Source organism: Streptosporangium nondiastaticum, assembly GCF_003011965.1.
Taxonomy (GTDB): domain Bacteria; phylum Actinomycetota; class Actinomycetes; order Streptomycetales; family Streptomycetaceae; genus Streptomyces; species Streptomyces nondiastaticus.
The window spans coordinates 1-55,104 of record NZ_PXWG01000006.1 but is presented as its reverse complement, the minus strand read 5'-3'; the positions used below and the strand labels follow the sequence as shown (position 1 = coordinate 55,104).

General features: G+C 70.2%; 63 protein-coding genes (1 of these 63 only partly in view). 13 read left to right on the top strand and 50 right to left on the bottom strand.

Annotated elements, in window-relative coordinates; genetic code table 11:
* The 7 genes from B7P34_RS04865 to B7P34_RS04840 form a co-directional block, all read right to left on the bottom strand.
* Positions 1 to 375, bottom strand: the 5' end (the start) of a protein-coding gene (locus B7P34_RS04865) for an MDR family MFS transporter (RefSeq protein ID WP_106674531.1). It extends 813 nt beyond the left edge of the window; 375 of the gene's 1,188 nt are visible here — the first part of the coding sequence; it begins with the start codon at positions 373 to 375; its stop codon lies off the left edge, out of view.
* A gap of 160 nt (positions 376 to 535) precedes the next feature.
* Positions 536 to 1,342: an aminoglycoside phosphotransferase gene (locus B7P34_RS04860; protein WP_106674530.1), complete on the bottom strand. Its 807-nt coding sequence runs from the start codon at positions 1,340 to 1,342 to the stop codon at positions 536 to 538.
* 79 nt (positions 1,343 to 1,421) lie between these two features.
* The gene (locus B7P34_RS37240) at positions 1,422 to 1,586 is read right to left on the bottom strand and encodes a hypothetical protein (RefSeq protein ID WP_189382465.1); all 165 of its coding nucleotides are present in this window, start codon (positions 1,584 to 1,586) and stop codon (positions 1,422 to 1,424) included.
* A 10-nt stretch (positions 1,587 to 1,596) separates the two neighbouring features.
* The gene (locus B7P34_RS04855) at positions 1,597 to 2,628 is read right to left on the bottom strand and encodes a radical SAM protein (RefSeq protein WP_223267504.1); all 1,032 of its coding nucleotides are present in this window, start codon (positions 2,626 to 2,628) and stop codon (positions 1,597 to 1,599) included.
* A gap of 98 nt (positions 2,629 to 2,726) precedes the next feature.
* The gene (locus B7P34_RS04850) at positions 2,727 to 3,188 is read right to left on the bottom strand and encodes a hypothetical protein (protein ID WP_146166730.1); all 462 of its coding nucleotides are present in this window, start codon (positions 3,186 to 3,188) and stop codon (positions 2,727 to 2,729) included.
* Between the two features lie 379 nt (positions 3,189 to 3,567).
* Positions 3,568 to 3,765 carry a DUF397 domain-containing protein gene (locus B7P34_RS04845; RefSeq protein ID WP_223267503.1) on the bottom strand — a complete coding sequence of 66 codons (198 nt, stop codon included), beginning with the start codon at positions 3,763 to 3,765 and terminating at the stop codon, positions 3,568 to 3,570.
* Positions 3,766 to 3,769: 4 nt separating this feature from the next.
* Positions 3,770 to 4,621, bottom strand: a complete 852-nt coding sequence (locus B7P34_RS04840; protein ID WP_106674527.1) for a helix-turn-helix domain-containing protein — start codon at positions 4,619 to 4,621, stop codon at positions 3,770 to 3,772.
* A 246-nt stretch (positions 4,622 to 4,867) separates the two neighbouring features.
* On the opposite strand from B7P34_RS04840, the gene B7P34_RS04835 reads away from it, so the two are divergent.
* A complete protein-coding gene (locus tag B7P34_RS04835; protein ID WP_106674526.1) occupies positions 4,868 to 5,323 on the top strand; it encodes a hypothetical protein in 456 nt (151 codons plus the stop codon).
* Positions 5,320 to 5,580: a hypothetical protein gene (locus B7P34_RS04830; RefSeq protein WP_106674525.1), complete on the top strand. Its 261-nt coding sequence runs from the start codon at positions 5,320 to 5,322 to the stop codon at positions 5,578 to 5,580. Before B7P34_RS04835 ends, B7P34_RS04830 begins: the two co-directional genes overlap by 4 nt.
* 477 nt (positions 5,581 to 6,057) lie before the next feature.
* Here B7P34_RS04830 and B7P34_RS04825 read toward each other — a convergent pair whose 3' ends face one another.
* The 36 genes from B7P34_RS04825 to B7P34_RS37225 form a co-directional block, all read right to left on the bottom strand.
* Positions 6,058 to 6,318, bottom strand: coding sequence for a hypothetical protein (locus B7P34_RS04825; protein WP_106674524.1), 261 nt, complete (start codon positions 6,316 to 6,318; stop codon positions 6,058 to 6,060).
* Positions 6,315 to 6,578, bottom strand: coding sequence for a hypothetical protein (locus tag B7P34_RS04820; protein ID WP_106674523.1), 264 nt, complete (start codon positions 6,576 to 6,578; stop codon positions 6,315 to 6,317). The genes B7P34_RS04825 and B7P34_RS04820 overlap by 4 nt, the downstream gene beginning before the upstream one ends.
* 26 nt (positions 6,579 to 6,604) lie before the next feature.
* On the bottom strand, positions 6,605 to 7,474 hold the full coding sequence (locus tag B7P34_RS04815) for a peptidoglycan-binding protein (protein WP_106674522.1): 870 nt from the start codon (positions 7,472 to 7,474) through the stop codon (positions 6,605 to 6,607).
* Positions 7,475 to 7,549: 75 nt separating this feature from the next.
* Complete coding sequence (locus B7P34_RS04810; RefSeq protein WP_106674521.1) at positions 7,550 to 7,798, bottom strand: hypothetical protein; 249 nt, start codon at positions 7,796 to 7,798, stop codon at positions 7,550 to 7,552.
* 28 nt (positions 7,799 to 7,826) lie between these two features.
* Positions 7,827 to 9,236 carry a hypothetical protein gene (locus B7P34_RS04805; RefSeq protein ID WP_223267502.1) on the bottom strand — a complete coding sequence of 470 codons (1,410 nt, stop codon included), beginning with the start codon at positions 9,234 to 9,236 and terminating at the stop codon, positions 7,827 to 7,829.
* A gap of 98 nt (positions 9,237 to 9,334) precedes the next feature.
* Positions 9,335 to 10,036 carry a hypothetical protein gene (locus B7P34_RS04800; RefSeq protein ID WP_146166729.1) on the bottom strand — a complete coding sequence of 234 codons (702 nt, stop codon included), beginning with the start codon at positions 10,034 to 10,036 and terminating at the stop codon, positions 9,335 to 9,337.
* Positions 10,036 to 11,127: a hypothetical protein gene (locus B7P34_RS04795; protein WP_106674518.1), complete on the bottom strand. Its 1,092-nt coding sequence runs from the start codon at positions 11,125 to 11,127 to the stop codon at positions 10,036 to 10,038. The genes B7P34_RS04800 and B7P34_RS04795 overlap by 1 nt, the downstream gene beginning before the upstream one ends.
* A 22-nt stretch (positions 11,128 to 11,149) precedes the next feature.
* A complete protein-coding gene (locus B7P34_RS04790; RefSeq protein ID WP_106674517.1) occupies positions 11,150 to 12,139 on the bottom strand; it encodes a hypothetical protein in 990 nt (329 codons plus the stop codon).
* Between the two features lie 13 nt (positions 12,140 to 12,152).
* Positions 12,153 to 13,055, bottom strand: a complete 903-nt coding sequence (locus B7P34_RS04785) for a phage distal tail protein (RefSeq protein WP_106674516.1) — start codon at positions 13,053 to 13,055, stop codon at positions 12,153 to 12,155.
* 2 nt (positions 13,056 to 13,057) lie between these two features.
* Complete coding sequence (locus tag B7P34_RS04780) at positions 13,058 to 15,472, bottom strand: phage tail tape measure protein (protein WP_106674515.1); 2,415 nt, start codon at positions 15,470 to 15,472, stop codon at positions 13,058 to 13,060.
* 227 nt (positions 15,473 to 15,699) lie between these two features.
* Positions 15,700 to 16,185 carry a DUF7426 family protein gene (locus B7P34_RS04770; protein ID WP_106674514.1) on the bottom strand — a complete coding sequence of 162 codons (486 nt, stop codon included), beginning with the start codon at positions 16,183 to 16,185 and terminating at the stop codon, positions 15,700 to 15,702.
* Positions 16,185 to 16,700 (bottom strand): phage tail tube protein, encoded by a 516-nt coding sequence (locus B7P34_RS04765; RefSeq protein WP_106674513.1) that lies wholly within the window; start codon positions 16,698 to 16,700, stop codon positions 16,185 to 16,187. Before B7P34_RS04765 ends, B7P34_RS04770 begins: the two co-directional genes overlap by 1 nt.
* Positions 16,701 to 16,708: 8 nt before the next feature.
* Complete coding sequence (locus tag B7P34_RS04760) at positions 16,709 to 17,140, bottom strand: minor capsid protein (protein ID WP_106674512.1); 432 nt, start codon at positions 17,138 to 17,140, stop codon at positions 16,709 to 16,711.
* Positions 17,140 to 17,493 carry a minor capsid protein gene (locus B7P34_RS04755; RefSeq protein WP_189382464.1) on the bottom strand — a complete coding sequence of 118 codons (354 nt, stop codon included), beginning with the start codon at positions 17,491 to 17,493 and terminating at the stop codon, positions 17,140 to 17,142. Before B7P34_RS04755 ends, B7P34_RS04760 begins: the two co-directional genes overlap by 1 nt.
* Positions 17,490 to 17,813 (bottom strand): hypothetical protein, encoded by a 324-nt coding sequence (locus tag B7P34_RS04750; protein WP_106674511.1) that lies wholly within the window; start codon positions 17,811 to 17,813, stop codon positions 17,490 to 17,492. Before B7P34_RS04750 ends, B7P34_RS04755 begins: the two co-directional genes overlap by 4 nt.
* Positions 17,807 to 18,202 (bottom strand): hypothetical protein, encoded by a 396-nt coding sequence (locus B7P34_RS04745; protein ID WP_106674510.1) that lies wholly within the window; start codon positions 18,200 to 18,202, stop codon positions 17,807 to 17,809. Before B7P34_RS04745 ends, B7P34_RS04750 begins: the two co-directional genes overlap by 7 nt.
* A gap of 4 nt (positions 18,203 to 18,206) precedes the next feature.
* On the bottom strand, positions 18,207 to 19,178 hold the full coding sequence (locus tag B7P34_RS04740) for a major capsid protein (RefSeq protein WP_106674509.1): 972 nt from the start codon (positions 19,176 to 19,178) through the stop codon (positions 18,207 to 18,209).
* Between the two features lie 18 nt (positions 19,179 to 19,196).
* Positions 19,197 to 19,706: a hypothetical protein gene (locus B7P34_RS04735; RefSeq protein WP_106674508.1), complete on the bottom strand. Its 510-nt coding sequence runs from the start codon at positions 19,704 to 19,706 to the stop codon at positions 19,197 to 19,199.
* Between the two features lie 343 nt (positions 19,707 to 20,049).
* On the bottom strand, positions 20,050 to 20,220 hold the full coding sequence (locus B7P34_RS37235; RefSeq protein ID WP_189382461.1) for an Rmf/CrpP fold protein: 171 nt from the start codon (positions 20,218 to 20,220) through the stop codon (positions 20,050 to 20,052).
* A 19-nt stretch (positions 20,221 to 20,239) separates the two neighbouring features.
* Entirely contained in the window at positions 20,240 to 22,498 is a 2,259-nt protein-coding gene (locus B7P34_RS04730; protein WP_106674507.1) for a phage minor capsid protein, read from the bottom strand.
* An 18-nt stretch (positions 22,499 to 22,516) separates the two neighbouring features.
* Positions 22,517 to 23,986: a phage portal protein gene (locus tag B7P34_RS04725; protein ID WP_106674506.1), complete on the bottom strand. Its 1,470-nt coding sequence runs from the start codon at positions 23,984 to 23,986 to the stop codon at positions 22,517 to 22,519.
* The gene (locus B7P34_RS39650; RefSeq protein ID WP_106674505.1) at positions 23,973 to 24,410 is read right to left on the bottom strand and encodes an HNH endonuclease signature motif containing protein; all 438 of its coding nucleotides are present in this window, start codon (positions 24,408 to 24,410) and stop codon (positions 23,973 to 23,975) included. Before B7P34_RS39650 ends, B7P34_RS04725 begins: the two co-directional genes overlap by 14 nt.
* Before the next feature lie 68 nt (positions 24,411 to 24,478).
* Entirely contained in the window at positions 24,479 to 25,720 is a 1,242-nt protein-coding gene (locus tag B7P34_RS04715; RefSeq protein ID WP_106674504.1) for a PBSX family phage terminase large subunit, read from the bottom strand.
* A complete protein-coding gene (locus B7P34_RS04710; protein ID WP_106674503.1) occupies positions 25,720 to 26,166 on the bottom strand; it encodes a helix-turn-helix domain-containing protein in 447 nt (148 codons plus the stop codon). Before B7P34_RS04710 ends, B7P34_RS04715 begins: the two co-directional genes overlap by 1 nt.
* A gap of 254 nt (positions 26,167 to 26,420) precedes the next feature.
* On the bottom strand, positions 26,421 to 26,819 hold the full coding sequence (locus tag B7P34_RS04705) for a hypothetical protein (protein WP_106674502.1): 399 nt from the start codon (positions 26,817 to 26,819) through the stop codon (positions 26,421 to 26,423).
* 57 nt (positions 26,820 to 26,876) lie between these two features.
* Positions 26,877 to 27,503, bottom strand: a complete 627-nt coding sequence (locus tag B7P34_RS04700) for a hypothetical protein (protein ID WP_106674501.1) — start codon at positions 27,501 to 27,503, stop codon at positions 26,877 to 26,879.
* 121 nt (positions 27,504 to 27,624) lie between these two features.
* Positions 27,625 to 29,052, bottom strand: a complete 1,428-nt coding sequence (locus B7P34_RS04695) for a hypothetical protein (RefSeq protein WP_106674500.1) — start codon at positions 29,050 to 29,052, stop codon at positions 27,625 to 27,627.
* A gap of 206 nt (positions 29,053 to 29,258) precedes the next feature.
* Positions 29,259 to 29,594, bottom strand: a complete 336-nt coding sequence (locus B7P34_RS04690; protein ID WP_106674499.1) for a hypothetical protein — start codon at positions 29,592 to 29,594, stop codon at positions 29,259 to 29,261.
* Positions 29,595 to 29,755: 161 nt separating this feature from the next.
* Complete coding sequence (locus B7P34_RS04685; RefSeq protein ID WP_106674498.1) at positions 29,756 to 30,535, bottom strand: hypothetical protein; 780 nt, start codon at positions 30,533 to 30,535, stop codon at positions 29,756 to 29,758.
* A 21-nt stretch (positions 30,536 to 30,556) separates the two neighbouring features.
* Positions 30,557 to 31,021 carry a hypothetical protein gene (locus B7P34_RS04680; RefSeq protein WP_106674497.1) on the bottom strand — a complete coding sequence of 155 codons (465 nt, stop codon included), beginning with the start codon at positions 31,019 to 31,021 and terminating at the stop codon, positions 30,557 to 30,559.
* A 241-nt stretch (positions 31,022 to 31,262) separates the two neighbouring features.
* Entirely contained in the window at positions 31,263 to 31,958 is a 696-nt protein-coding gene (locus B7P34_RS04670; RefSeq protein ID WP_106674495.1) for a hypothetical protein, read from the bottom strand.
* Positions 31,955 to 32,908: a mucin-2 gene (locus B7P34_RS36640; RefSeq protein ID WP_146166728.1), complete on the bottom strand. Its 954-nt coding sequence runs from the start codon at positions 32,906 to 32,908 to the stop codon at positions 31,955 to 31,957. Before B7P34_RS36640 ends, B7P34_RS04670 begins: the two co-directional genes overlap by 4 nt.
* Before the next feature lie 188 nt (positions 32,909 to 33,096).
* Positions 33,097 to 33,984, bottom strand: a complete 888-nt coding sequence (locus B7P34_RS04655; RefSeq protein WP_106674492.1) for a recombinase RecT — start codon at positions 33,982 to 33,984, stop codon at positions 33,097 to 33,099.
* Complete coding sequence (locus B7P34_RS04650; protein ID WP_189382459.1) at positions 33,981 to 35,012, bottom strand: YqaJ viral recombinase family protein; 1,032 nt, start codon at positions 35,010 to 35,012, stop codon at positions 33,981 to 33,983. Before B7P34_RS04650 ends, B7P34_RS04655 begins: the two co-directional genes overlap by 4 nt.
* 8 nt (positions 35,013 to 35,020) lie before the next feature.
* Entirely contained in the window at positions 35,021 to 35,296 is a 276-nt protein-coding gene (locus B7P34_RS37230; RefSeq protein WP_189382457.1) for a hypothetical protein, read from the bottom strand.
* Positions 35,297 to 35,307: 11 nt separating this feature from the next.
* Entirely contained in the window at positions 35,308 to 35,451 is a 144-nt protein-coding gene (locus B7P34_RS37225) for a hypothetical protein (RefSeq protein ID WP_189382455.1), read from the bottom strand.
* 204 nt (positions 35,452 to 35,655) lie between these two features.
* On the opposite strand from B7P34_RS37225, the gene B7P34_RS04645 reads away from it, so the two are divergent.
* A complete protein-coding gene (locus tag B7P34_RS04645; RefSeq protein ID WP_106674490.1) occupies positions 35,656 to 36,078 on the top strand; it encodes a helix-turn-helix domain-containing protein in 423 nt (140 codons plus the stop codon).
* Between the two features lie 388 nt (positions 36,079 to 36,466).
* Here the strand turns inward: B7P34_RS04645 and B7P34_RS04640 are convergent, their stop codons facing one another.
* Positions 36,467 to 38,203, bottom strand: a complete 1,737-nt coding sequence (locus tag B7P34_RS04640) for a recombinase family protein (RefSeq protein ID WP_106674489.1) — start codon at positions 38,201 to 38,203, stop codon at positions 36,467 to 36,469.
* A gap of 335 nt (positions 38,204 to 38,538) precedes the next feature.
* On the opposite strand from B7P34_RS04640, the gene B7P34_RS04635 reads away from it, so the two are divergent.
* Positions 38,539 to 39,300: a phosphoglyceromutase gene (locus B7P34_RS04635; protein WP_106674600.1), complete on the top strand. Its 762-nt coding sequence runs from the start codon at positions 38,539 to 38,541 to the stop codon at positions 39,298 to 39,300.
* A 187-nt stretch (positions 39,301 to 39,487) separates the two neighbouring features.
* Here the strand turns inward: B7P34_RS04635 and B7P34_RS37220 are convergent, their stop codons facing one another.
* Complete coding sequence (locus B7P34_RS37220) at positions 39,488 to 40,084, bottom strand: hypothetical protein (RefSeq protein ID WP_189382453.1); 597 nt, start codon at positions 40,082 to 40,084, stop codon at positions 39,488 to 39,490.
* A gap of 181 nt (positions 40,085 to 40,265) precedes the next feature.
* Between B7P34_RS37220 and B7P34_RS04625 the strand changes: the two genes are divergently transcribed.
* The gene (locus tag B7P34_RS04625; RefSeq protein ID WP_189382451.1) at positions 40,266 to 41,132 is read left to right on the top strand and encodes a class F sortase; all 867 of its coding nucleotides are present in this window, start codon (positions 40,266 to 40,268) and stop codon (positions 41,130 to 41,132) included.
* Between the two features lie 334 nt (positions 41,133 to 41,466).
* On the opposite strand, the gene phoU is transcribed toward B7P34_RS04625, so the two are convergent.
* Positions 41,467 to 42,156, bottom strand: a complete 690-nt coding sequence (phoU, locus tag B7P34_RS04620; RefSeq protein WP_106674487.1) for a phosphate signaling complex protein PhoU — start codon at positions 42,154 to 42,156, stop codon at positions 41,467 to 41,469.
* Positions 42,157 to 42,357: 201 nt separating this feature from the next.
* Here phoU and B7P34_RS04615 point away from each other — a divergent pair, with 201 nt between their 5' ends.
* The gene (locus B7P34_RS04615; RefSeq protein ID WP_106674486.1) at positions 42,358 to 43,578 is read left to right on the top strand and encodes a sensor histidine kinase; all 1,221 of its coding nucleotides are present in this window, start codon (positions 42,358 to 42,360) and stop codon (positions 43,576 to 43,578) included.
* Entirely contained in the window at positions 43,575 to 44,255 is a 681-nt protein-coding gene (locus B7P34_RS04610) for a response regulator transcription factor (RefSeq protein WP_031183999.1), read from the top strand. The genes B7P34_RS04615 and B7P34_RS04610 overlap by 4 nt, the downstream gene beginning before the upstream one ends.
* Positions 44,256 to 44,323: 68 nt before the next feature.
* Here the strand turns inward: B7P34_RS04610 and B7P34_RS04605 are convergent, their stop codons facing one another.
* On the bottom strand, positions 44,324 to 44,995 hold the full coding sequence (locus tag B7P34_RS04605; RefSeq protein WP_106674485.1) for a DUF461 domain-containing protein: 672 nt from the start codon (positions 44,993 to 44,995) through the stop codon (positions 44,324 to 44,326).
* 571 nt (positions 44,996 to 45,566) lie between these two features.
* Here B7P34_RS04605 and B7P34_RS04595 point away from each other — a divergent pair.
* The 3 genes from B7P34_RS04595 to ispF all read left to right on the top strand — a co-directional run bounded on the left by B7P34_RS04595 (position 45,567) and on the right by ispF (position 47,621).
* Positions 45,567 to 46,049, top strand: coding sequence for a CarD family transcriptional regulator (locus B7P34_RS04595; RefSeq protein ID WP_003953493.1), 483 nt, complete (start codon positions 45,567 to 45,569; stop codon positions 46,047 to 46,049).
* A gap of 308 nt (positions 46,050 to 46,357) precedes the next feature.
* Entirely contained in the window at positions 46,358 to 47,131 is a 774-nt protein-coding gene (gene ispD / locus B7P34_RS04590) for a 2-C-methyl-D-erythritol 4-phosphate cytidylyltransferase (RefSeq protein ID WP_106674484.1), read from the top strand.
* Positions 47,121 to 47,621, top strand: a complete 501-nt coding sequence (gene ispF / locus B7P34_RS04585) for a 2-C-methyl-D-erythritol 2,4-cyclodiphosphate synthase (protein WP_106674483.1) — start codon at positions 47,121 to 47,123, stop codon at positions 47,619 to 47,621. The genes ispD and ispF overlap by 11 nt, the downstream gene beginning before the upstream one ends.
* Positions 47,622 to 47,711: 90 nt before the next feature.
* Here the strand turns inward: ispF and B7P34_RS04580 are convergent, their stop codons facing one another.
* From B7P34_RS04580 to B7P34_RS04570, 3 genes are all read right to left on the bottom strand, one after another.
* A complete protein-coding gene (locus tag B7P34_RS04580) occupies positions 47,712 to 48,119 on the bottom strand; it encodes a PPOX class F420-dependent oxidoreductase (protein ID WP_106674482.1) in 408 nt (135 codons plus the stop codon).
* A 169-nt stretch (positions 48,120 to 48,288) separates the two neighbouring features.
* On the bottom strand, positions 48,289 to 49,599 hold the full coding sequence (locus tag B7P34_RS04575; protein ID WP_106674481.1) for an acyltransferase family protein: 1,311 nt from the start codon (positions 49,597 to 49,599) through the stop codon (positions 48,289 to 48,291).
* Between the two features lie 91 nt (positions 49,600 to 49,690).
* Positions 49,691 to 50,872 carry an acyltransferase family protein gene (locus tag B7P34_RS04570; protein ID WP_223267501.1) on the bottom strand — a complete coding sequence of 394 codons (1,182 nt, stop codon included), beginning with the start codon at positions 50,870 to 50,872 and terminating at the stop codon, positions 49,691 to 49,693.
* A 196-nt stretch (positions 50,873 to 51,068) separates the two neighbouring features.
* On the opposite strand from B7P34_RS04570, the gene cysS reads away from it, so the two are divergent.
* The 3 genes from cysS to B7P34_RS39270 form a co-directional block, all read left to right on the top strand.
* Positions 51,069 to 52,466: a cysteine--tRNA ligase gene (gene cysS, locus B7P34_RS04565; protein WP_106674480.1), complete on the top strand. Its 1,398-nt coding sequence runs from the start codon at positions 51,069 to 51,071 to the stop codon at positions 52,464 to 52,466.
* A gap of 129 nt (positions 52,467 to 52,595) precedes the next feature.
* A complete protein-coding gene (rlmB, locus tag B7P34_RS04560; protein ID WP_106674479.1) occupies positions 52,596 to 53,546 on the top strand; it encodes a 23S rRNA (guanosine(2251)-2'-O)-methyltransferase RlmB in 951 nt (316 codons plus the stop codon).
* A gap of 223 nt (positions 53,547 to 53,769) precedes the next feature.
* Positions 53,770 to 55,104 (top strand): DoxX family protein (locus tag B7P34_RS39270; RefSeq protein ID WP_286157446.1); only part of this gene is annotated, 1,335 nt, incomplete at its 3' end.

Here is a 55,104-nt window from a genome sequence, read left to right as displayed (position 1 = left end):
GGCGACGAAGCCCGCGGCGACCGACGAGATCGCGAAGCCGAGGTTGATCGCCCAGTAGTTCAGGGCGAAGGCCCGCACCCGGTCCTCGGGGGCGACGATGTCGGCCATCATGGCCTGCACCGCGGGGCGGGAGGCGTTGCTGGCCATGCCGACGACGAACGCGACGACGGAGATGGCGACCGGGTCGGTCATGAAGCCCAGCACCGCGACGGACACGGCGGTCGAGGACTGGGCGATGAGCAGGGTGGGGCGGCGGCCGAGCCGGTCGGTCATCACGCCGGAGCCGATGGACGAGACGACGCTGCCGAGGCCGAGCAGGGCGCCGACGAAGCCGGCGAACGAGGCGGAGTGGCCCTGGTCGGCGGTGAGGAACATGGCCAGGAAGGTAGGTCTTTGTTAAACCGTACGCAACCCGTAGCCGGGTGGAGCCTCGGGTACGGGTGTGGGCGCGTTCATCGCGTCACGGTGTTGAGCTGAACGCGCCGGGCGTGGGTTCCGCCTGCCAGACCGGGGCGGGGCTGGCAGGCAGATGGGATCAGCGGGCGGAGCGGTAGGCAGACCAGTCTCGGGCAGCGTGCAGCAGGCGCGCGGTCCACTCGTCGGGCTCGTCGCCGGCGATCTCTTCCCACATGTTCGCGTTGGCGGCGGCGAACGCGGTGATTCCTGCCTGAGAGGCGGTGTGCCAGGCAGGGACACGCGCCGCCCACTCCTCCGCGGACTCCGGGGTGTGTCCGCCGGCGGCCATGAGCCAGATCACCCAGTACGCCGCGTCGAGCCAGGGCGCGCCGCGGGTGGCCCATGCCCAGTCGACGAGCAGGGCCCGCTCGTCCACGATGACGTTCTCGTTGTTCAGGTCGGTGTGGAGCAGGGCGGGGCCGGCGAAGAACTCGGCGTGCGAGGGGTGAGCGACGTAGGCGTGCAGTCGCTGCTCGGCGTGGCGGAGTTCGATGTCTGGGCAGGGCACAGCGCTGAGGTCGCGGAGGGTGGCGGCGACCTTGGGTAGGTCGGGTGATCCGGGAGTGTAGTCGGCGTGGTGGCCGTAGAGGTGCTCAAAGGCGAGCAGGTCCCATCCTTCGACTTCGAGGCGCCAGAGTAGGGCGGGGGCGACCGCGTACACGTAGGGGTTCACCTCCGCTTCGCGGCGCTGTGTCCATGCGCGGGGGTGATCGCTGCGGAGTCCCTTGAGGTGTACGACGCTGTCCTTGCCGGTGACGCGGGCCGAGATTTGGCTGTTGAAGCCGGCCGAGGCGGTCTCGATCTCGATTACGGGGCCGGTGCGGTCCTCAATGGCGGCGCGCACGGTGGCGGGTAGGTCTTCGAACGCGGTGCGGGTGGTAGGCAAGGGTGCCTCCTTGTGGCGTGACGAACGGGCCCCATAGCGTGTGAACGCTATGGGGCCCGCTCAGGGTGCGACTAGCCGGTTACCGGTACGGGTTGTCGTCGTTGCAGCCGGGCGTCGAGCCGGCCGCGAGGGCCTCGACGTCGTCGACGATCAGGACGCCGTCGGGCTCGGTGGGCGCGGGCGGGGCGAGCGTGAGGTTCAGGGTTGCCGGCCGGGGACCGATCTCCACTGGTACAGCGGTCATGGTGGTCTCCTCAGTTTCCGTGCTGACAGTAGACGTGCAGTGGTGCCTTCGCTTCCTGGTACGCCTTCGCGAGGGGGCGGCAGACTCGGCACGTGGCCGAGAGTGCGCACCCGCTACAGCCACCGGTGCGAAGCATTTGGGCGTCTGCGATGGCGGGCAGACGCAGCAGGCCGTCGAGCCCGTCGGCCATGAGGTCGATGGGGTTCTCGCGGCCGATTTTGCACATGGTTGCGTGGCCATGGGGGTTGACGTGGAAGAAGGTGTGGCCGGCGGGGCAGCCCTGAAAGACGCTGGTCTTGTCGAGGTGCTCGGGGGACTGTGCGGCGAGGGGGTCGGGTCCGCCGGTGTAGGTGGGGCTGATGTTGGCGAACTCCTTGTGTGCGACGCCGTACTGCTCGGCAAGGGTGCGCATTGCGTCGAGTTCGTGGGCGTTGTGCTTGGTGATGATGATGGTGAGCTCGACGGGCAGGCCGGCGTCGCGGGCGGCGGCCAGGCCGCGCATGGTGTTCTTGAAGGAGCCTTTGGCGCGGGTGAGGCTTTCGAAGCTGTCCGCGGTGGCGCCGTAGAGGGAGACGGTCACCTTGTGCGGCGGCATGGTCGTGAGTAGGTCGATGTGCTGGTGCAGTCGGCTCCCGTTGGACAGGATCTCGATCATCATGCCCATGCCGTACGCGTGCTCGTAGGCGGCGGCGAAATGGGGGTCGATCAGGGGTTCGCCGCCGGTGATCTGGAGCCAGAGCACGCCAGCGTCGCGGAGCAGGGCGAGCATGCGCAGCTTGTCGTCGAGCGAGAGGCCGTCGAAGGGGCGGGCGGCGAGGAAGCAGTGCGCGCACGCGAAGTTGCAGCCGAGGTTGATTTCCCATGTGGCGCGGCTGTACCCGAGCTCGGTCACGGGGCGGACGATCACGGCGTGGTCGGAGCGCTCGCCGGCGAGGTCGATTCCCCATGCGGTGTGGGCGGCGTTGACGAGCCATGGGGGGACGTCGAGGCAGGCGTCGGCCGCGGCGGCGAGCTCCTGGTAATGGGCTTCGGGTATCTGCATGCCGGAGCGGGCTCCGGGGCGGACTATGACGCGTTTGGCTTCCTGGGGGCTTGCGATGACTGCGTGCATGGGGCCTCCGGCGAGGGTGCAGTCGTGCGTCAGGTGGGCAGGTGGAGGGGGCGGGTGCTCCGGATTCCGTTGCGTAGGTAGGGGGTGCCGGTCTTGTCTCTGAGTGCGGCGAGGGCGGCGTCGAGGCACCGTCTGTCGTACGGTGACAGGCTCGGGTGAAGGTAGATCGGGTTCAAGAACGTCAGTTCGGTCACGTCGTCCGGTAGCGGGCTGGCGAGGAGGGCGGCGGCCTCGGAATCGGTGAGCTGTCCGCAGTAGAAAATGAAGGTGAAGCGATCACCTGTGGCGCCAAGCGGAATGGCTTCCATGTGGTCGACGGTCAGGAGGGGGCCGGGCGTGTTGTGGAGTCCGAGGCGGCGCAAGCTGTAGGCGGCGGGCCGCACGGCGGGTTCTTCCAATTTGGATTCGCCGCCGGGAAGTTCAAGCGATCCCGACGGGCGGGTAACCATGAGGGTGTGGCCATGGCGGTTGGTGACGAGTGCTTGTCCCACCACACGCCGGGACCCTTCGTCGGTTCTTGCTGCGTCTGCTGCAAGTGCCGCTGCTGTCGCTGCCTTTGCCTTCTCTGCCGCCCGTGTCATGTGCCCTGCGCGCTCCCTTGGACCTGGGGCCCTCTCCCCCTGCCGACAGGGAAGGGGGCAGGGGGAGAGGGTTTCGGGGGGACTCCCGTCCAACTCGCTATCGTTGTGCGGGAGTTGCACCGAGCGCCGGGCGCGGGCTTCGCCTACCGCTCCGCGGCGCGGCGGTGCAGGGGGAGACCGTAGCGCCGCCCAAGCCTTGGTGCAATGGTGCACCGGAAAACACTTGCACCGGCATATGCCAAAAGCCCCCCACCTGCGGAGATGGAGGGCTCTGAGGCGTGGAAGATCGCTAGATCAGGTGATCGAACTCCCCGGCCTTGACGCCGAGAACGAAGGCTCGCCATTTGGCGGGCGTGGTGGACACGATCACTTCGGGGTCGTCGCTTTCCCGGAGCACGACTTTCCCATTGAGCGCACCCGCTTCCACGCATTCATCTCTATCGCCAGAGAAGGACGACTTCTTCCACTTGACTTCCGACATCTCCATGCCTTCACAGTTGATTTGCGATGTTGCGGATAAAATCCCTCGACTCCTTGGGGGCGAGGGCGGTCTTCTTGGCGTACCTCAGAATGCTCCGGTAATTCTCAAGGTGCGCTTCGGCGTCGAGAAATAGCGAGCCGTGGGCAGTGTCGATCTGGACTGTATCCAGCTTCGGGACAACGCCTTCGGCGAATGTGGCAGACGTGTTAGCTCCCGGGAACGATCCGGCCGCGAATGGGATCACGCGAACGGTGACCCCCTCGTGACTGCTGACCTCAATCAACCTGTCGAGCTGTCGACGCTGCCCGTCCACGCCGGCGTGAAGCATCCGCAGGGCGCACTCATGGACCACGAAGGTACAAGGGGTCGCTGGGGTTCTCTGCATGACGCACTTCCGTTGCATCCGGAACGACACGCGGCGCTCGACATCTACTTTGGCAAGCGGTGGAACCGTGTTCAGGAATAGGCTCCGTGCGTATTCTTCGGTCTGGAGAAGTCCCGGGATGTACGCGAGCTGAAGAACCGTCAAGCTGGAAGCATGGTATTCCAGCTCTGCAAGGTCGAGCGTGCTGGGGGAGAGTGCTCCCCGGTACTCCTCCCACCATCCCTTACCCCGCTCGTCCGCCATGGCAACAAGGGCGTCTACGTACTTGCTGTCGGGGCATGAGTAGATGCGCGCAAAGGTCCGGATTCTTTCCGCGCTCAATCCGAGCCGGCCCGCCTCGGTGTTGCTGATGCGTGTGCGGTCGGCTCCCAGCTCGCGGCCGGCGTCCAGTGGGGAGAGGCCGGCCTGCTCGCGCATCCTCCGCAGCTCGGCGCCGAGCCTCTGCTGTCGTCCCGTCGGTGCCGTCCTTGGTGGCATGCCGTTCCTCCCCTGGTCTGGTGCGGACAGTCTCGCGTGTGACCTTCGCAGGGTCTAGCCGGTGCACATTTTCACCGAGAAGGTTGCATCGGTTCCCGGCATCGCCCTATGGTCCTGACAGCACCGCGCAGCACGCCGGGAAGACCCGAAGTGCAGCCGCCTGCATGCCATTTGACGGGCACTCCGGGGGGCGGCCGAGCCACGGACGGCGTGAGGTGCGCGGCTACGACGGATGGGAGACGCCCCATGAGTACAGTCACGCTCAGCAGTCCCCGCACCACCAGTAGCACCACCCACGGCAAGACCTACTGCGTTGCCGTCCCGGCCACTCGATCGGCGGTCCGCGTCGCACGCGAGTCCGTGCGGGCGATCCTCGCTCGCTCCCACCCCGAGCTGATCGAGGACGCGCTCATCTGCGTGTCCGACGCGATGGCGTACGTCCTCGACCGCACGCCCGAGCACCCGGTGCTCACCGTGAGCGTATGCGTGCACGACGCTTTCGTGATCTTTGAGGTCGAGGACAGCGACACCGACGCGCGCCCCTTCAGCTACCTGGGGCAGACCGACCTCGACGCCGAGCCGCTGCTCGCGATCATGCGCAATTCCGCGAGCTGGTACCGCGTCGCTCGAACGTGGAACGGTCACCGGCGCGCAACGTGCGTGTCGTTCGAGCTGCCCACCGATGGGCCGGTGCAGGCGTGATCAAGCCCCAGCGCTTCAGCCTGAGTCATGTGGGCTTACGCACCACCCGCGTGCTTTGGCTCTACTTCGACACGCGCCTGATGGTCGAGCTCAAACCGCAGCTCGCCCGTGAGCTGGCCTACGAGCTCGCCGAGTACGTCGGCCTTGACGTCGCCCCTGCCGAGCCGCGCCTCGCGCGCGCAGCGCGGCGCTTACGGTCGCTCGTCCGCCGACGTCCCTCCCCCCTGAGTAAGGGAGCCGGCCATGCGCGGCGCTGACCCCGGGCCCGTCGTCGTCGGGTCCATCGTCCTCGCGGGGGCGGCCCTGTTCCTTCTGCTGCTCCTGCTCTGGTGGCTGCTGCCCGATCCACACCGCGGCTTCACCCCGCCCCCGATCGGCAGTCCCGGGAAGCGGTACCGGTGCCACTGCTACGAGGCGCCCGTCACGGTGACGGTACTCGCCTCGATCGAGGACGAGAGGAAATTCGCTGCGCGAGGTCGTCGGCAACGTCGGCACGCCCGTCGAGCGCGCCGCACATGGCGCCGCAGCCGTCCTGCATCGCCCGGCCACGATGAGGCGGGCGGTATAGGACCGGGGAGACTCCCGCGCCGGCCGCCGCAAAGGTATCCCGCCCGGTGAATCCCCGAACGCAGGGCCCGGTCGACAGCCGCCGACCGGGCCCTGCCTCATGCCCACCAACGACAAAGAGCGCCCCCGGTGCCGGCACAAGGCCGGTACCGGGGGCGCGTTGTGTGTCAGTGGGTGATCGTCTGCCAGAGGGACAGGAGCAGCGCTGCGAGCGCGACCACGGCGGCCACGCTCGGAAGGGGCCACCGGCCCCGCTTGAGTTCGTCGATCTCGGCCCGATGTTCGGCGAGTGCCTTGTCGGTCTGGTCGCCCCGCTGCACGAGTAGCGCTAGCGACCCGTCCATGCGGGCGAACCCCACCTCGGCGACCGCCCGCAGCCGCTCCAGCTCTAGGGCGACCGGGGTCGGGTCGGGCGGGGGAGTGGTCACCGGGCGCCGTCCCGAGGGCGGTTGAGCGCGCGCAGCTCGGCGTCGCGGTCGGGGGCGGTGCGCAGCCATCCGGGCATGAGGGCCTGAACGCCGGGGAGCGCCATCACGCGGGTGAGGCCACCGGCGACGGCCAGGGCGCCGGCGACCCACGGCAGGGCGCGGGGGATGCCGGCGGCGTCCACGATGGCCGGCAGCAGCACGGCCAGGGCGACCGCCGTCTGCACCACGGTGCGGATGGTCCTGCGGGAAGCATCAGTCATGGCGAGTTCCTTTCGAGGTGAGGTAGTTAGACCTTGGGGACGCGGAGCGCGTCCCAGGTGACGCGGCCGGGCCACCCGTCGGCGTCGCTGCCGGAGAATCCCTGCGCGCGCTGCCACTTGGAGTACGAGCGGAGGTCGGCGACGGTCCACTGCGGGCCGGGGCCCGCGGCGTACGCGCTGCACCCCTCCTCGACGAGCCGGCGACCCATCGCGGTCACGATCGGCGAGCGCGGGTACGACTTGAAGAAGTCACGGCCGGGGAACGGTTCGAACTCCGGGGCCGGCACGGGCTTGCCGGGGGCGTGGCCGAGGCGGCGGTCGATCCGCTCGCGCATCGTTTGCATGGAGAAGCCCCGCGGGTCGATCTTCTGATCGGTCCACTCCTTGTGGCCGATCACGGACGCGGCCGCCCAGCCGTAGGCGCGGCAGATCGCGGCGGACGCGCGCTCGATCGCGTCGAGCTGTGCCTCGGGCCACGGGTCGTTGCCGTTGCCGAGGTTCACGCACTCGAACCCGTAGAACCGCGCGTTGCCGTCGGCGTTGCTGTCGGAGGGGTCCGGGGTCGGCCGCTCGTCGACGACGGCGGCGAGCACGTCCGCGTCTCCGCTTCCGGCGTGGTTGGCGCGGCCGGCCGAGATCAGGTACACGTCACCGTTCTTCGCGATCACGCCGTGACACAGCGGGCCGGGAAGCTCGGCGTACCCATCGACGCACAGCTCGACCGAGGACTCGGTGCCCGAGCTCGCGGTGTGATGGATGATCACGCCGTTGATCGGACCCCAGCCGGCGCCACGGTTACCGCGGTCGTGGGTACGCCAGTCGCCGTAGGGGATGACGTTGACGCCCTCGGCGCGCAGGGCGTCGAGCAGGGCGTCGGGGGACAGAGGTGCAGCCATGAAAGGGACTCCAGACATGAGAACGCCCCGGCCATGGGCACGGGGCGTCGGGGTGGTGTGGGAGTGAAGTGGGTTTCAGGCGGGGGTCTTGGCCTCGCTCACCAGGTGGGCGGCGATGTTGTATCCGCGGTTGGTGGGGAGGGCTGCGGCGAACGCCGTGGCGGCGGCCCTGAGTGCGGCCTCGTTCTCCTGGGGCGTCAGGTAGACGCTGCCGCCCGGCATGAAGGTGGCGACGGGGATGGAGTGCCGGACGACGGCTTCCTGCGGGCTCTTCTCGTCGATGCCGAACGAGACGGCGATTTCAGCCCGAACGATCTGTGCCATGTGATGTGTCCTATCTGCTGCGTGCGGATCAAGGGGTAAGGGCGAGTGCCATGATGGGAACGTCGTGATCGGTGAGCACTCCTGCATCGCCCTGGGACAGTCGGGCGGGAGTGTCGGACTGGGCGTTGAGGTACCAGGCGCGGGCGAACGGGGTGCCGAAGAACCAGTTGGCGGCGGCGACGGGGGCCTCGTTCTGCACGTGGTAGTACGCGTAATCCGCTGTGCCACCTGTGGCCAGAACCCACGTGGCCCAGTAGCGGCCGGGCGACAGGGTGACGGTCGAGGGCATGGCGATCGGCGTCGCCCCGACGTGGGTGTTGATCATCTGCGGTGGGCTGCCAGTGGTCTGCCCTGCCATTCCGAGGCTGACCGGCGCCGCTGTGCCGACGACCTTTGTTCCGTCCTCGCGATAGATACCCGCGGCGTACCGGTTGGAGGACACGCCTCCATAGCCACGCGAGAACATGATCACCGCGTTGACCGGAGTCGGTTCCGTGATGTTGATGCCGCACACGTAGAGCCGCTGCGGCGTGAGGTACTTCGCTGTGGGGTTGGCGACCCCGTACGGGTCACAGGTCCATGCCTGAAAGCCGAGGGCCTGCGGCGTCCAGACGTTTCGGCCCACGCTCGTGGGGAGCTGCGCCACGGGGAGCCGGCCTGCGCCGTCCAGGCTGGCGACGCCGTTCGCCGCGCCGCGGGCGGTGGTGGCGATGGCGCCGACCTGAGCGGCGGTGTGCGTGTGAGTGGCGGGTGCCGCGCCGACTGCTGCGGCGTCGAGCTGCACGCGGCCCGTGCGGTCGTTGACGGACTCGACCGCGCCCCCGCCGGTTGTGGTGGGGAGTTGTGCGGCAGGCACGCGGCCGTCGGCCCCGAGGGTGGCCACGCCGCCGGCGGCGCCGGCCGCGGCGGCGGGGATGGCGCCGACGTGTGTCGCGGTGAGGGTGATCGCCGCGGTGGAGAAGCCGTTGACGGACTGGATGACGCCGGGCGCCCCGACGGGGCCGGCTGGTCCGCGGTCGCCCTGGGGGCCGGTGGCGCCGCGGGGGCCGACGAGCGACGCCAGCCACTCGGTACGGGTGCCGACGTATCCCTCGGCGAGGGCGACCTCGTACGCGGACGGGCCGCGCTCGCCCCGGTCGCCGCGGGGGCCTTCCACGGGTACGTACTGGGGCTTGGTGGGATCGGTGGGGGCGATGTCGGCGAGGTCGACGTGCGGGTGCTTTGCCGGTAGGAGGAGCTGATAGCTACGGCCGGCCGGGATGCCCGAGAGTGCTTCGGTGACGGTGATCGAGCCGCCAGCGGGGTCCATGCCGGGGGCGTCCGTGGCAGGCAGGGTGACCTCGATCTGCCCTTGGGCGTCGAGCGGAGCCACGACCGGGCCGCCGAGGATGATGTCGGCCTCGGGGAAGGTGAGTTGCGACTGAAACCGAAAGGTCACATTGCCGGAAAGCGGGCGCCCGTCGGGACTGAGAAAACGCCCGCGCACCGTGACCGTAGGAATGGATTCGGGGAGCAGGGAACTACCTCCTTGGTGCGTTACGTCTCGCGGCCGTAGAGCATCTTGGGTTGGGCGTAGACGGATCCCGTCCCGCTGGTGCGACGGGCCTCGACGGTGATTTCGACAAGCGAACCGGGGTCGGCGCCGGTAAATCCGACGTAGTCAAATACGTCACCGACTTTCACGGTCGGCCCCCATACCTTTCCGCCGACGAGTACACGCACTTCACCGCTTGTTCCGTTGTCGGCAGCCGTATGCATGAAAAGGCGAATCTTGGGCTGCCAAATAGAATTGAAGGATTGTGCGATCAGAGAGAAATCGCTGTTGCTCGTACGTGGCCACAAGGTAGGGCTGCTGGCCTGTGGCGGGAGGAGGCCGAGGTACGGGAAGGCGATGCCTCCCGTACGCACATCGTCGGCCCAGATCTCGGTTCCTTTCGCATCCCAAAGGCGGAGCGGCTGCGGGATGGCGTCGTCGTTGCCAACCCGAATGGTCAGTGCGGACGTGCCGTTCTGGCGCCCCAAGTGCAAGCCGTATTCGCCGTTTGGCCAGCGGCCAACGCCGAGGATCTGCGCGCCGTTGGGCGCGTATACGCCGAGGGTGCCGCCCTCGCCAATGCGCACGTCGCCTTTGCTGACCTGATTCATTGCTGGGCGGATTTGAGATCGACCGGCGAGCTGTCGTACCTGCCTTTCGAGTTCACGGATACGGTCGAGCAAGTCGACTGGCACAGCAGCCATTAGGCGGTCTCCAAATGCAACTGGGCTGTCTCGGCGCGCCCGCGCTCGGCGGGTGTGACGGACATGCCGATCACGCGGTACCTCTGGTCGAGCCCCTGTGGCCACCACCGGTCACGGATCCGGAGCCGGATCGTGGCGCCGAGCAGGGCCGGCGACAGGGTGCCGTCGAGGTGCACTGTGATCTCGGGAATGGTGAGGGGGTCGCGGGCGCGGGCGTGGTCGGCGCGGGCGTGTGCGTCGAGTACGTCCTGCGTGACGACGGTCTGATAGTCCGAGCTGCCGTCGAGGCGGGGCCAGCCGGCGGCGAGGTCCTGGTCGGCGACGAGCAGGCCGGACATGAGAGGAACAGAGGCTTCGGCCTGGTTCTGGTTCGTGCTGGCGCCCCGGCTTTGCCAGGCGTTCGCCGTCACGGTGGCGTCAATTGGCCACCCGTAGGCCAGCACGGGCCCGGGATGGTCGAGAACGATCTCGCTCGCCCCCATACGGATGGGTGAGCCGAGCTGGAGGCGCTTGACGCGGGAGCCGGTTTCGGGATCGCGCATGGACGCAATGCGCCACTCGAACCCGCCCTCGACCGCCCCAAGTTGGGATATCAGGTCGCGAATGTGCGGCAGGTCGTATCGGGAGTACACGCGGTCGCGATGCACGCCCGAGGGGGCCGTGTCGTAGGTGATTCCGATATCGCCTCCGACGGTGTTCTGCACGTAGTCGATGAGCGTGCGGACAATGTCGTACTGGTCGACGCCGGTCGCGGTGAGCGTGTCATAGAGCATGCGGTGATCGAGATAGGAGTCCCAGCCGGCCGCCTGCATCTGCACGGTGAGCTCGCCGCGGCTGCTGCTGTTGACGCGCGCGGTCCACAGGATCCCACCCCACCATATTTCGCGCCCTCGCTCGACCCATACCGCGGTACGGCCCGGCTGTACGGCCTCCCGTACGCGGGCGGCGATTTGGGCATTCGGCACCGGGATAGTGCCGGACATGCTCGGCGTCTTACCAATCCAGTCGTCGAACGCCAACCCCTGTACTGGTAGGACGTCGAGCAGTTGGTCGGTGCGCAGATCGCAGAACAAGACGCGATAGGGGATCAACGTTCACCCCCTCGCACATGGTTCAGTCGGCTGTATAGGTCACCCCGTCAAGGCTGATCCACTGGGGGAGCTCCCAGAACTCGTAAGTGCGCACCGCGCCGCCGGGCTGAATCTCGACACGGCAGATGGAGGGACCTCGGCTGATCTGGTCACGCGGGGACGCCCACGCGAATTCCCTGCCGCCGGCCGGACGCGCCTCGACCGGTAGCGTGAGGATCGTCGCGCCGTTGGGGATCGTGCTCCCGGCTTTCGTCGGGCCGATGCGCCCGCGCAGCATGATCAAGGGTCCGATGCGGCGCCATGCCGCGGGCGTGCCGTGGTTGGGCCAGCCGTAGCCCGAGGACAGGGTGAGCGGCTGCCACCCGGAGTCAGCCGGGTACGGCTGCCACGCGCCGGCCTTAGCCGACCACCGTTCGAGCCCTGCCCCTGTGTCGCGGTACTGCCCGTCGTAGGAGCCGGCGAAGGCGAGCCCGTAGCCGCGGGGGATGATGCCGCCCGCGGCACTGGTGAAGCGCCGCCGGTCGGCGAGCGCGCTAGACCAGGTGATGCCCCCGGTGCCGGCCGAGATACCGGCGGGCACGGTGACGTCCCACAGCCGCAACGCAGCGCCCGTAAGGGTGGGTGCGGCGGGGGTAGCGGTCGGCTCGCCCTGGACGACCTCGACGCGGACGGCAGGGGCCGGAGAGGTGTCGTACCCCGGGTCGGCGACCCGGAGCACGATCGAGTCGACACGGCCGAACTGGGCGTGCCCGTCGGCGATCGTCACCACCTCCGGGGCCGTGATCGCCACCGGGTAGGCGCCCTGTGCGACGGTGCCCTGCACGACCGCGCGGCCGACACCGATCTGTACCTGCATCGCCGACACCCCCGATGCAGAGAAGGGCGCGCCGCCGGCGATCACGCCGTCGCGGCTGGTCATCTCGCCCGCGGGCGCCATTACCCCGAGCGGGGCCAAGCGGGTGTCTTCGCGGGTCTGCCCGGTGCCGAGCAGCCACGCGGAACGGACGGTCATGGAGCGGTTCTCCTTACCAGTAGGCCGAGCGGAAGATCAGAGCCACGGACGAGCGGGGGTCGGATGAGCCGGGGGCGGCGCGGTAGGCGAGCGTCGACGTGCCCGGCAGCAGCGTGAATACCGACTCGGGGACACTGCGCCCGGTGACCGTGCCCAGACGCGACGTTGTGCCGTTGAGCAGGACGGTTCCGGCCGAGGTGTCGACGGTGAGCACGTCGGCAGCGTCGAGGACGATGTCGTACTCGATCACGTCCCCGGTAGTGATGTTCGTCAGGCTCGGCCGGTCGACGGGCCCGCGGAACTCGATCAAGGGGCTGACGGGGGCGTCGCCCTCGTTGGTCGCGGTCATGCCGCCGGTACTGCCCGGCGGGCCGAAGTCCAGCGGCCACACCAGCCCCTCGGGGCCGGGGTCGAGGTGCCAGTCGAGGCCAGGCTCGGGCCGCGGCAGACGCGCCTCGACGCGCTGCTCGACCAGCGAATAGCGCCTCGGGTCGGTCGCCTCGAACAGCAAGGCGCCGCCCTCGGCGACACCGATGCGGTAGCCGGACGCCACGGGGACGCTGTAGCGCAGGCACCGGGCCCAGCACATCAGGGCTGGCCCGTCGTCGAGCTTGATTGCGAGGGGCAGCTCGTCGTCGCGCAGCGCGTGCGCCGCGGCCAGGGCGCGCACCGCGGCACTCATGGCGCCGGGCTCGGTGCGCAGCACGAGGTCGTTCACTGTGATGGTGCGAGGTTGCGCGAGCAGCGCGCCGGGGAAGGCGCCGTGCGCGGATGAGCGCGGCACGGTGCCGGAATCGACTCCCGGTGTCTCCTCCCACCCGGCAACGCCCTTCCAGCGGACGGGCGTTCCGGGGCCTATGAGGAAGTCGCCGAACTGAATGTGCCCGGCGGCGCGAGCCAGATCGCCGGGGGCCATGGTCACCCCCTGCTCTTCATGTGCCAAGCGAGCGCCGCCGCGGTCTGATCAGCGCTCGCGCTGCCCGCGTTCCAGTTCTCAATATGCACTGCCGGCCCCCAACCGCCGCCGGACAACGTGGCGTTGGGGGAGCTGCCCGAGGTGGCGAACTGCGGGGAGGGCACCGATACGAGGTTGCGCATTGTGCGATCGACGGCAGAACTGCCGGCCTTGATGCCCTCGACGACACCGGCCGGGATGAAGCGGCCGATCTGATCGCGCATGACCCGCGACGGTGAATGGATGCCGAGTGCCTTAGCGATGGGGCCAGGAATCATGTTCTTCGCCCAGCCCATCAGGGTTGAGCGAAGCCACGGACCCATGTTCTGAATTCCGTTCCACAGGCCCCGTACGAGATCCTCGCCCTTTCCGTAGAGCATGGATCCGAAATTGCCGAAGTAGCCGACAATCTGCCCTGGCAGTCCGCGGACGTAGGCAAGCATGGCGCCCGCCTTTTGGGCGGTGCCTGATCGGATGGCGTCCCAATGGCTGATGATCAACCCGGGGAGTGTCCAGTTCAGGAAGAAGTCGACGATGCGGCCGGGTATCCCCTTGATCCAGTCGACGACGGCCGTCCAGACGCGGGCAGTGCCGGACCGGATGGATTCCCAATGGCTGATGATGATGCCTACGAGTGTGAAATTAAGGAACAGGTCAACGAGGAATTGGCCGACGCCCTTAATCTTGTTCCATACCCAATCCCAGGCGGCGGACGTCGCCGAGACGATCTTGTCCCAGTTGGCGACGATCAGCACGACCAGGCCCACGACCGCGGCGATGATCAGTGGGATAGGCCCCATGGCGAGCAGCCACGCAGCAGCCATGCGCAGGCCCTGAATTGTTGCCTGCGTGCCCATGAGTACCCATGCGCCGACCACGCGCAGCGCGGCGCCAGCGGCAGCGGCGCCCTGTACCGCCCAACCGCCGATAATCAGCGAATTTACGGCCAGGAACCGCGCTCCGGCCGCGATGCCGGCCGTGCCCTGCGTGATCCAGCCTGTCACCACCGCGACCGTGGTCGCCCCAGCTTGAGTGGCCAGCTCCAAGAGGGTGGGGAGCATGACGAGCGTGATCACTCCGGCGGCGACGCTTAGCGCAGTGGAGTGCTCTTGAATGAAGTTCTTTGTGGAGCTGTATGCCTTTCCAAGTCCGCCTGCCCCAACCCAGTCCGCCAGTTTCTCGACGATAGGAATTACCTTGCCGCCGATCAAGTTCACGGCCTTCTGTTCAAGGGCTCGCTTAAACACTTCGATCTTCGTCGACGCGTTGTCACGCATGGCGTCACCAGCTTTATCGGTGGCGCCTTTCACCTTTCCTAGTGCTTCAACGGCATGCGCAGGGTCAAGGGCGTAGATCGCTTGCTGCATGTCCTCGAATTTGGTGCCGAAGAGGCCGAGTGCGATCTGTGATTTCTTTGCCGGATCCTGGACGCCTCGGAGTTTAGTGATGACTTCCTCGAATGCTTTCCCTGCCGCTGGTCCGCCCTTCTGGAAAACCTCCTGCATTTTCTCGCCGGAAAGGCTGAGATCCTCGTAAGCCTTCTTGGTGGTGTCATCCATCCCCTGCGCCTTCAGGGTGAACTCTTTAAGCGCGTCGGCGACTACGTCGGCATCGCGGGCGCCGCCCTTCAAGCCTTGAGACAGAAGCCCCATCGAGGTCTGAGCGTCTAGCCCTAGTTGCCTGAATTCGGTGGGATATTCGGAGAAAGTATCGAGAAGATCCTCGGCCGCATTGGTGCCGGTCTGCGTGCCCCGTACGAGCACATCCATGGCTTCGTCAGCGGATTTCGCGAGGCCGTTTTTCATCATCGTGCCGACGGCGCGCGAGACCTTACTGACGTCCTCGCCCATGACTGACGCGGTATCGGCGACCTTCCGGCCCATCGTCTGAATCTGGGACTGCGTCGCCTCTGGCGGCAGCAGCCCATTTTGTGCAATGCCTTTGAGGACTTCTGCGCCGTCCTCGACCGAGTCGACGATCGCGCCCGAATACAGTGCGCCCGCGGCCTTGCCGTACTGGGCAGCCACGGGGCCGCTGGAGCCGAGCTGCGCGCGCAGTTTCCCCTCGACCTTGCCCTGCTCCATGGCCTGATTGATGCCGCCCATGAGGGCGGCACCGATCCCGATACCGACCACGGCCGCGCCCAGCTTCGACAGACCGGATCGGAGCGCGTTGGATGCGCGCTCGCCCCCGCGCTGGGCGCCCTCAGCGACACCGTCGCCGAGCTCCTGGCCGGCCTGCCGCCCGGCACTGTCCGCGGCGGCGGCGACCTGGCTACCGCCCGCCTGAACGGCGGCGCGCGAGCGGGCCATGCCCTCTCCCACTCCGGAGTCATCGACGCGGACAGTTGCGGCGAGCTCGCCCACCTGGAGCGCCACTGCTCATCACCTCCGGGTGGTCATGCCGCCCTTCGGGGCGGGGGAGTCGGGCGGGGGTGTGAGCACGCGTGCGAGCCGCGATTCAGCAGAGAGAAGGGCGAGGATGCGCAGTCGCAGCCACCGCCAGGAGCGCGAGCGCAGCAGGCGCTCGTCGCCGAGATCGATGCCGTAGACCTCGTGCAGATCCGCCTCGACGAGCGGCCACTCGGAGAGGATCTGCGCCCAGGTCAGTGCCGGCGCTGCTTGCCCTTGGCGCGGGGCGGTGCCGGGCGGGTACTCGTACCACTCGTAGAGCCCCGAGACCTCGTCGTACTCGCCGCGGCCGATGGGTTGCTGCGGCGCGCTGCTCGGTTCGGGGCCACCCGAGAAGGGTCGCCGGCCGTGTTCCAGAACTTCTCTGCCGCGGCCTTGTCCTGCGAGATCCACACCATGGCGGTAAGGGCGCTGTGCTTGAGTGCGGGCCAGGGAACGCCATCGGCGACCATCTCGCCGTGCGCGGAGCCGAGGACGTCCGCGTACAGGTCGCGCTCGGCAGCGTCGGCGAGGATCTGCTCGTCTGCCCGTCCGCCGTCCGCGGCAACAGCGGCCGCGTGCACGATGGCTTGTACCCGCAGCCCGACCTCGGCGGACGGGGCAGGTACCCGGTACACGCGGCCGGCGATCGGCAGGTGCAGGGCCTCGTCGAGCAGCTCGTCGAGAGCCTCGAATGCCATCAGCTACCACCCCCGGCAGGCTTCGGCGGTGTGGCCGGCGCCGGGTTGGCAATCGGCTTCAGCGGCCCGGAACCAGTAAGCGTGATCTTGATGGTGTCAACCTCGTCGGGCCCGCCACCATCGGGCTCCCACGTCACCAGGGCAACGCCCTCGTACGCCTCGTCGGCGCCGGTCCGGTCGTAGTAGCGGACGTTCACATAGGACGCGGCACCGAACGACAAGGAAGCCTTGCGGACGAATTCCTGAGTCGGGTTGAAAGCGCCGGTCACAGGGTGCGCGCGGTGCGCGATCGTCGTCTCGATCGACCACGCGAGCATGGTCACAGCCTGCTCGGACCACCCCTCGGCGTCGTAGGTGGTCACGTCCTGCTGCGTCGGCTCGATCTTCGGGGCGAACTCGGTAATGCCGGGGAGCAGCGACCACGCGGGGGTACCGGTGTTGCTGGTGTTGATCTCCAGCCGGTACCGGCGCGCGAGCGCGGTCACGGTCTCGGCCGGCGGCGTCGGGGTGGCCAATGCGCCTCCTATTCAAGGTGTGGGGCCCGGCGGTGTGCGCGGGCGTAGTAGTTGCTGGTCCGCTCCATGCGGCCGGAGGAGTCGGCGCCGATCGGGGCCCCCGAAGCGCGGGTGATGAGCTGCACGCGCACGGAACCGAACAGGTGGGGGCCGGAGGCATGAACGAGCTCGTACACGGCGTCGTCGAGGGCGTCGACCTCGCGCGGGTCAGCCCCGGCGCGGGTGCGCACCTGCACGCCAGTCGTCGTGTCGGTGAGCACGGGCGAGTCGGCGACGGCATAGGCCGAGAGACAGATCGCGCGGTCGGGGGCCGGCGGCATGACGGCGACGGTGATCGCGGTCTCGCCCGGGAGGTACACGCCCTCGGGCCGGTAGGTGCCGACGCCCTGCTCGTGCAGGAGTCGGGCGAGACCGTCCAGGAGATCAGTCGTGTACGACATCAGCCACCCAGCGCGCGCCGGACCTGCGCCGTGATCAGCGCCTGCACCTCGCCGGATACCTCTGGCAGCACGGATTCGAGGTACTTCGCGGACCGGCCAGGGCTGTGCCGGGCGGTCATGTCCTCGTGCACGCGGCGCGCGTACGGGGTGTCGTAGGAAACCGCGGCCGTCATCGACTGCTCGTCGACGGAGACGGCACCGGAGCGTTCGAGGGTGCCTTCGGCGATCGGAACGCGCTGTCTGCTCGCGGCGAGCACATGCTCGGCGCCGAGCAGCAGCCCCCGAGCAGCAGCTCGGTGCATGAGCTCGGTTGCGGCGGCGCCGTTCCACTGGATCCGTACGGACTGACTCACTCGCAGCTCACCTCCGTACAGGCGGGTACCGGCAGGCCCGGGGCGGTGTGGTGGTTGACGGTGATCGCCGTGGTGGTGCGACCGTCGGGCAGGGTGATCTTCGATCCGGGTGGGCAGTCCAGCGTCGGCCCCGCTATCACGGTCGCGGTGGCGGTGACCTGTCGGCCGTCCGCGGCGCGGACGAGCCGCGGGGAGGAGTCGACGAGCGCCGGCACGTCCGGGATGACGTGCCGGTACTGCGCGCCGTACGCTCCCTCGCCCGCGTACGGCTCGACGGTGATCCGGTGGCGCAGCAGGGCCGGCGGGACGCGGGTCACCATGCGTAGATCCGTCCGGGCGACAGGCCGGCACGGCGCAGGGCGCGGTCGGCGCGCGGGGCGAGCTCGACGCCGGACGAGCCGGCGCTGCGCCCGGTGCGGCCGGACAGGCTCACGGGGCCGATCGAGACCGAGTCCCATGTGCCGCTCGCGCCCGTCCCGTCGTCGCCGGTGGCGAGCTGGTACTCGACCTGCGCGCACGTCGCGTCGGCGAGGGCCTGCGCGATCCGCGGGTCGAGCGGGTCGCCGTCCTCGTCTACGGGATAGATCGCGGTCAGCAGCGCACTGTCGATGTCCTCCGACGCCCTACTGATCAGCCGCTCGGCATCCGACGGGGCCGGCGTGCCAAGCCATGTGGAGAGCTGCTCCGGGGTCGAGTAAGGGCGGCGCACGCGATCACCCCGCGACGGCCGGCTGCACCTTGATCCCGCGCCAGACAGCCGCGCTCTTGGTCGCCTTGAGGACGACGGCGACGGGGCCGAGCTCGACCTCGCCTCGCTTGACGGCGCCGGCGGTCGAAAAGTCGGGCAGCCACTGACGAACGATCTGTCCACCCATGGCCGAGACGCCGTGGAAGGCATCAAGGCCGAGGCGGACGGCGTAGAGATCACTTGCGCCGGTCTTGCTGTCGATGCCGATCACGGGATCGGCAGTGCCGGCCTTGGCGCCCAGGTCAATGAAGGGGATGCCGTTGTACGACTCGACGGTCTGCCCGAAGCTGTTTTCCGTGCGGCTGTAGTAGCCGGCCCGGCGCGCCAGGCTGCGGACGCGGGCAATCGTCTTCTTGTTGCCGAGCAGAGCCGAAGGGGTGCCGTCGAGCAGGCCGAGGAACTCATCGAGGGAGTCGAGCGCGTTGTGCGCGGCGGCCTGATCGGCGGGCGCGGACCAGTCAGCCGGCGCCTTGAACTCGGTCGAACTGCCGGCGAGGATCTTCGACAGCCCCTCGAAACCGGTCGCTGTCGACGTGTTCTTGGTGCCGTTGATGACCTGGTCGGAGAAGAACGCCGTGGCCGACTTGATTGTCTGGCCCATCTGAAACGCGACCTCGGCGGTCGCGGCGGGGCCAAGATTGGCGAGAACCCGGTCGATCTCAAAGGCGCCGCCCAACACCGTCAGGTCGACCGTCGCGCGGGCGCGCTTGGCCTGCTCGGTGCCGTACTCGGTCCCAAGCTGACGGAAGCTCGCGCCGCGCTCGGTGACGAGACGGGTGTATCCGTAAGTCAGGGTGGCGCCGCCGCCGGCCGGGTTCACGACGTCGTCGAACGTCATGTTGTCCAGTAGCCATGAGCTCTTGCTGAATTCGTCGATCACCTGGACGTCGACATCGTCCTGTGTGTTCAGTTTGGCGTCGGCAAGGGTGATTGCCATGGGTGGTGCTCCTAGGGGTTAGGCGCCAAGCCGGGCGGCGATGGCGTCGCGGAGGTTGGCCGGCCTGGCAGGCGCGGCCGGCGCGCCGGTGAACTCCGCGCCGCCCCGCGCGGGGCCGGCCGGAACGGCGCGGTACAGGTCGGGGTCGCCGTCGACAGCGGCCGTGATCGCTGCGGCGAGCTGCTCACCGAACTTCGCGTCGGCCGGGTCGAGGGCGGCGAGACCGTCGACGAAAACGCGGCTGTTCAGCAGCCGGTCGGCGCGGGCGCCCTGCTCGGCGGCGGCCTTGTAGGCGGCGAGCTCTACCTGCGCGGTGCGCAGTTGCGCGGCGGCGTCGGCGAGCTGTCGGTCGCGCTCGGCGACCGCGGCGGCGAGCGCGTTCGGGTCCTGCTCGCCGTCCTTGGCATCCGGGTTCAGCGCCTTGTTCACCGCGTCGAGCGCGGCCTGTAGCTGCGTGGCGCGCTCAGCCTCGGCGCTCGCGCGCTGCTGCGCGTCGACGAGCTGCTGCTCGATGGCTGAGTCGGGCACCGAAGGAACGGCGGCCGGGGCCGCCGGGGTAGTGGATTCCGGGGCTGACGGAGTGGGATCGGTACCTACTGCCGCGGGGGCGGCGGGGGTCTCGGACATGCGGAAAGGGGCCCTCCGGGCTCGTGTGCGGGCATGAAAAAGGCCCGCCGAGGGCGGGCCGTGAAGAGAGGGAAGGGGGCCGCGCGAGCTTGCGACCCCGTTCGGCTCACCCCCGCACCGTGCGGGGCGGAGGTCGGTTACTAATGGGCGGCGCGGCCCCGGTGGTCCCGGCCGATTTCGAGTCGGCGGTGCTCCTGGTGAGCGGCGGGACCTGCGGGCGGTGGCGGAGTCTTCCCGCCTGCCGCTACTGGGGGTTGGCCTCGTTAAGGAGAGGGCGGGCGGCGGCGTACCCGCGCAGCCACGCGGAGCGCAGCAGGTTCCCGGCCGGGTAGGGGCACGCGGTCGGTCGATCGCCGGCGGCGCCCGCGCGGCGTCCGTCCTGCATGGCCTGGACGATGTCGACCCGCGCACCCATCCCGTGAACCCTCCGTAGATCAGAGCTTGTTGTCGTGGTCAGTGCGGCGGGCGCGGGCGGTGTCCGCAGCGCTGCTCCGTATGCCGGTGACCTGCTCCGTGTACTCCGCAAGCGTAGTGCGCGGGTGAACCTGCCACCACCGCTTGAGCTCTTCCGAAGCACGGGCATAGGCGACGTGCGCCGGCCCGGTGAACAGAGTGATCGGGTCGACGCCGGCAGCGTCGGCCTCGCGGGACAGCAGCACCCCGCGCAGCTCATCCTCAGCAGCGAGGTAGGACGCGTACACGTGCTCGCGGTACATCTCCCGCACCTGCTCGCGGGTGTAGGCGGTGCGCTGCGCCTGCTGCTCGGCCTCGCGCTCGGCGACCCAACGCTCGGCCGAGGACATACCCGCGTACGGATCGTCGGGCAGGTTGTCGGCCAGGTGCGCCCAGTCGTCGGGGCCGCCGGCCGGGCCGAGGACCTCGTCGAGGGCGGCGCGGTCGGCGAGCTGTCCCTCGATGGTGTGCGCCCCGGCCGCCTTCGGCATCGGGGCCGGCGGGTACCGGCGGTCGAGCTCTTCGGCGATCCGCAGCGCGTCGTCGTCCCTGGCGTACCGGATCGCCCACCCGAGGACGTCGTCGCCGACGCCAGAGAGATCCGCGGCCAGCCGACCGCCGGGGAACACGCTGCCGAGCAACTGCCGACGGTGCGCCTCGGCATCCAGGGCAGCGCGCTCGGTGTCGCCGGCGCGGGGCGCGCGGTTGGCGAGCTCGCGCTCGGAAAGGCCGATCAGGTCGCGGCGGGCGCCAGGCAGGGCGGCGTCGATGTCGCGTCGGTCCATCTCGGCCATGACGCGCAGCATGTCGTCGTCGCCCAGGTGGCCGGAGGCGCGTGCGAGCTCGTCGTCGGAGAAGACGGCCAAGTTGTCGGCCAGACGGCCGGCGGGGCGCACGCGGTCGAGCAGCACCTGCTCGTCGCGCCGGTCGGCCTCGGAGCCGATCCGGTCCCGGTCACGCCGGTCGAGGACGTCCGAGCGGACGGCGGCGCCGAGCTGCTCGTCGCTCATCTCGCGCAGGGTGCGCGCGTCGCCGGAGCGCACGCGCGCAGCCTCGACCGCATCCGACCCCGGGCCACTCGGTGTGCCGGTCCGCCCAGCCGTACCACGGGCCGGCGGGAGGTTGCCGCCGCCGATCTGCTCGCGCTCGCGGCGCCGGATGAGCTCGGGATGCGCGGCCAGGTGCTCGCGCTGCTTCTTCTGCCACGCGCGCACCTTGGCCTCGGCCACCTTCTTCGCGTCCGGGTCGGTCGCGGCGGCGGCACGGTTCTTCCACTTGCGGATGCCACGCTCGATCGCCCGCTGTCGCTGGCTCGCTTCGTAGCCGTCGGGGTCGGTGGAGTGCTCGACGGGCTCGCGGGTGACACCGGGCAAGTAGGCGGCGACCGAGTGTCTGCAATTGGGGTGCTGGAACCCGCGGGTACGCGCTTCGTCGAGCGATCCGGCGATGTCCACACGCACGGTGCGGCCGTCCTCGACGGCGTGCTCGACGTCCACCTCGCGCGCCCCCGACGGGCCGTCGATCGACAGCACTTTGCCCTCGAACGGCTTACAGAGTGGGCACTCGTGGGGGGCGTTGGAGACGATCACGAGGTTGAGGCCAGCAGCGCGCAGACGGTCGGTGTGTCCCTCGACCGCGGCGCGCCCGACGCTGGTGCGGGTGGCCATCTCGGCATACGAGGTCATCGACCACGACCGGCCGGCCCGGTCCACGAACGTCTTCAACCCGCGGTCGGCAAACCGTTCCATGGCGCGCTGCGTGGCCTGCCGCCGGGTGTCGACGCCGAGCAGGGGCGTTGCGGACACCTCGGCGATCACCTGCCGGTAGCCGTCCTCCACGCCGCGCAGAATGCCGCGGTGGGTGGCCTTGACGAGATCGATCGTCTCCTGCGCGAGGCGGTCCACGGCACGGCCGGCGGGCGTGCTCTCGGCGATCCGGCGGGCGTCGCCGTCGTCCAGGGCGCCGAGCTCGGCCAGACCCGACCGGGCACCGACGTTGTACGCCTCGGCGACCGCGTCGAATACCTCGGTCTGCATGGCCGTGCCGAGGGCGTCGACGACGCCCTGCGCTCCACGGCGTAGCGCCTGGATATCCCGCAGCTTGGCCGTGGCCCAACCGGGCGCCTCGGCGCCGTCGGCGAGCTGTCGCGCGACGATGCCGAGCAGCCGTTGCTCGGCATCCGCGTACAGGGCCAGGACGCCGGCCGAGAGGTCCTCGACCATGCCCGGATGGATTGGCACCGCGGCCCCCTTCTCAGGTCAGACGAGGGTGCCGGCCTGCATCGGGTCGGGCACTGCCGCGCCGGTCTCGGTGAGGATGCGCGCGACCTCTTCCTGCACGGTCGACTCGGTCCACTCGGGGTGGAGCATGCGCACCTTGGTGTCGACGCTGACGGCCTGTGCCTGCTGGAGCAGGGAGAGAGTCTGCGCGAGAGTGGTCGCGTCTTCACTCACGGAGTCCCCGAACACGGTCTGTGGCCGTTCCGGGGTGATGGACGGGGTGAACATCTGCTGATCGAGAAGAAGCATGACGTGCAGCATCTCGGCGACAGGCGGTGCCCAGTACCGCGACTTCCGGCCCCGAGTCGTCATGCTCTTGCGCTCACGGGCCTTGACCTCGGTCGCGGTGGCGGCGACCTGGTCGCCGATGCCGAACGTTTGCGCGCTGTACCCGGCAGACAGTACCGCTTGCCGGGTGGCTGCCTCGGCCGTCCGTTCGTGCTCCTCGACCCTGATCGCAAACTGCGACAGGGTGATCCCGCCGGCCTCGGTCGGCGGGATGTTCAGCAGCTGCCAAATTTCCCGGTCGTCATCGAACGAGGCGCCGCGGCCAGGGCCGTGATCGCGTAGGTAGCCGTCCGGGACGATCAGTCGGGCACGGGCGAGGCGTAGGTCGCGAATCCACGAGGTCCATGTCGTGTCGAGCGCGTCGAACAGGTCATACAGCGGCACGCCGTAGTCGGAGAGTCCGAGGTGCGAGCCGCGGTGGCGCCGGTTCGGGCGGATGTTGGGGACGTAGGCGGCAGTCAAGCGGTCGATGCCGGTCTCGATCGTGTCCCCCTCGGGACCGAGCGAGGCGGCGAGCGGAGCGACCTCGGGGTGCTCGGTCAGCGGTACCCGTTCGCCGAGGCGGTCCGTCGACCCCTGGTAGAGCGCGTGCACGATGCGGCCTCGCTCATGCCGCTCCAAGTGGCGCCATACAGCGGCAGTGTCCGAAGGAAGCTCATGCCAGAACGTCACGGCCCGAAGCAGGCCGAATTGGATCTCAGGCACGGCACAGTCGGCATGCACGACGGTCAGCAGGGGCCGGTCGACCAGCTCCCGATCCCACGTGACGCGCAGGTACACGCCGCCCAGCGCGGCGCACACCTCGGCCGCCTCAAGCAACGTATTCGCGACTCCTGCGGCCTCGGTGAGCTCGTCGAGCCGGTCCTGCGTTGTGCTGTCGGTGACGGTGAAGGTCGGCGGTTCGCTGAACAACAGGTCGGCGGACGTGCTCGCGATATCGCCGGCGAGGGGGATGTGCAGGCGGGCGTCGCGCTTCCCGGGCTGCGAGGGCCGTCGGCCCCACAGACGGGGGCGCCCGTCCCCACGGGTGGTGTTGTTGCGGTAGACGGCGGCGAGCTTGTCGTGATCCCCGGAGTACCAAGCATCGTCGATACGCAGCTCGGCATGCGTCCGGGCGAGGTGCGGCGGGGGCCAGGGGGCGCCGTTCTCAGGCAAGGACACGAGTCACCTCCTGCCGACGTCGTCGTGCGCGGTCCTGCGCTGTGGCACGGCACCGCCGACACTTGCGGGTGCCGTTGGGCGCTACGTAGGTGTTGGCGGCGTCGAATGCGTGCCCGCGGCAGCAGTGGGTTTGGCGGGCGCGGTGGGCTGCGGAACTGATGCCGCGCCGCACGTTGATCCGCTGGGTTACTGCTTCGAGGTGATCAGGCCGGACGCAGTCGCGCCGGCGGCACAGGTGGTCGATCACGAGGCCGTCGGGTATCTCCCCGTGCGCGAGCTCGTATGCGACCCGGTGCGCAGTTCGGACCCGTTTCCCGACCCTGAACTGCCCGTAGCCGTTGGGCTTGACCGAGCCGGTCCATGTCCAGCAACCGGCAGTCCGGGTCACCTTGTCGAGGAACCGGTCGGGCCAATCGGAACGCATAGGTGCCCCCTTGCGCATGCAGACCCGCGGCGCCCCTCCCCGGGGCGGCCGGGGCGGTGGTGATGTGGTTACGCGGCCTGCGTGAGCAGGTGGCGCCATTCGTGGGCGGTGCTGTGGACCGCGTAGCGCAGGGCGTCGAGCGAGTGATCGCCGATCTTCACGGGCCGGTCTTCACCGCGGGCCGCCGCAGCGTCGTCCCAGACGTACGAGGGGAACTCTTGGAGCAGGCCGGCACACGAGCGGTGGACGAGCAGGGCACCCGCTTCGAGGGCGTTCGACACGGACCGGATGCCGTCAAGCACGCTGTTATCGCCACGCGCGATGTTCGGGTGCCCATCCGCCCAAAGCTGCGTGCTGAAGCTTGCGGCCGAGGGGTCAACGAACGTCCACTCGGGCTGGACGTCGTTCCGCTCACTCAGCCACTCGCGGACGGCTCGGCTGTACTGCGCATCGGTCATCTGCCGGTGCGCGGCACGGGAGTCGTGACGCCACTCGCTCACCGCGTACAGGCGGCCGTCGACGCCGAGGCCGAGCAGCACTGCGGCGAAGGGGTTCACCGTGCCGTAGTCCACACCCACCCAGGTCCGGAGCAGCTCTGGCACGTCGTTGACGACGTGCCGCTGCTCGTCCCACATGGAGTAGATCGAGCCCTCGGCGACGACCCACTCGCCGGCGATCATCCGCCGGCGCCAAAGCCCGGTGTATTCCGCCGACAGGGCGGCGACATACGCCTCACTCAAGCTCGGGTTATCGGCGAGCTTGAAGTGCCATTGGGCGAGGTCGAGCTCGTCGGCCCGGTCGAGATACTGCGCTTTGAGCCAGTGGGCCGGCGAGTCCGGGTTCGTCGTACAGAGCAGTCTCGCCCCGGGCACGGACAGGCGGGCGAGTAGCTGTACGAAGAACGGTTCCGGGACGAGCGTCGTCTCGTCGATGTACGCCAGTGAGGCGGTGGCGCCGCGCAGCCTGCCCTCGGCTCGCGCGTCCGAGGCGCCGATCAGATGGACCGTGCGGCCCATGATGCTGGCGACGGTGGCGCCGCGGGTGTGCCGGATCTCCGAGGTGACGTCCGAGCCGAACAGCCCGGGATCTTGCAGCGGCTCGATGATGTTGCGCTCGATCGTTTGCAGCGAACGGCCGCACAGCAGGATCAGGCCCGTTGCCGGCGCGCGCCGGACGGACAGAAGGAAAGCGAGCAGGCTCGCGATGGTCTTGCCTGAGCGAACGCTGCCGTGCCAGACGGAAACGCGGGCGCTGAACGACTCCCGGATCGAGCGCAGTTGCTTGTCAGACAGGGGGAGGGGCGAGGCCACTACACCCCCTTGTCATCACCTCCGGCCGGCCCGAGCAGGGCGTCGGCGAGGCGGTCGAGCATCGAGCCACCGGCGCTACCGGTCCCGCTCTGGCGAGCGAGTTCGGAGACGCGGGCGTGCACCTCGGTCAGGGCGCGCGCGGCGGTGGCGCGGTCGCGAGCGTCGCGAGCGGAGTCGGCGCCGACGGTCTGCTCGACCTGGCGCAGAGCGGCGTCGAGGGAGTCCTCGGCAAGCTGCTCGCGGCGTGCGGCAGCATCGGCGCGCCGCGCCTCGGTCGCTGCTGCGACCCGGGCGCCGCCGGAGAAGGCGAGCCCTTCCTGCGCGGCGATCTTCGAGATGGTCGCAGCGCTGCGCCCGGTCTCCCGGGCGATGGCGTTGCGGGTCTTGCCCTCGGCGTGGAGCCGGCGAACCTCTGCGCGGTCCCGGTCGGTGATCGGCTCGGCCACGCGCTCACCTCCCGGGGGAACGGCGAACGCCCCGTCGCCGAGGGGGGCGACGGGGCGTTCGGGTGAGGGGGTCAGAGTTTCCGGGCACGCCGGAGGCACGACCAACATTAGGTCACAGATCGATAACGGCGCAAGTCTGTTCGGCCGCGGGTCCGGGATAGGCTGTCTGCGCCCACATCCGCGGGCGGGGGTTGCTCCCGCTTGCGCCTAGGGCGAGGGCCCGTCATGCGGTGGAGACGCAGGGCGGGCCCGCTCTACTTCTTCGGCTGCTCGGCGGCCTTGTGCTCGCGCAGGAAGCGGCTCACGTACGAAGCGGACAGGCCCAGATCGGCCGCGATGTGATTCGCGGGCCGCCCCTTGGCATCCTCCTCAAGGATCACCCGCGGCGTAGCAGCCTCGGCCACCTTGTACGCCGCACGGATCCGCGCCACCTCGGCGAGTGTCAGGTGCTCGGCCGCCTCGGCGTCTACGACGTCGGCGCCTGCCACCTGGCGGGCCCCCTCCCGGCGGACGGCGACCGCGGTCGCGTGTGCACGCTCGGCCGCCTTGTGCTTCCTGAGAACAGCGAGGATGTCCCGCGCGAGCGGATCGTCTTTCAGGCTCGCCTCGATCTCCTCGCGCGCCTGCTGGGTCTTGTCGTCTCGCGTGGCCATGGGGCTTCCTTGGGTGAAGAGGGCCCGCCCCGGCCAGTCCGAGGCGGGCGGCGGTCATCAGGCGAAGAGGGCGCCCTGCTCGTCGGCGAGGCCGGCGAGGGTCTGCTGCCCCTCAATGATCCACTCGTCGCGCCACGTACCCGCGGCGTCCTCGACGACCGGCTGCTCGTCGGCGGCGAGCAGGGTGTCGGGCAGATCGCCGAGCGTGCCGAGCTGCTCAGCCATGGCGGCAGGCTCGGCCGTGCGGAACGCGTCGGGGGCATCCGGTACCTCGACGTCGAGCTGCTCGCCGAGTGCCGCGAAGCGCTTCGTGATCAGGTCAGGGGTCACGGCCGAGAAGGCGTCGAGGCCCTCGGCGACGCGAGTGCAGTTCTTGCACACCCGCTTGCCGGTCGCGACCTGCTCGCCGAGACCCTTGCCGCAGTAGCCGCGGGACTCACCGGGAATCAGCAGGTGCCCCACACCGCCCTTGGCGCCCGCGGCGAGGCGCAACTCGCGCTCGACCGGACCGGCCACGAACACGGCGTGCGCCCGCTCGCACTGCTGGCACATGCGAGCTTCGCTCTCGGTGCGCCAGAGGTTCGCCGCGCTGGTGCCGCACAGCATGACCGGCGCGCCGTCGACGCTGCGGGCGCCGTAGTGCGGGGTACCGGCGCTCATGACGGCGTACTTGGTGATCTGCATGGGGGTTGCTCCCGTGCTCGTTGGGTGCCGGGTGGAGACCGGCGAGAACGAGATCAGCATACGCCGACATGAACTAGGTTCACAAGAAGGTGTGTGAACCTAGTTCATGCGGGTGTCGGGCCTACTGGAAGAGCAGCCCCTGCTCGACCCCGTCGCCGAGATCGAACAACGCCCCCTCCGTCACCCGCCGCTCGGCCGCCATCCAGCCGCTACGCCACGTACCGCCCGCCTCCGGGGCCTCCTCGACCTCGACCTCGCCCTCGGGCTCCTCAGCCTGCTCGGTCGGCACTGCGTTGCACTCCTCGCACTCGTCGAGCGTCTGCTCGTCGTGCTCCGGGCACATCCGGTGCCAGGAGTGCAGCGGCTCCTCGGCAGGCTCCTCCTCCGCATTCAGGCGTGCGCACTCGTTCGCCGCGTCGACCAAGCAATCGTCGGAGTACACGCACCCCTCGTCGGACCACACGCCACCCCGGACCCCCGGCGCCCGCCCATCGCACGCCGCGACCGGGTTACCGCTCACGTCCGGACGGGGAGACGTGCCGTGCTGGCAGGCCAGGGCGGGGGCCGGCTGCTGCGCCCGGCGCCGCGCCCGCAGCGCGCGCCCGGCCTCCTGGCATGCTGCGTCGGCCTGGTGCGGGGTCTCGCCCGTGCTGTCCTCGGCCGGGCGCCATGCGAACACGCAGGTGCGGCTCTTCGGCTCGACGCGCCAACCGGCGTCGAGGAACTTCTGCCGCAGGATCTTCAACTCGACGGCGTGCGGCTCACCTCGAAACGTGTCCTGTCCGCCCTCGATCCAGTACGCGGCGACGCGCCCCCGTCCGCGGGGCACGACCATGTATCCCCGCACGCTGGTGTCGACCTCGTCGGCGCGGTCGGTGGTGTCGGTGTGGTCGGCCAGGGTGGCGGGCTTGAGCGGACGCAGGACGGCACGGGCGGCGATGGCGTCGGGGTGCGTGGCGTGGCGGGGCCAACTCCCTTCGGTGGTCCCGGCATGCTTGACGACAACGCCCTCGACGACGCGCCGCTCGACCTCGGCGACCGGCTGCTGCTCGGCCTCGACCTCGGTCGGCGCCTGCTCGACGTCCGCGGGCGTCAGCTCGGACACCCACAGGCGGCGGCGGGTGAACCCGCCCTCACGCCGGATCGTGGCGCGCACCTTCGGCAGGGCCTCGGCCGCCTGGGTCATGTCCTCGGCCGTAGCCCCCTCGACCCGAGCGATCTCGACACCGGCGCGGTTAGTGATCGTCCAGGTGTCGGAGGGCTCATCCCGCTTGGGCTGCTCCTGGTCCTCAGCGACGGGGGCCTCGACGGTGGGCGCCTGCTCGCGGATGGGGGTGGACTTCGTGCAGTGTCGGAAGCGCTCGGGGGTTGCCCCGGCCGCGAGTGCCTCGGCCTCGGCGAGGTTGTCGAACGTGCCAACGAGGGTCGAGGCGAGGCGGCACGTGCAGTTGGTGTGAACGTAGGCCAGCAGGCGAGTTCGGCCGCCGCCCGGTGCGCGGTGGGCGCGAATGGCGACCCGTACGACGTTGGCCTCGGTGTTCTGCTCCATGGGGGTTGCTCCCATTGCTAGTTGGGTGCCGGGTGGAGACCGGCGGTGCGTGATCGACTCTATGCCGACATGAACTAGGTTCACAAGAGAATGGGTGAACCTAGTTCATGTTCAGGGTGTGATCCGCGCCACCAACGCCCGCGCAAGGGCGGGTGGTTGGCGGATCGGGCGTGGGGCCGCCCGGGTGGGGCGGCCCCGGCGGGTGGCTAGGCGAGGTGTGCGGCTCGGATGATCACGAGCCGGGCGTCGGCGTGGTGGGGGTCGCAGGTGTCCCAAGGGTTGTCGTTCCCCAGGTTCACGACCGGCCCCTCGTCGTTGGCGGCGAGGTAGCAGACGCCGCAGCCGCACGTCGGGTCGTACGGCATCGGTGCGGCCCGGTAGTAGTCGTTGAAGTAGTCGACCCGCCCTTGCTCGTCGACCGCGCCGAGGATCACGTCGCCCTCGGCGATGTCAGCCGCCCGGGAGGTCTCGGCGAGGGTGATGTCGAGCAGTAGCGGCGCGTGGTCCTCGTCGATCGGGTACGGAGGGATGGTGATCTGCATGGGGGTTGCTCCCTTGCTGGACGGGCGCCGGGTGGAGACCGGCGGAACGAGATCACCATAGGCCGAGATGAACCAGGTTCACAAGTGAGAGCGTGAACTGAGTTCATCTCGGCGGGTGTGACTCCCGCCACCAACTACCCGGCATGGCAACGAGGTTGGGCCTAGGCGGCGATCGGCGCCCCGACGGCCGTCCCCCCGGTGCCGAGCGCGGCGACGAGGTCGAGCAGGTCGCCCCACTCCCACACGCGCCGCCCCCAACCGTCCAACGCCACGGGCGCGGAGCAGGCCGGCCCCGTCGAGCAGGTCACGGCCGGCCCCTGCTCGGGCCCGGTGTGCAGGGTCAGCTCGCCCCCACACCAAGGGCACGGCCGGTCGGGCACCGGGGTCTCGCGCTGGTCGAGGCCGAGCTCGGCCAGCAGCCGGCCCTCGCACCACCGGGCGACGCCGCGCGCCTCACGCAGCAGCGCCTCGGACAGCGGGGCGAACGGCGCCTCGGCGAGGGTGCCGTCGAGGTCGTGCTCGGGGGTGGTGTCCTCGTCAAGCACGCGCCCCTCGACCCACGTGCACGCCCAGTGCAGCCCATAGGCCCTGCTGCCCGGCGAGGTGTCGCTGCGGTACATCCACCGGCGAGGGTCGCCGAGGGGGGCGTGCTGCTGCGCCTGGGCGGCGAGCAGGTCGGCGAGGTCGAACAGCCGGCCCTCGATGGCGAGGCCGGTGTCGAGGGCGCGCAGGTTGAGCGGGGCCGGGTGCTCGCGCAACACCAGGGGCGCCCGGGTCTCGACGAGCAGGGCGTCGTCGTCGCGCATGGTGTGCGCGAGCTGCCGCGGGGGCCACACGTCCGCCGGCGGCGTCTCGATCGCAAGCAGCAGCTCGCCCCACAGTTCACGGATGGTGCGCAGCGCCTCGACGGTCTCGCGGCGCACGATGATGGCGCTGGTCATGAGTGGTCCCCCTCGGGTGGTTCAGTGTGCGGTCGCGGCGAGTGCCTGCCGCGGGGTGATCGCGCCGGTGCACACACGACGGATCGTTTCTGCGAGGTGCCAGTCGGAGCCGCCGAGCGAGTCCCTGAGCGCGTCGGCGAGCACGGCCGCGGCGGCGAGGTGCTCGACGTACACCGCCTCGACGCCCCGGTGCCGCTCGCGCAGCTCGTCGAGCGCCTGCTGCGCCCGGTCACGGTCGGCCTCGGTCTCGACGATCGCAGCGTCGGCCGCCTCGACCCTGGCGCGCAGCCGGCTGACGGCGGCCGTCTGTCCACCGGCGGTGCGCCGTGCCCGGTCGGCGGCGGCGAGCTCGGCCTCGACAAGGACGCGCAGCAGGTCGGCCTCGGCGGGCAGCAGCCGGTCGGCGCGGGCGAGCAGGACGGCGAGGGACTCGCGGCGGCGGATACGGCCGAGCTCGCGGTCGGCTGCTCGGGTACGGCGGCTCATGAGGGGTCTCCGTTCGTCCAGGTACGGCGGGGGAACAGGCGACGGGCAAGGCCCCTATGGGTCCGGCCCTCCTCCCGCGCGCGAGGCGCGACCGGTCGCGCGGGCGGGGTGTCTGTGATGTGCCATCCCTCGGCGGCGAGGCGGTCGGCGAGGCTGGCGACAACGAGGGTCGCGAGGTGTGGGTGCACGTCGAGGTCGTCCGTGAGGTGGGCGGCGATGGCTGCGCGGGCGGCGGGCGGGATCATCGGCGGCCTCCTGCGGTGTGGCGGGCGCGTGTGGTGCGTGGTGCGGGCGGCTGGCTCATCACGTGGGAGACGTGCTCTGTGTAGGCGCGTTGCCGTAGGTCGTGGGTGTGCTCGCGCAGTTCGCGCCCGCTGGGGGCCTTGCAGGGTGAGCCCTTGCGGGCGCGGCAGGTGTGGAGCGGGCATTCGACGGTGAGCTCGGGGAAGGCTTTGCGGCGGGCGCCGAATCCCTGCTCGGCGAGCTGCTCGACGATGGCGGTCGGTATGTATGGGCGCTCGGGGGCGTCGACCGCATGGCCGACGGCGGCGGCCAGGGCGAGGACGTCACGGCGGGGGCCGGCACCTATGGCCTGTGTGATGGTGCGGGCGGGCAGGGTTCCGTCGGCGGCGGCGGTGATCTGTGCACGCCGGCGCTCGACGAACTGCGCGCCGGTCTCGCCGGGAGTGCCGTCGTAGACCGGGTGGGCGTCCCCGATGCGGGTCTCGCGGATCCGTGCACGGACCTCTCGGACGCGGGCGGGGGTGATCCACTGCTCGGTTCGGGCGTAGTGCTCGGCAACGGCGGTGCGGGTGTCGCGGTCGAGGGGGATGTCGCGCAGGGCGCGGGCCCATGCGTGGGCGTCGGCCTCGCCGATGGTGCGGCGGTCGAACGCGGCGGCCAGGGCGAGCAGCTCGGCGGCGTCTGCGGGTGTCATGCGTTCTCCTGTTCGCGGAGTCGGGCGGCGAGGGCGAGGCCGTCGTGCACGCGCTGATCGGTGGTGGAGGGCCGAGCGGTGCGGAGGGCGACGACGGTCGCGCCGGGGCCGGTCGAGGTGGGCGTGTGGGTGGGCATGGAGGGGAGGGAGCGCCAGCCGGCGAGGAAGTAGCGCGCGGAGCGGGGGCGGGTGCGGGCGGCCTGCCAGGATCCGCCGGCGTGGTCGACGAGGATCTGCACGCCGCAGCGCTCGATCAGGGCCTGTAGCAGGACCCACTCGGCGGGGGCGAGTTCCCATGAGACGGCCATGCCAGCGGCGGTCATGGCCTCGACGAGGGGGCGTACGGGTTCAGCGATCCGCGGCCCGTTGTCGGGGCTAGCTTGTTCCCTTCTACTTCCGTAGGAAGTAGAAGGGCTTGGCTTGGTGCTGGCTTGGGGGCCTGTGACGCCCTCGACGGTGTCACGGTGTGACGCACCCTCTTGACCTGCGGATCCTTCCTGAAACTGGGGTGCGTTTCGCTCGTGATTCGTCGACGATCCGGGCTCGTTTCGCTCGTGATCCGCGGCCGATTCGTCGTCGATCCGAGGGCGAATCGAGCGTGTTCGGCTCTTGGCCTTGCGCTCTGCGGCGGCAGCACGGGCGGCCTCGACCTGGGCGCGAGTGCTGTTCCGGCCACCCTCGAAAAAGTCGTGCACGATGAAGTCGCCGTCCACCGGCTGAGGGCAGCGCGAGCAGTCGTGGCCGGCTTCGTGCCACAGACCGACAGCGACGAGCTTGCGGGCCTGCGGGGCTGTGCCGTACTGCTTGACCACAACGCCCGGCACGTGCCCCTCGGTCAGATGCTGGGCCGAGTAGGCGCCGCAGCGCAGCCACAGGCCCAACGCAGCGTTACCCGCGGCGAGGAACTTCGGGTGCATGTGGCTGGAGTCGTCGATCTTGAGCCACGCCACGGGGGATGCTCCTTACGTACGCATGCGGGAGGGAGATTCGGGGGCCTCGGGGCGGCCGGCGAGGGCCGAGGGGGTATGGAGAGGGCACCGGTAGCCCGGCAGGTAACGGCGGGCGCGCGGGGCGCCGCAGTAGCGGCGGGCTTGCCCGTCCCAGTGCCGGCACCGGAAGTTGAGGGCCGGCGAGTGACTCATCCGGCGGCCGACACAGCGGCATCGGGCCAGCCGGCGGACTCCTCGGGCACGTTCTCGACCGTGATCTGCTCGCCGCCCTGGTGCGCCGACTGCTCGACGATCTCGCCCTCGATGTACTCGCCGGGCATGTCGAGACCCTCGGGGGAGGCATCGCGTCGCACGGTCTCGTCGTGCGCCACGGCACGCGCGAGCTCGGCGGACTTCGGCAGCAGCTTGAATAGCCGACGAATGGCGGTCTTGCACGCCATCGCGTCATAGTCGGACTGCCAGGGCCCCGAGTCGCGGGCCTTGCTGCGCTTGCGGATTGCCTCGACGTCCTCGACGCTGAGAACGACGAACGCGTTTCCACCGTTCGCCATCCGTGCGACGGCGTAATAGTGGGTGGCTTGTCCCCTTGGTCCGCGACCGGGTACGTGCCGGAGCCTCGGTTCGAGTCCGTACTCGTACTCGAAGGTGTCGCCCTCATAGACAGGGCGCGCGTCGAGGCCGGCGGCGAGCGGGTGCTGCCAAAAGAGCTTGATCATGCCCTGATAGCCGATGACGAGCTGTACCTCGTACGAGCGGACGCGCTTGTTCCAGAAGGGGAGCAGGTACGCCTCGCCCGACACCCCGCCGGGTTCGAGGCCGAGGGCCGAGCAGGTCATCAGGGCGCCGGCGAACGACTCGCGGCTGCACTCGGCGAGGTGCTCGACGCGCCGGAGCTCGGTGAGCGCGATCCGGGCTATCCGGTCGGCGCCTCCCATGTGGCCGGGCAGAGCGCGCTCGATCTGCGGGCGCATCGTCTCGACGAACTGAACGAGGCTGGCCGGGCGTTGGGCAGGCTGGGCGGCGGTTGCACGGGTGTTGGCGCGCTGGGCGACACGCGCGGCAAGGGTGTTGCTCATGCTGCGGTCTCCTGGTTCGGGACGACGAGGCGTCGGGCGCGGTGGGCCCGGAACTCGTCGGGGTGCTCAGCGGCGAGGCGCTTCGTGTTGAGCGCATCGACGCGGTGCGTGTACTGCCGTGCGAGATCCGGGTGCGCGGCGATGAAACGTTTCTGCGAAAGTGGGCCGTTCTGCCGGTAGGTGTAGGCGGTCGAGCCCTGCACCGTGACGACCTCGGCCTCGCCGGCCATCGACTTCAACCGGTTGTCGACCTCGCGCAGCTCGTTGGCGGTCCGGGCCTCGCGCGCCTTCAACTCACGCCGACGCTCCAGCAGGGGCAAAAGCTCGGCCGGATCAGCCACGGTCACGGCATCGGCCTGGACGTCGTAGAGGTGCCCGAGCAGATCCGCGGTTGCCTCGGATCCGTCCACCGGCGGCGGGGTGCCGTCGAGAACGCCCTGCCAGAACTGGCCGACGATCTCGACGAGGTGCTCGACGAGCTGCTCGTCACGCTCGACACGATGCACGATCAGCCGGTTTCCGCCGAGCAGGGCAGCGACGTACGCGTGCTGATAGCCGGTCACGGCCAAGTACCAATGGGTCTGTAGGGCCGGCTGATCGGGGACGCTGAGCAGCCACTCGTCGAGCTGATAGGCGGACCTCGTCTTGATCTCCAGCAGGCTGGACGGGGATGACTTCCCCCGTTCGATCACGGCGCGGTCGAGGTTGGCGAGCATCCATCGACGCTCGACATGGGCGAGTGTCCCCGGGCCCTCGACGACACGGAGACCGGTCCGTTCCGCGAAAACGCTGGCGATCGTCGGCTCGTGTGCGTGTCCCCAGAACGCGGCCTCGGCGAGCTCGGCTGGCTGCGGGCGGTCGAGCGGCAGCTCGCCGCGCTTGTCGAGGTACACCTCGTACGGCGACGCGTGCTTGCTCATGCCCAGTACCGCAGCGATCTCGGAGCCGCCGATTCCCGTGCGCCGCACAGTGAGCCACTGCTCGCGATCGAGGCCGGCCGGGGCGACGACGACACCCGTCGGTGTCACAGTCGCTGTCACTGGTGCCCCCCGATGAATCGGGCGTAGACGCGGTACTCGGCGGCCCCACCCACGATGACCGTGCGGGCAACTGCCTCGAAGGATCCGGCCGGTTCGTACGCGGTGAGCCGGGCTGTGCGGATCGCCTGCGCGGCGGATGCTGCGCGGGCGATCGTCGTCGGCTTCTGCACCACTCCCCACACGTTGGGGTGCGCGCGCAGTTCGGCCGCGATCTGGGCGTGCTTAGTGTTGCGCTGCTTGGGCGGCGGGCCAAGAAACTCCACCGTGTTCATGTGCTGACTCCTCATGCTGCGGACGGGTGCTCGACGGTGCGCTCGCGCCTGGCCCTGTGGATGTGGGGGGCGAGAACACGGCGGATCAAGTCGATCTGCTCGGGCGTCGGCCGCGCGTCCTCGCGAGGCTCGGGCGGTGTCTGTGTGGTCGTCACGGTCCCCCTCCGGTCTGTTCTAGAACTCGAACAGCCAAGGGCGCAAAGCACACGAAAGCGCCTGTCCGGCTGTTGCAGATGTCGAACAACCGCAACGCTAAGTCTTGGAAAAGTGCACGTCAACGCACTTGTTGGCTGTGCCACGCGACGCTATGGCTGGTTAGATGAGAATGTTCGAGTTTTGCAACAGAGCGGAGTGAGAACGTGTCGGAGACCGGCACCCCCTACGGCACCCCCTTCGGGGACCTCTTGCGTGCCGCGAAAGAAGAGACCGGGCTCTCGTATCGCAAGCTCGCCGAGCGCGCGGTCGATCCGACGACGGGGGTAATGGTGGGTTACACCACCCTGCACCGAATTGCCCAAGATCAGTCGATCCATCTCGAACCCGGAGTCGTAGGCGCAGTGGCCGCGGCGATCGGGAGGTCCGAAAGGGAGGTGCGCATAGCCGCAGCCCAGCAATACTGTGGACTCATAGCCGACGACCCGTTCGGCGCGAGCACCTCCGAGGCGACCGTCGTCGTCGTGCACGCGCCCGGCACCGGCCGCAAGGACATGCCGAAGGTCGAAACGCTGCTCAGGAAGTGGGCCGCTGGCGAGCTGCCGCGGGAACTAGCGGAGGACGATTGAACGTCGTCGTAAACGCCCCGCTCATGCTGCGTGACCTGCGGTGTTGCCCGGGGTAGGCTGACCGGGGCCCTGTATCGGACGCATGTTCGAGAAGGGGTCCCGTCATGCCAACAGGGGGGCAACCACCTTGATCCGCGTCACTCGCACTCAACTCGACACCGGAGCAATCGCAGTCGTCCGCGCGACCGAGGACGGACTGACCATAGCCATGGACCGACGGCACATCACCACAACAGGTGCCGCCGGCCTCGAACATGCCCTCAACGGACTTGCCCCCCAGCCCGGACGTGAAGATTCCGGATCAGACAACGACGAGCGTCGCGACTGATCAGCAACACCGAGGGCCGCACGGCATGTCGCCGTGCGGCCCTCTCTTGTCTTCGGCGCCTTACGCGGCTGGCGCCACCGGAGCCGTGCCCGGAACCTTCTTCGGGCGAAGGTGCACCTTCGGGATCACAGCTACGAAGGTCTGCACCGCCGGATCACGTTGCCGTCCCTGCGGCTTGAGGCGAACCTCGATCAGCGCCTCGGCGATCATCCGCTTCTGCGAGAGGTCGAGGTGCTTCCACGCCTCGCTGATCTCATCCACCGTCGCGCCCGCGAGATCCTTCACCGCCGGCGGGATGGCCATGGACTGAGCGCGCTTCTGCGCCGCCTCGATCCGCGGAAGTATGTCCGCCTCGACCGCGGCCAGGCCCTGAGCCGACAGGCGGCCGGCGCCCGCCTCCGTGTAGAACTCGTTGAGCTGCTCCTGCAAGAGCTTCGCCTCGGCTTCGGCTTCCTCCATCGCCTGAAGCACTTCCTTGTCGCCCTTCGCGTACGCCCTGGCGAAGTCTGGGGATGCAAGCCACGCGAACAGCCTGTCCTGCACGTACGGATCGACGATCGAAACCTGCGCGCTCGCGTGGTATCCCTTCACGCCCTCGGGGCCGGGCTCTGCGCATGAGTACCGCGGCAGCCCATGCTGACGATCGGAGTTCACCCGGATTTCGCAGATGTCACAGATCATGATCGCCGATAGCCAGTGAGTTGCCCGCCCGGGACGCATGTTGAACGATCGCTTCTCCTTGCGCGCCTTGACCACGCTGACGGCCTGCACATGCTCAGCTAGGGAGACGATCGCCGGCCACGCATCCTCGTGGGTCACCTTGCCGTGGTGCGTGCGCGAGCCGATGTAACGAACATCCGTCGCGTAAGCCGTGATCGTCGCGGAGATCCAGCGCGCCATGATGAGCGGCTCGACGCGCTCGTTGAAGTCCCGCGCGACATCAACCGGCGTTTCGCCAGCGTCGAGGCGGTCGCGTGCCTCCTGTCGGAGGTCGACTGCATCCTCGATCCGAGCGAGCCACGACGGGTGAATCGTCTCGTTGTCGCGGAGGCCCGGCCGCCACTCCGCCAGCCGCGTGACCTGCCCTTTGGTCCAATACCGGGTGGGCGGTGTGACGCCCCCCGTGTTGAACTGCCTTTCGAGGCTGGCCGACGCCTTGCCGGCACCGACGCCGAGGATAATTTCTCGGACGACCGGTGCCTCGGTCTCATCTTTGACCGTGCAGATGTAGAGCCCCGTGCGCTCGTCGTACACGCGGCGGTACCCGTATGCGGCCTGAGCGTGCGGACGTCCGTTGATGGCGTTCGCGCGCAGCGTCCGCATGAGGTTGTCGCGCAGCTCGTCGACCTCGCGCTCGCCGATCAGCGCGTCCAGGCCCGTCCGGAACTTGTCATCCTTGTTCGACAGGTCGTAGACCTTGCCGCCGTAGCACCAGAGCACGCCGTTCCGGATGCAGGCATCGCGCAGCCGGGCATAGACCGCGAGATCGCGCTGCAACCGGGTCGACGCCCACGCGATCACGATGTCGAGGCGCCCGGCCTCGATCCACTCGATCATCCGCTCGAAGTCTTCGCGCTCCCGGGTGCGGTAGCTCGACGCGGATCGGTCGTCGTCCACGAACTCTTCGACGACGGTCGTCCCGAGGTCATCAGAGGTCGCACGCCCGATATCGAGCTGCTCTTTGACCGACCGCCCCTTGCTCTTCTTGTTGCCCTGGTACGCGCTCTTCCGCGCGTACAGCCCCGCACGCAGCCCCGCGAGGCTTTCGCGCAGGTTACGGACCCCCGAAAGATTCATACGGCCCCCTTCTTCGAGCGACCGTACGAAACTGCCGTTCGTACGGTCTAGCGAATAGGGACCAAGATGGAGACGAAGGCGCCCAGCCGGTTGACGAGCGTGGAGGCCCACAGCCACCAGAAGGCCCGGGGCAACCCCGAGACACTCTCCTTCGCGGCTCGTCTGACGCTCGCGACGGACATTCCGGATCCCCCCATGTGTAAGTGTCGAACGCGCTAGGCGCAAGTTACACACACCTGAGGTGAACCTGCCATCGGATTGCCGGACGCCGTCAATCGACGGCGGTCGCGGCAGCGCGCACGGCACCACCCACGCGGTCGATTACGCTCATGGGCATGGCCGACGCACCGTACAAGCTGATCCTCCTCCGCCACGGCGAGAGCGAGTGGAACGCCAAGAACCTGTTCACCGGCTGGGTGGACGTCAACCTGAACGAGAAGGGCGAGAAGGAGGCGGTCCGGGGCGGCGAGCTGCTCAAGGACGCCGGTCTGCTCCCCGACGTGGTCCACACCTCCCTGCAGAAGCGCGCCATCCGCACCGCGCAGCTCGCCCTGGAGGCCGCCGACCGCCACTGGATTCCGGTTCACCGCTCCTGGCGGCTGAACGAGCGCCACTACGGCGCCCTGCAGGGCAAGGACAAGGCCCAGACCCTGGCCGAGTTCGGCGAGGAGCAGTTCATGCTCTGGCGCCGCTCCTACGACACCCCGCCGCCCGCCCTTGAGGACGGCTCCGAGTTCTCCCAGAGCGAGGACCCGCGCTACGCCTCCATCCCGCCGGAGCTGCGCCCGCGCACCGAGTGCCTCAAGGACGTCGTCGTCCGCATGCTGCCGTACTGGTACGACGGCATCGTCCCGGACCTCCTCGCCGGCCGCACCGTCCTCGTCGCCGCGCACGGCAACTCGCTGCGCGCCCTGGTCAAGCACCTGGACGGCATCTCCGACGCGGACATCGCGGGCCTGAACATCCCCACCGGCATCCCGCTCGCCTACGAGCTCGACGCCGACTTCCGCCCGGTCACCCCCGGCGGCACGTACCTCGACCCGGAGGCCGCCAAGGCCGCCATCGAGGCCGTGAAGAACCAGGGCAAGAAGAAGTGACGCCCGCCCCCTGACGGGGGCTCATGGAACGGCGGGCCCCCTGCCGGCGTGTGAAAGCGCTGGTGGGGGGCTTCTTGCTGTGGCGAACGGGTTGCGTGGTCACCGAATGGAGCAAGACGGATACGGTGCGGATGCGGCGGGCGGGTCTTCAGGTGAGCCTCGGAAGCAAGGAGGTAACACCATGCATTCAATCCGCTCCGCCATATGCGGTGCAGCCACCGTCGTCGCCGTCGTCGCGGCGCCCGTCGTTCCCGCCTACGCCCTCGGGAGCAGCATCGCCCCGTCGGCGGGCGAGGCTGCGGCCGTCCCGGCCACGGGCCGCTGCGACGACGACGACCACGGTCGTCACGACCATGACCACGGCCATGGCGGTTGCGGCCGTCACGACCACGACGGCTGGGGTGACCACGACCACGGCCGCGGCGATCACGACGGCTGGGGCGACCACGACGACGACTGGGGTGACCACGACCACGGCCGGGGTGACCACGACCACGGGCGCGGTGACCACGACCACGGCCGCGGCGATCACGACCACGGGCGTGGTGACCACGACCACGGCCGGGGTGACCACGACCACGGGCGCGGCGACCACGGCCGGGGCGACCACGGCCGAGGCGACCACGACCACGGGCGTGGCGACCACGACCACGGCCGCGGCGATCACGACCACGGCCGCGGCGATCACGACCACGGGCGTGGCGACCACGACCACGGCCGGGATGACCACGACCACGGGCGCGGCGACCACGACCACGGCGACCACGACCACGGCCGTCCGCACCACTCCTCCCACGCGGGTGGTGGCGCCACCGCGCTCGCGGCCTCCACGGAGTCGACGGCTCCCGACGCCCCGGTGCTCATCCTGGCCGGTACCGCGACCGCCGGTCTCATCGGCGGCATGATCTGGTACCGCCGCCGCACCGCCGGCGCCGTCAAGCAGTGACGGGGAGCGAGCGGGCGTCATGTCAGAAGCGCGTGCAGGTGGCCGTAACCGCCTGCTGACGAGGGCGGCCTGGGCAGCCTTGCTGCTGGTCCTCTGCCTGCTCGGCAACGACAGGGCCGACGAGCCGGAGACCCCGGCCCCGGGCCGTCACCACAGCACCGCGGCCAAGAGCCACCCCCACGCGCACGGCCTGCCCCCGGCACACGATCCGTTGCCGGGGGCCGGCCCCCAGACCCTTGAGATCAAGATCCTGGGCCTGAAGGCCCCGATCGAGAGCCACGGCCTCGACAAGCTCGGCGGCGTCGAGCTGCCGCCGTACGAGCGGGCCGACGCGGTCGCCTGGTACAAGGACGGCCCCTCGCCGGGCAGCGAGGGCCCCGCCGTCATCGTCGGCCACGTCGACACCGAGAAGGCCCCGGCCGTCTTCGCCGGGCTGAGCGTCCTCAAGCGCGGCGCGAAGATCAACGTCACGCGCACGGACGGGATCGTCGCCGAGTTCACCGTCGAGGACATCGCCGTCGTCCCCAACGAGCCCTTCGACGCCGACAAGCTCTACGGCCCCGTCGACACCGACCGGGCGGAGCTCCGGCTGGTCACCTGCGGCGGCGACTACGACCGCAAGAAGCACCTCTACAGCGCCAACATCGTCGTCAGCTCGTACCTGACCGGCGTGGCGCAGGCACCGCAACCGCAGCAGCCACAACAACAACAGCAGCCGCCGCAGCCCCAGTCCCAGGAGCAGCAGCCGCAGCAACAGCAGCAGCCTCAGCAGCAGCCCCAGGCTCCCGCCCAGAAGCCGAGCCCGGCCGCCCCGGCGCCCCCCGGCCCCGGAACCGGCGAGACCGGCGAGACCGGCGAGAACGACGCGGACCCCGAGGAAGAGTGAGCCGGGCAGCGCGAGAGGACCCCCGGCCGGAGCACCGGCCGGGGGTCCTTCCCGTGAGTGACATGCGGGTGAGGAGCTAGCTGCAGCTGCCGCCGCACTGGCACGATCCGCCTTGCTGGCAGCCGCAGCTGCAGCCGGGGCCGCACTGGCATCCCGTGGCCGGTGCCTGAGGGGTCTGGGTCATGCGGGTACCTCCTCGGAGGGTGGTTGCCTGCCCCCAGTCAATGGCCGCCCGATCCGTCCGTCAATGCCCCTCGCGTACGTATGTACGGGCGCATGGAGGGCGCGTGGAAGCACTCGGGGTGGGTCGCACGACGGGTCCTCACGCCCCCGCTCAGGCGTCGCCGTCCCCGCCCGTCCGGCCGTCCGACTGCGTCAGCTCGTCCGCGTGCTCGCCCGTGACCAGGTAGACCACCCGCTTCGCGACCGACACCGCGTGGTCCGCGAACCGCTCGTAGTAGCGGCCCAGCAGCGTCACGTCGACCGCCGTCTCGATGCCGTGCCGCCAGCGGTCGTCCATCAGGTGCTGGAAGAGCGTCCGGTGCAGCAGGTCCATCGCGTCGTCGTCCTGCTCCAGCTGCAGCGCCAGGTCGACGTCCTTGGTGATGATCACCTCGCCGGCCTTGGCCATCAGCCGCTGCGCCAGCTGGCCCATCTCCAGGATCGTCGCGTGCAGGTCGCGCGGCACCGCCGTGTCCGGGAAGCGCAGCCGCGCCAGCTTGGCGACGTGCTGGGCCAGGTCGCCCGAGCGCTCCAGGTCCGCGCTCATGCGCAGCGACGTGACCACGATCCGCAGGTCCGTGGCGACCGGCTGCTGCCGCGCCAGCAGTGCGACGGCCCGCTCCTCCAGGTCCCGCTGGAGGTCGTCCACCTTCGCGTCCGCCGCGATCACGGACTCCGCGAGCTTGAGGTCCGCGTCCAGGATCGCCGTGGTGGCGCGCCCGATCGCCGACCCGACGAGCCGGGCCATCTCCACCAGGCCCTCGCCGATCGAATCCAGCTCCTCGTGGTACGCGTCCCGCATTGCCTGACCTTCTCTCTGCCGAGTGAAACGGTGGGCCGAGCCGTATGGCCGCCCACGCTCCCACGTTCTGGCCGGAACGCGACGGCAGCGGCGCTCCGGAGTGAACCCGTACCGACGCCTAGGTGAACTCTCGGCAACGTGTGTTCGAGGCGGCACCCATTTGGCTGTGGACGGTCCGCACCACCCGCATAACCTGGACTCATGAACGTGGACGCGGCCCTCGCCGCAGCGGCAGCGCTCGCCGGACTGTGCACCGGCGTGATCGCCATGCTCGCGTTCCGCTGGAGCGAGCGCGACCAGGCCCGCCCGACCCGCAGCTCCCTGCACACCGACGCCGTGCTCCCGCCCGGCGTCGACACCGTCCTCTCGGTGCTGCGCTCCTCGGCCGTCGTCCTGGACGAGGCCGACGCCGTGGTCAAGGCCAGCTCCGCCGCGTACGCCCTCGGGCTCGTCCGCGGCGGGAAACTGGCCGTCGAGCCCATGCTGCAGATGGCCCGCGACACCCGGCGGGACGGCGAGATACGCCAGGTCGAGCTCGACCTGCCCCGGCGCGGCACCGGCCGCGGCGAGGCCCTCGCGGTCTCCGCCCGCGTCGCCCCGCTCGGCTCCCGGCTCGTCCTGCTGCTGGTGGAGGACCTCACCGAGGCCCGCCGCATCGAGGCCGTCCGCCGCGACTTCGTCGCCAACGTCAGCCACGAGCTCAAGACGCCGGTCGGCGCCCTCTCCCTGCTCTCCGAGGCCGTCATGGACGCCGCCGAGGACCCCGAGGCGGTCCACCGCTTCGCGGGCCGCATGCAGATAGAGGCCACCCGGCTCACCAACCTCGTCCAGGAGCTCATCGACCTCTCCCGGGTGCAGAACGACGACCCGCTGGAGGACGCCGAGCCCGTCCGCGTCGACGAGCTCGTCGCCGAGGCCATCGACCGCTGCCGCCACCAGGCCTCCACCAAACAGATCACCATGGCCGCCGGAGGCACCGCCGACCTGCACGTCTGGGGCAACCGCGGCCAGCTCGCCGCCGCCCTCGGCAACCTCGTCGAGAACGCCGTCAACTACAGCCCCGCCCGCACCCGCGTCGGCATCGCCGCCCGCCACATCGCGGCGCCCGGCGGAGCCCTGATCGAGATCGCCGTCACCGACCAGGGCATCGGCATCTCCGAGAAGGACCGCGAGCGGATCTTCGAGCGGTTCTACCGCGTCGACCCGGCCCGCTCGCGCGCCACCGGCGGGACCGGCCTCGGCCTCGCCATCGTCAAGCACGTGGCCGCCTCGCACGGCGGGGAGGTCACGGTCTGGAGCGCCGAGGGCCAGGGCTCGACGTTCACCCTGCGACTCCCCGAGGCGGGCGCGGTCCGAGACCGCGACCGCAGCCCCCACCATCCCGTTGTCGAACACCTTCCCGCCCCGGAGGTCCTTCCGTGACCCGAGTGCTCGTCGTCGAGGACGAAGAGTCCTTCAGCGACGCGTTGTCCTACATGCTGCGCAAGGAGGGGTTCGAGGTCGCCGTCGCGGCCACGGGGCCCGACGGGCTGGACGAGTTCGAGCGCAACGGCGCCGACCTGGTCCTGCTCGACCTCATGCTGCCGGGCCTGCCCGGCACCGAGGTCTGCCGGCAGCTGCGCGGCCGCTCCAACGTCCCGGTCATCATGGTGACCGCCAAGGACAGCGAGATCGACAAGGTCGTCGGTCTGGAGATAGGAGCCGACGACTACGTCACCAAGCCCTTCTCCTCGCGCGAGCTCGTGGCCCGCATCAGAGCGGTGCTGCGCCGGCGCGGCGAGCCGGAGGAGGTCACGCCGGCCGCGCTGGAGGCCGGCCCGGTCCGGATGGACGTCGACCGGCACGTCGTCACGGTCTCCGGCGCCAAGGTCGACCTCCCGCTGAAGGAGTTCGACCTCCTGGAGATGCTGCTGCGCAACGCGGGCCGCGTGCTCACGCGCATGCAGCTCATCGACCGGGTCTGGGGCGCGGACTACGTCGGCGACACCAAGACCCTCGACGTCCACGTCAAGCGGCTCCGCGCCAAGATCGAGCCGGACCCGGGCGCGCCGCGCTACCTGGTGACGGTCCGCGGCCTCGGCTACAAGTTTGAACCGTAAGCCGGTCTCACCCGAACGAGCGAAGGGCCCGGAAGCGGAACGCTTCCGGGCCCTTCGTCACGGCCTGCTCAGTGACCGGCGTGCTGCGCGCCCTGGGACGCCGCGCCCGACGGCTGGCCCGCGGCGCCGCTCGGCTTGCCCGCGCCGGACGGCGACCCCGCGGGGGCGGACGGCTCGCCGCTCGGCTGGGAAGCGCCCGGCTTCGCCGCCGGCGTCGGCGCGGCCTCGCCCGGGCCCCAGTCCTTGAAGTAGCTCGTCGCCGGGACGACGAACGCCCCGATCCGCACCTCGCCGGTGTTGCTGAAGTCGAACGCGAGGCGCTGCTGCTCGCCGTCCTTGATGGCCTCGCGGCCGTCCGGCAGGACCGCGGAGGCGTTGCCCTTGCCGCCCAGCAGCACGGAGCCGCCGGCCGGCACGACGACGTCGCCGGAGCCCTTGGCGGCGGTGAGCTTCACCTTGGCGCCGTTCTTGCCGGGCAGGGTGATCGCGCGGAGCGTCTGGTCCTCGCGGCCGTTGTTGAAGACCTGGCCGGTGATCACGGCGGGGCCCTTCGCGGTGAGGTCCGGCTGCGTGATCACGTTGACGTTCTGCAGCTTGATGTCGCCGACCGAGGTGGCGGCGTTGTCCGGCTTCACCTCGAGCGTCTGCGCGCTGTTGCCCGCCGCGCAGGCGGTGAGCGAGGCGATCGAGAGCACGAGGGCGGTGGCGGCGAGAGCGCCGCGTCGAAGGCTGCTGCTCACGGCGGCGGCATCTCCTAGGACGAGGTGAGAGGTGTAAGCGGTGCAAGCGGTGTAAGCGTGGTGTCAGCGCGCTTAGGTTACCGACCCCCTCGGAGGCGGCCGCACCCGACCCGCCCCCATGGTCAACTTGGGCCCTGTCCGGCGCACGGCCGAATATCGACGGTGTGCGCCCCGCGCGGATGTCCGCGGGCGCCGGTGCGCATTATCGGTACGGAATGCGCGGGCGCGCGGAAGGCCTTCCTGAATTGATCAAGTTCGCGGTGATCAATTCCGGATTCCGGTCGGTGAACGCGCCCGCCGCCCCGAACGGAGTAGCGGAAGTCAGCCGAGCGGACCCCGGCAAAACGGGACGTTCGACCGCTCGCGAGCGCCTCTCCACGCGTGTAACGTGCCCGTTTCGCCTTGGCCGAAGAACCGCTCCCACCTGCGAATACCCGCTTCCGGAACCCCTCCGCAGCACGTCCCGGTTGCTGTTGTCAAGCCCCGAGATATGCCCTGACCTGCGAAAACGCCATTCAGTACGGGGAGTTCCCGTGTTAGACTGGATAGCCACGGAAGGGGTACCTGTCACATGACGTTCAAGGTTGGCGACACCGTGGTCTATCCCCATCACGGGGCCGCGCTGATCGAGGCCATCGAAACTCGCCAGATCAAAGGCGTGGACAAGACCTACTTGGTGCTGAAGGTCGCCCAGGGTGACCTGACGGTTCGGGTGCCGGCGGACAATGCGGAGTTCGTCGGTGTGCGCGATGTGGTCGGCCAGGATGGGCTGGACCGGGTCTTCGAGGTGCTCCGCGCACCGTATGCGGAAGAGCCGACGAACTGGTCCCGCCGCTACAAGGCAAATCTCGAGAAGCTCGCGTCGGGCGACGTGATCAAGGTCGCCGAGGTCGTGCGCGACCTGTGGCGCCGCGAGCGCGAGCGCGGTCTGTCCGCCGGTGAGAAGCGGATGCTGGCCAAGGCGCGCCAGATCCTGGTGAGCGAGCTCGCCCTCGCGGAGAACACCAACGAGGACAAGGCCGAGGCCCTGCTCGACGAGGTCCTCGCGTCCTGAGGCCGTTAAGAGCCGACGGCCTGCAATACCTTGGCGTCCCGACGCACAGGTGCCGGACGTGAAGACCGTACGTACGGGATGCACCGGACGTAAAGAAGTGCCGCGGTGCCCGCGCGGTGACGCAAGTCATCCGCCGGGCGCTGCGGCATCTCTGGATGCGGGCACGCGCACCCGCCGTGCGTAAGAGTGCCGGGCCCGGGCAGCCGGCCCGCCCAGCTGTCACGGAAGGGGCTGGTCGGGGCTTGTTGCCCGGCACTCCCCAGGCCATACCCAATCCGGCCGAGGAAGCAAACCTGAACGCGAACGCAATGTCTGATCGAGCCCCTGCCGTCACTCCTTCGCGCACCGCCGCCGTGATCCCCGCCGCAGGCCGCGGGGTCCGGCTCGGCCCGGGCGCCCCCAAGGCCCTGCGGGCCCTGGGCGGCACCCCCATGCTCGTCCACGCCGTCCGGGCGATGGCCGCCTCCCGCGCCGTCTCCCTCGTCGTCGTGGTCGCCCCGCCGGACGGCGCCGCCGAGGTCCGCGCCCTCCTCGACGACCACCCCCTCAGCGGCCACGACCGCGCCGAGGTCCTCGTCGTCCCCGGCGGCGGCACCCGCCAGGAGTCCGTCCGCCTCGGCCTCGCGGCCCTCCCCGCCGACGTCACCACCGTCCTCGTGCACGACGCCGCGCGCCCCCTGGTGCCCGTCGACACCGTCGACGCCGTGATCACCGCCGTGCGCGAGGGCGCGCCCGCCGTCGTCCCGGCCCTGCCGCTCGCCGACACCGTCAAGCAGGTCGAGCCGCGCACGGGCGCCGCGGAGGGCGAGCCCGAGCTCGTCACCGGCACCCCCGAGCGGGCGCTCCTGCGGGCCGTGCAGACCCCCCAGGGCTTCGACCGGCGCACGCTCGACGCCGCCCACGAGAAGTTCGCCGACCTGGCGGGCGAGGGCGCCACCGACGACGCCGGCATGGTCGAGCGCCTCGGCGCCCCCGTCGTCCTCGTGCCCGGCCACGAGGAGGCCTTCAAGGTCACCCGGCCGCTGGACCTCGTCCTCGCCGAGGCCGTACTCGCCCGCAGGAGGGCCAACGATGGCTTCTAGCCCGCTCCCCGCCCTGCCCCAGGTGGGCATCGGCACCGACACGCACGCCTTCGAGGAAGGCCGCGAGCTGTGGTGCGGCGGCCTGCTGTGGCCCGGCGAGACCGGCCTCGCCGGCCACTCCGACGCCGACGTCGTCGCCCACGCCGCCTGCAACGCCCTCTTCTCCGCCGCCGGCCTCGGCGACCTCGGCGCCCACTTCGGCACCGGCCGCCCCGAGTGGGCCGGCGCCTCCGGCGTCACGCTCCTCACCGAGGCCGCCCGCATCGTGCGCGAGGCCGGCTTCGTCATCGGCAACGTCGCCGTCCAGGTCGTCGGCGTCCGCCCGCGGATCGGCAAGCGCCGCGAGGAGGCCCAGAAGGTCCTCTCGGAGGCCGTGGGAGCCCCGGTGACGGTTTCCGGCGCCACGACGGACGGCCTGGGCTTCCCGGGCCGCGAGGAGGGCCTCACGGCGGTGGCGACGGCCCTGGTGGTCCGGGCCCAGGCCTACTGAGCCCGAGGAACGAAAGAGCCCGTCCGGCGTTCGAGGACACCGCGCGTCAGCGCGCCTGCGGGCCCGGCGACGCCGCGGAAGGCCGCGGGGTCAGATCGACCCCACGACCTTCCGCGGCGTGACCCGCACGACCACCCGCTGCGCGTCGTCCTTCGCCGCCGGATTGAAGTCCGCGTAGTCCTTGCCCGTGTACTTCCGCGAGAGCTCGTCGATCAGCTCGGGGCCGCCCTCGGTGGTGAGCGAGGCCGTGCCGCGCACCTCGGCGTACGTGTACGGCGCGTTCGGCGGGTTGATCATCACCGTGACGCGCGGGTCGCGGCGCATGTTCTGCTCCTTGCGCCGCCCGACGGTCGTGGAGATCAGCAGGTCGTCGCCGTCGCGCGTGACCCAGGTGACCGTGAGCTGCGGGCTGCCGTCCGGCTGGACCGTGGCGACCGTCGCGAAGACGGGGGCGTCGTCGAGGAGCTTCTTCAGGTCGTCGGAGAGCGTGGCAACCACGGCGGTTCCTTCCCTGGGGAGCGTGCGCGTACGCGATCGCGCTCACCGTATGCCGCCGGCGCGGGAAAGGGGCGCGTACAAGCCGGGACAAGCCGGAACGCGCCCGTACGGGTCAGGGCCGGACCCGTGGTGAGGTCCGGCCCTGACCCGTACGGTCAGCTGTGCGGGGTCAGGCGCCGTCCGGCCGGCCCACGGCCACCCGGTCGCCCGCCGGCTGCTCGTACGTGCCCGTCTCGTACGCCCGCAGCCGCTGCGCCACCGCGCCCTCGCGGACCTCCTCGCGCCCGGCGTGCTGCTCGGGGACCGCCGAAGCGCCCTGCGGGGCTCCTTGCGGGACTCCCTGCGGGGCCCCCGGCGAAGCCTGCGCCGCGCGCCGCGGGGAGTGCTGCCGCACCTCCTCCATGCTGGAGCGCAGCACCTTGCGCAGCTTCGTGCCCAGCGGCCGCTCCACGAGCTTGTGCATCAGCCAGGCCGCGCCGAGCATCACCACGACCAGGCCGATGACCAGCACGTGCCGGGGGACGCGGTCGCGCAGGCCGTAGATGACCGTCATGCCGATGTACTGGTGGAGCAGGTACAGCGGGTAGGTGAGCGCGCCCGCCGTGGACAGCCAGCGCCACTGGATCCGGTTGAGCTTGCCGCACGCGATCAGCGCCATCAGCACGAACGCGGCGAAGACGATCACCCGGGCGGGCCAGGCGGGGATGTTGTGCGTGGTGTTGTCCGCGACGCGCCGCGTGATGTGGTGCTCGGCGAGGAGCAGCGACATGGCGGTGATGCCCCAGAGGAGGGCGTTGGGGCGGTAGCGGTACATCAGGTAGAAGGCGATGCCCGCGACGAAGTAGGGCTGGTAGAGCGGCATCGCCCACTGGTCGAGGAGCTTGATGTCCGCCTGGACCGAGGCCAGTGCGACGACCGTCCACAGGACGCAGAAGAGCACGCACTTGCGGTACGTCACGCCCGTAGCCACGACGACCGCGAACATTACGTAGAACTTCAGCTCGATGAAGAGCGTCCAGTAGACGCCGTCGACGTCCCAGACCCCGAGCCCCGACTGGAGCATGGTCAGGTTGGTGAGGACGCCGTCGAAGCCGCCGTTGATCTGCCGCACCTGCGGCCACAGCGTGACGACCGAGGCCGTCAGGAGGATCGCGACCCAGTAGGCGGGGTAGACCCGCGACACGCGGGAGATGAAGAAGTCCCCGAGCGAGCGGCCCCACGTGCTCATGCAGATCACGAAACCGCTGATGAGGAAGAAGATCTCGACGCCCGTCCAGCCGTACTGGGCGAACTTCCACAGGTTGGGGAAGATGTGCTCGGGGTCCTGGCCCCAGCCTCCCCGCAGCGCCACGTAGTGGAAGAAGACGACCATCAGAGCGGCGACGATCCGGAGCCCGTCCAGGACGTAGAGCCTGGGAGCGGCAGGTTTCTGTCCGGCTACCAGGCCGCCATCGAGATCTCCTCGGCTGGCGAAACGCATGTGGTCCTCTCCATCGGGCTCAGGTCGGCTCATCCTACGAGGGCCGTCCGCGGGCATGCTGACACAAGGACCCCCCGGCCCGCCGTGACAGTTATCTCCTGTCTCTGCCGTAATTCCAACCCCCGGCCTGGAACGTCTCCGGGGTGATCTTGTGACGATCTTGTGGGGGGCCGGACAGACCGGCACGGATCTCCGCCGCCGAGCGCTGCAGCCCGCGCCGCAGCACCCCGGCCAGCGGCCGCTCCACCAGGCGGTGCACCAGCCACGCGGTCACCAGCATCCCCGCCAGCAGCGCGGGCAGCAGGACGGCCGGCGGCACGTCCCGGGCCGTCCGCCGGATCACCAGCCAGCCCACCCGCTCGTGGATCAGATAGAGGGGATAGGTCAGCGCGCCGGCCGTGGTCAGCCACCGCTGGGTCAGCCGGCGCGTCCAGCCGAGCGCGACCGCCGCCATGGCGGCGAAGAACACGGCGAGCAGCACCGCCGTCGGCCAGTGCGGCACCCGGTGGCCCATGTGGCCCTCCGCGCGCGCCTGGGCCGCCACCAGGCCGTGCTGGGCGACGAGGAAGCACCCGGCGACCAGCAGCCACAGCGCGAGGTTCGGGCGGTGGCGGTGCATGAGGTAGAAGGCGATGCCCGCGATGAAGTACCAGCAGTCCTCCGGCAGCAGCACCTGGTCGAGCAGCGGCTCGTCCACCGCGGCCGCGACCGCCGCCGCGAAGCCCCAGACCACACAGAAGCCGACCGCCCGCGCGTACGTGAGCCCCTTCCCGGCGACGACGAGCGCGAAGAGCAGGTAGAAGCGCAGCTCGACCCACAGCGTCCAGTACACGCCGTCGACGGCGTCCACCCCGAGAGGGGACTGGAGCATGGTCAGGTTGACGGCGACGTCACGCGAGCGGAGGGTTTCGTCCGCCACCGGCCACAGACAGACGACGAGGGCGACGGCCAGGACGGAGAACCAGTACGCGGGGAAGAGCCGGGTGACGCGCGACACGGCGAACTCGCCGGGCCCCCGGCCCCAGCAGCTCATGCAGATCACGAAGCCGCTGATCATGAAGAACAGCTGCACCCCCAGCCAGCCGTACGACGCCGGCACGTGGGCGCTGGGGAAGACCTCCGGCGGCGACCCCGGCCACGCCCCCCTGTCGAACGCCACGTAGTGGTACGCCACCACCATCAGCGCCGCGCACAGCCGCAGCCCGTCCAGTGCGGCCAGCCGGGCGCGCCCGCGGCTTCCGTCGTGCTGTACGGGCAGCAGAGTGGGGTGCAACACCCCTCCAGGAGTGAAGGTGAGGCAGTGCCCGGGAAGCTATCACGCAGATCTGTCATTTTGCCGTATTTAGTGAGATGGACTGCATTAGGGAGATAACGGACAAGAGGCGCGCATCCCTCTCGGAACGCCTCGTTCCCTCCCTTCCGCGCCCCGATTGCCGGGGGCACTGCCGAACGCCCACTACTCTGGTTGCGTGACCATTCGCCTGTACGACACCAGCGCCCGGCAGATCCGCGACTTCTCCCCGCTCACTCCGGGCTGCGTCTCGATCTACCTGTGTGGCGCGACCGTGCAGGCCGCCCCGCACATCGGCCACATCCGCTCCGGCCTGAACTTCGACATCCTCCGCCGCTGGTTCACCTACCGCGGCTACGACGTCACCTTCGTCCGCAACGTCACGGACATCGACGACAAGATCATCAACAAGGCGGCCGACCAGGGCCGCCCCTGGTGGTCCATCGGCTACGAGAACGAGCGCGCCTTCAACAGCGGCTACGACGCCCTCGGCTGCCTGCCGCCCACCGTCGAGCCCCGCGCCACCGGCCACGTCACCGAGATGGTCGAGATGATGCGCGGCCTCATCGAGCGCGGCCACGCCTACGCCGCCGACGGCAACGTCTACTTCGACGTCCGCTCCTTCCCCGGCTACCTGCAGCTCTCCAACCAGGAGCTGGACAACCTCCTCCAGCCCTCCGGCGAGGGCGAGACCGGCAAGCGCGACCCCCGCGACTTCGCCATGTGGAAGGCCGCCAAGCCCGGCGAGCCCTCCTGGGAGACCCCCTGGGGCCGCGGCCGCCCCGGCTGGCACCTGGAGTGCTCCGCCATGGCCCACAAGTACCTCGGCGAGACCTTCGACATCCACGGCGGCGGCCTCGACCTGATCTTCCCGCACCACGAGAACGAGATCGCCCAGGCCAAGGCCTTCGGCGACGACTTCGCCCAGTACTGGGTGCACAACGCCTGGGTCACCATGAGCGGCGAGAAGATGTCGAAGTCCCTCGGCAACTCCGTCCTCGTCTCCGAGATGGTCAAGCACTGGCGCCCCATCGTCCTGCGCTACTACCTCGGCACCCCGCACTACCGCTCGATGATCGAGTACAGCGAGGAGGCCCTGCGCGAGGCCGAGGCCGCGTTCGCGCGGATCGAGGGCTTCATGCAGCGCGCCACCGAGCTCGCCGGCAAGACCGTCGAGCCCGCCGCCGAGGTCCCGCCCGCCTTCGCCGAGGCCATGGACGACGACCTGGGCGTCCCCCAGGCCCTCGCGATCGTGCACACCACCGTCCGCCAGGGCAACTCCGCCCTGACCGCGGACGACAAGGAGTCCGCCGTCGCCCGCCTGGCCGAGGTCCGCGCCATGCTCGGCGTCCTCGGCCTCGACCCCCTCGACGAGCAGTGGGCCGACGCCTCCGCCGGCCGCGGCGACGACCTCCACGGCGTCGTGGACTCCCTGGTCCGCCTCGTCCTCGACCAGCGCCAGGCCGCCCGCACCCGCAAGGACTGGGCCGCCGCCGACGCCATCCGCGACCAGCTCCAGCACGCCGGCCTCGCCATCGAGGACACCCCGTCGGGACCGCGCTGGTCGCTGTCCTGAGGGACACTTTTCGTACGTACGTAGTAGGCAACCGCCGGACCCGCTCCGGCGCAGCCGTCCGAAGCCCGCAGAGCCCACCAGGGCCGCGCGGCGCCAGGGCGGCAGAGTAGACAGAAGTCAGGTGACCCCATGGCCGGCAACAGCCAGCGCAGGAACCGTCGCACGTCCAACAAGAAGGGCGCGACGGTCGGCAGCGGCGGCCAGCGGCGCCGGGGCCTGGAGGGCAAGGGCCCGACCCCACCCGCGAGCATGCGCAAGGGACACAAGAAGAACCGCCTCGCCAACGCCCAGGCCAAGCAGGCCGCCCGCCGCCCGGCCCCGCGCCGCGGCGGCCCCAAGGGCCCCAATGAGCTCGTCGTCGGCCGCAACTCCGTCGTCGAGGCGCTGCGCGAGGGCGTGCCCGCCAAGACCCTCTACGTCCAGCAGTACCTGGACAACGACGAGCGCGTCCGCGAGGCGCTCCAGCTCGCCACGGACAAGGGCCTCAACCTCATGGAGGCCCCCCGCCCCGAGCTCGACCGCATGACGAACGGCCTCAACCACCAGGGCCTCGTCCTGTCCGTCCCGCCCTACGACTACGCCCACCCCGAGGACCTCACCGCCGCCGCCTTCGACGACGGCGAGGACCCGCTGATCGTCGCCCTCGACGGCATCACCGACCCGCGCAACCTCGGCGCCGTCGTCCGCTCCGTCTCCGCCTTCGGCGGCCACGGCGTGGTCGTCCCCGAGCGCCGCGCGGCCGGCATGACCGCCAGCGCCTGGAAGACCTCCGCCGGCACCGCCGCCCGCACGCCCGTCGCCCGCGCCACCAACATGACGCGGATGCTCGAGGCGTACCAGAAGGAAGGCCTGATGATCGTCGGCCTCGCCGCCGACGGCGACGTCGAGCTCCACGAGCTCGACGCCCTCGAAGGCCCGGTCGTCATCGTCGTCGGCAGCGAGGGCAAGGGCCTCTCCCGCCTCGTCGGCGAGACCTGCGACTTCCGCGTGCGCATCCCGATGCCGGGCGGCGCCGAGTCCCTCAACGCGGGCGTCGCGGCCGGAGTCGTGCTCTACGAGGCGGCCCGCCGCCGCGCCTGAGGAAAAACTGTTCTCCTGCACGGGACGGGCCGGTTCACCGGCCCGTCCCGTGCGTAAGGAGACGATTGACGGGGTGTGTTGACGCGACCCGGACAGTTCGAGTCGGTCAAGGCAGTGTCCTAATCAGAAGTCACTCGGTTAGATGAGTGTGGACACCAGAACACCCCGCACACCCACGGGGGGAAGCTCTTCCGGGTACGACGACCAGCCCGCGCTGAGTACGGTGAAGGTTCCGTCCGACCCGGCGCAGATCGCCGTCAACCACGTGAGTTTCCGCGTGCAGCTCGCCCGGCCCCCTCGCGTCGCCCGCCAGTACGCAGGCATCGCCGACACGGCGCAGCTGCCCACCGTCAAGAGCACGCCCAAACGGCGCGCTCCCGTGGTGTGGAGCGGGCGGGCCGCCCCCGGCGACGCGGCGCCCACCGAACTCCTCCAGGCCGTACGGGACTCCGCCGTCACCGACGCGGGCTCCACCCAGGTGCTGCCCCGCGTCCGCGTCGGCGATCAGCCCCCCTCCGTCGTGGGCCCCCGCAGCCACGCCGAGCGCACCGGCCCCGGCGAGCTCGTCGACGCCGCCGGCCCCGCCGCGCCCGAGACGCAGCTCCTGCACGGCGTCCGCCCCACCGGCAGCGCGTACGACGAAGACCGCTACCGCTATCCGCAGTTCGACGGCCCGGACGACCCCGAGGCCTACGACGCGGAATACGACGACGAGGGCGCCGAAGACGCGGACGGCGAGAGCGCCACCAAGCGCCACGGCGACTCCGTCCGGCACGCCTACTACCCCGGCCGCCGGATGAACCTCGGCGTCGTCCTGCTGCCCCTGCGGATCTTCCTCGGCCTGATCTCCATCTACGCCGGCATGGGCAAGCTCTGCGACCCCGTCTACTTCGACGGCGGCAAACGCGGCTCCATGGTCGCCTGGCTCACGGCCCTCCACCCCTGGCCCGCCGCCGAACCCCTGCGCGACCTCGCCCTCGCCCACCCCGTCGGCGCCGGCCTCACCGTCGCCTTCCTCCAGGTCGTCGTCGGCGTCCTCACCATCGTCGGCCTCTGGCAGCGCCTCGCCGCCTCCATCGGCGTGCTGCTCTCCGCCGTCCTGATCGTCACCGTCAGCTGGCGCAGCACCCCTGTCTACGACGCCCCCGACATCATCTACCTGGCCGCCTGGAGCCCCCTCGTGATCGCCGGGGCGCCCTTCTACTCGATCGACGGACGCCTCGCCGGCGAGGCCTGGCGCCGCCTCGGCCCCCGCGCCGAGCTGTGGGACCTGCGGCGGCGCGTCCTGCGCCGCGGCACGATCATGGCCACGGTCGTCATCGGCCTCACCCTGCTGGTCGGCTCCACCCTCGGCGGCGCCGTCCGCTCCTCCCAGACCGTCAAGGTCCCCGGCCCCAGCGACCCCCCGGTCAACAACCTCCCTGGCTCGCCGGACCCGCAGAGCCCCGGCACCGCCGCCACCCCCCGCGCCGGCACCCACGGCCCCTCGGCCGCGGGCACCCCCACACCCACGGCCCCGGGCACCCACTCGGCGCCCCCGTCCGCGACGGCCCCCGCC

Bases quoted from the DNA above. Each gene is read 5' to 3' on its own strand.
- phoU (WP_106674487.1), bottom strand. From the start codon at position 42,156: ATGCGGGACGCGTACCACGAGGAGCTGGATTCGATCGGCGAGGGCCTG.
- B7P34_RS04705 (WP_106674502.1), bottom strand. From the start codon at position 26,819: ATGGCCACGCGAGACGACAAGACCCAGCAGGCGCGCGAGGAGATCGAG.
- B7P34_RS04810 (WP_106674521.1), bottom strand. From the start codon at position 7,798: ATGGCACAGATCGTTCGGGCTGAAATCGCCGTCTCGTTCGGCATCGAC.
- B7P34_RS04670 (WP_106674495.1), bottom strand. From the start codon at position 31,958: ATGACACCCGCAGACGCCGCCGAGCTGCTCGCCCTGGCCGCCGCGTTC.
- B7P34_RS04690 (WP_106674499.1), bottom strand. From the start codon at position 29,594: ATGCAGATCACCATCCCTCCGTACCCGATCGACGAGGACCACGCGCCG.
- B7P34_RS04685 (WP_106674498.1), bottom strand. From the start codon at position 30,535: ATGACCAGCGCCATCATCGTGCGCCGCGAGACCGTCGAGGCGCTGCGC.
- B7P34_RS04695 (WP_106674500.1), bottom strand. From the start codon at position 29,052: ATGGAGCAGAACACCGAGGCCAACGTCGTACGGGTCGCCATTCGCGCC.
- B7P34_RS04625 (WP_189382451.1), top strand. From the start codon at position 40,266: ATGTCAGAAGCGCGTGCAGGTGGCCGTAACCGCCTGCTGACGAGGGCG.
- B7P34_RS04800 (WP_146166729.1), bottom strand. From the start codon at position 10,036: ATGGCTGCTGTGCCAGTCGACTTGCTCGACCGTATCCGTGAACTCGAA.
- B7P34_RS04835 (WP_106674526.1), top strand. From the start codon at position 4,868: ATGAGTACAGTCACGCTCAGCAGTCCCCGCACCACCAGTAGCACCACC.
- B7P34_RS04680 (WP_106674497.1), bottom strand. From the start codon at position 31,021: ATGAGCCGCCGTACCCGAGCAGCCGACCGCGAGCTCGGCCGTATCCGC.
- B7P34_RS37240 (WP_189382465.1), bottom strand. From the start codon at position 1,586: ATGACCGCTGTACCAGTGGAGATCGGTCCCCGGCCGGCAACCCTGAAC.
- B7P34_RS39650 (WP_106674505.1), bottom strand. From the start codon at position 24,410: ATGCGTTCCGATTGGCCCGACCGGTTCCTCGACAAGGTGACCCGGACT.
- B7P34_RS04595 (WP_003953493.1), top strand. From the start codon at position 45,567: ATGACGTTCAAGGTTGGCGACACCGTGGTCTATCCCCATCACGGGGCC.
- B7P34_RS37235 (WP_189382461.1), bottom strand. From the start codon at position 20,220: ATGGGTGCGCGGGTCGACATCGTCCAGGCCATGCAGGACGGACGCCGC.
- B7P34_RS04790 (WP_106674517.1), bottom strand. From the start codon at position 12,139: ATGACCGTCCGTTCCGCGTGGCTGCTCGGCACCGGGCAGACCCGCGAA.
- B7P34_RS04750 (WP_106674511.1), bottom strand. From the start codon at position 17,813: ATGGTGACCCGCGTCCCGCCGGCCCTGCTGCGCCACCGGATCACCGTC.
- B7P34_RS04785 (WP_106674516.1), bottom strand. From the start codon at position 13,055: ATGGCCCCCGGCGATCTGGCTCGCGCCGCCGGGCACATTCAGTTCGGC.
- B7P34_RS04575 (WP_106674481.1), bottom strand. From the start codon at position 49,599: ATGCGTTTCGCCAGCCGAGGAGATCTCGATGGCGGCCTGGTAGCCGGA.
- B7P34_RS04760 (WP_106674512.1), bottom strand. From the start codon at position 17,140: ATGTCGTACACGACTGATCTCCTGGACGGTCTCGCCCGACTCCTGCAC.
- B7P34_RS04635 (WP_106674600.1), top strand. From the start codon at position 38,539: ATGGCCGACGCACCGTACAAGCTGATCCTCCTCCGCCACGGCGAGAGC.
- rlmB (WP_106674479.1), top strand. From the start codon at position 52,596: ATGGCCGGCAACAGCCAGCGCAGGAACCGTCGCACGTCCAACAAGAAG.
- ispD (WP_106674484.1), top strand. From the start codon at position 46,358: ATGTCTGATCGAGCCCCTGCCGTCACTCCTTCGCGCACCGCCGCCGTG.
- ispF (WP_106674483.1), top strand. From the start codon at position 47,121: ATGGCTTCTAGCCCGCTCCCCGCCCTGCCCCAGGTGGGCATCGGCACC.
- B7P34_RS04815 (WP_106674522.1), bottom strand. From the start codon at position 7,474: ATGGCTGCACCTCTGTCCCCCGACGCCCTGCTCGACGCCCTGCGCGCC.
- B7P34_RS04640 (WP_106674489.1), bottom strand. From the start codon at position 38,203: ATGAATCTTTCGGGGGTCCGTAACCTGCGCGAAAGCCTCGCGGGGCTG.
- B7P34_RS04840 (WP_106674527.1), bottom strand. From the start codon at position 4,621: ATGCCACCAAGGACGGCACCGACGGGACGACAGCAGAGGCTCGGCGCC.
- B7P34_RS04655 (WP_106674492.1), bottom strand. From the start codon at position 33,984: ATGAGCAACACCCTTGCCGCGCGTGTCGCCCAGCGCGCCAACACCCGT.
- B7P34_RS04820 (WP_106674523.1), bottom strand. From the start codon at position 6,578: ATGACTGATGCTTCCCGCAGGACCATCCGCACCGTGGTGCAGACGGCG.
- B7P34_RS04855 (WP_223267504.1), bottom strand. From the start codon at position 2,628: ATGCAGATACCCGAAGCCCATTACCAGGAGCTCGCCGCCGCGGCCGAC.
- B7P34_RS04740 (WP_106674509.1), bottom strand. From the start codon at position 19,178: ATGGCAATCACCCTTGCCGACGCCAAACTGAACACACAGGACGATGTC.
- B7P34_RS37230 (WP_189382457.1), bottom strand. From the start codon at position 35,296: ATGAACACGGTGGAGTTTCTTGGCCCGCCGCCCAAGCAGCGCAACACT.
- B7P34_RS04615 (WP_106674486.1), top strand. From the start codon at position 42,358: ATGAACGTGGACGCGGCCCTCGCCGCAGCGGCAGCGCTCGCCGGACTG.
- B7P34_RS04700 (WP_106674501.1), bottom strand. From the start codon at position 27,503: ATGCAGATCACCAAGTACGCCGTCATGAGCGCCGGTACCCCGCACTAC.
- B7P34_RS04845 (WP_223267503.1), bottom strand. From the start codon at position 3,765: ATGGAGATGTCGGAAGTCAAGTGGAAGAAGTCGTCCTTCTCTGGCGAT.
- B7P34_RS04770 (WP_106674514.1), bottom strand. From the start codon at position 16,185: ATGGCATTCGAGGCTCTCGACGAGCTGCTCGACGAGGCCCTGCACCTG.